The organism is Paracoccus sp. PAR01 (genome assembly GCF_014851995.1).
Taxonomy (GTDB): domain Bacteria; phylum Pseudomonadota; class Alphaproteobacteria; order Rhodobacterales; family Rhodobacteraceae; genus Paracoccus; species Paracoccus litorisediminis.
The window spans coordinates 109591-165713 of record NZ_JACVAW010000003.1 but is presented as its reverse complement, the minus strand read 5'-3'; the positions used below and the strand labels follow the sequence as shown (position 1 = coordinate 165713).

Genomic DNA, 56123 nt, shown 5'->3' with positions numbered 1-56123 from the left:
ACCGGGTCTGGGGTCGCGACATCTATGTCGATACCCGCACCATCGACGTGCATGTCGGCCGTTTGCGCAAGGCGCTGATGGTGAATGGCGGCGACAACCCCGTTCGCACGGTGCGCGGCACTGGCTACTCGCTGGGCTGATCGCGACCGTATCTGACGAAAAAACCGCGGGGTCGCCCCCGCGGTTTTGCATTTTCAGCTGCCGCTTTGTTCCAGCAGGTCGGTGATCCGGCGCACGCCGACGCGGCGGTTTTCGCGCTGCGGCCCGTCGCTGGGCACCAGCAGGAAATCCTCGCCATAGCCCTGCACGACCATGTTTTCCGGGGGAACCTGGAAATATTCGGTCAAGGCAAGGGCCAGCGATTCCGCGCGGCGATCCGACAGCGCCAGGTTCGACGCCTTCGATCCGACGGCATCGGTATAGCCTTCGATCATGAACATCTCGTTCGGGTTCTGGGCGATGGCATCGGTGATGACCTTGCCCAGCGTCGAGAGCTGTTCCGCCTGGCTTGAGGCCAGCGCCGCCGAGCCGGTATCATAGGTGATCTGCGGCACGTTCACCGGGGCGACAAGCGCGCGCACCTCGGGAATGTCGCGGATCTGACCCAGCGTGAAGCGACGGTCGGCTGCGGATTCTTGCAGCAGCGCGGTGCGCAACTCGTCCTCCTGCAGCGGGCGGTCATAATATTCGACCGGCTTCGGCTTCGGCAGGGTCGAGACGCGGACCGGCTGCGCCGCCGTATCGTTGATCAGCGGCACCTGCGTTCCGTCCCGACGGATCAGCGTCCGGCGCAGGATATTGGCATTGGCGTCGCGGATGGTGACGACGCGGCTGCCATCCTCGCGCAGCACGGTGGTGCGGGTCGAGCCGTCCTGGAAGGTCTCGGTCTGCACGTTCGAGCCGGGCTGATACAGCAGCGCATTGTCGTCACGCACGATCTGCTGGCTGCCGTCCGGCATGGTCATGACCACGCGGTCGCCGGTGTTCAGCGCGACCTGCCGCCCGTCCAGCATCTTGCCAACGGCCATGCCCGCAGCACCCGCCAGCAGCAGCGCGCCCACGGTTTTCAGCGTGTCATTGTCGTCGTCGTCATTATCGCGCGCTTCATCGCGATCACGGTTGCGGTCGCGCTCGCGGTCCCATTGATCGTCCCGACGATCCAGCTGGTCGTCCCGACGATCCAGCGCGCGTTCGCGGCGGTCGGCGCGGGTCTCATCCTCGCGCAGTTCCCGTTCGCGGCGTTCCAGATTGCGGCGCAGGTCGTCGCTGTCGCGATTGTCGCCATCCTGAATCCGGGTCCGGAAATCCTGATCCGAGCGGCGGGCGTTGTCGCGCGTCACCCGGCGTTCCGAAACCTCGCCCTTGCCATCGCCGACCAGAGCGGCGGCGGCGGTCGGGGCTTTCTTTTCAGCGGCGCGGCGGGTCACGTCATTGTCGCGATGGCGTGCCTCGGGGGCCTGAACGCGGGCCTCGCCGTCGCCGCGATCCAGACGACGCTTGAGCTCGTCCGAGGTCAGCTTCTCGCGCGGCTTGCCATCGTCGTCGCGACGGGCCTGTTCCGGCTCGGGGCGGCGGTCGCGCTGGTCGTCATCGACGCGAGGGCGGTCGCGGCGCGGCTGGTCGTCCTTCTGCTTGTCAGCCTCCATCGCGCGGCGCAGTTCCTCGATATTGGCCGGGCGCTTGTCATGGTCCTTGCGCTTTTCGCCTTCGCGCTGGGGCTCATCCTGCGCACGGTCACGCTGGGCGTCGCGGGCAGGCTCGGCCGGCGTCGCCGGTCGGGCGCCCCCCTCCGGGTTTTCCGAGGCCGGAACCGCAGGAATAGCCGGGGTGGCGCGACGATCGGGATTGTCGTCGTTCGCTTCACGACGCGGGCGCTGCTCGCCATCCTCGCGGCGGTCACGGTCGCCGTCGCGATCGTCAGCATTGCGGCGCGGTTCCGGGTCCGCGGCGCGGTCCTCGCGGTTCTGGCGCGGCTTCGGCTGATCCTCATCGGCCTGTTTCTGACGCGACTCGGGCTCAGCCTCATGCTTGGGCTTGCGGGGCGCGTCGTCCTGCACCTCCTGCTGGCGGGGCTTCTGACGCTCGCCCTCGGGCTGGCGGCCCTCTGGTTCGGCCTGCTGCTTGGGTTTGCGCGGCGCATCATCATCCTGCGCCTGCTGCTGCCGGGGCTTCTGGCGGGCCTGCTCGGGCTGCTCGTCGCGGCGCGCCTCGGGTTCCGCCTGGTGCTTGGGCTTGCGCGGCGCGTCGTCGTCCTGCGCCTGATGCTTGCGCTGCTGCTTGGGCTGGTGCTCTTCGGCCTGATCCGCGGGGCGCTCACGGCGTGGCTTTTCCTCGCGCGGGCGCTGCTCGTCGGGCTTTTCGTCGCGGTTGGCGGCCTGCTGCTTTTGCTTCTGCTCGTGTTGGCGGCGCTGCTTTTCCTGTTGTTTCTCCTGCTGTTCTTTCTGCTGCTGCAGCTTCTTCTGTTGCAGGATGATCTGTTCTTGATTTTGCGGATCAGCCTGAGCCACAGCAAGCTGCGGCAGGACCAGCGAGATGCTGGTCACGATGGCTGTTGTTGTCTTCAATATGCGACGCATTTCGGTTCCTTTTCCGATGGACGCGTAAAGCCGGTCGCACCATAACCGACCCACGGATGCCCGGTTCATGAACAAGCTTGTGACCGCCAAGTGAGCAAGCTGCATTCCGCCGAGCAGGGAAAAACCGGCAAAGACCCGCCGAGCAGGAGGACGATATGGCGCTGAAACCGAAGGATGCACCGGAACTGGGAAGCTTCGATTGGGAAGACCCCTTCCGGCTGGACCTGCAGCTGTCCGAGGAAGAGCGGATGCTGCGCGACGCGGCCCACGCCTATGCCCAAGACCGGTTGCAGCCCCGCGTCATCGCCGCCTATCGCGATGAGGTCACCGACCCCGAGATCTTCCGCGAGATGGGCGAGATGGGCCTGCTGGGCATCACCGTCCCCGAGGAATTCGGCGGTCTGGGCGCATCATATGTCGCCTACGGCCTTGTCTCGCGAGAGGTCGAGCGCGTCGATAGCGGCTATCGCAGCATGATGTCGGTGCAATCCTCGCTGGTGATGTATCCGATCCATGCCTATGGCTCGGACGAGCAGCGCCGGAAATATCTGCCCAAGCTTGCCACGGGCGAATGGATCGGCTGCTTCGGCCTGACCGAGCCCGATGCCGGTTCCGACCCCGCCGGGATGAAGACCGTCGCGAAAAAGACCGATGGCGGCTATGTGCTGTCGGGTTCCAAGATGTGGATCTCGAACGCGCCGATCGCGGATGTCTTCGTGGTCTGGGCCAAGTCCGAAGCGCATGGCGGCAAGATCCGCGGCTTCGTGCTGGAAAAGGGCATGAAGGGCCTGTCCGCGCCCAAGATCGGCGGCAAGCTGTCCCTGCGCGCCTCGATCACCGGCGAGATCGTGATGGATTCGGTCGAAGTCGGCGAGGATGCCCTGCTGCCCGGCGTCGAAGGGCTGAAGGGGCCGTTTGGCTGCCTCAACCGGGCGCGCTACGGCATCAGCTGGGGGGCGCTTGGTGCCGCCGAGTTCTGCATGCATGCCGCGCGCCAATACGGTCTGGATCGCAAGCAGTTCGGGCGGCCATTGGCCAATACCCAGCTGTTCCAGCTGAAGCTGGCCAATATGATGACCGAGATCTCGCTGGGGCTTCAAGCCAGTCTGCGCGTCGGTCGCCTGCTGGACGAGGCGCAGGCCGCGCCCGAGATGATCTCGATCATCAAGCGCAACAACTGCGGCAAGGCGCTGGAAATCGCCCGCATCGCCCGCGACATGCATGGCGGCAATGGCATCCAGGAGGACTATCAGGTCATGCGCCACGCCGCGAACCTGGAAACCGTGAACACCTATGAGGGCACGCATGATGTCCATGCGCTGATCCTTGGCCGCGCGATCACCGGGCTGCAGGCGTTCTTCTGATCCAAAGACCAATCCGGCTGTCCGGGTGATTTGCGCCCGGACAGCCGTTGTAGCCTTCCCGGTTTCGGCGAAGGGCTAACGACCTGACCGGATAGTGGGTTGGGTGTCGACAGGCCCGACGAACAGGAAGCCACCCGTGCAAACTTGCAGGGCTGGCGGCGGGCGCACGTTCAGGTCAGGGCGGCTTGGTCGCGTTTGTCTGCGGCCCCTTTGGTCAAAGAGCCTGCGTAGGGCCTATGGACCATTCCGAACGAAACTAGACGGCGCGGGCGATTCGTCCTCCGGCCAGCCGCTGCACCTGACCAGCCAATTCCAGCGACAGGATTGCCGGAGCGAAGCTGGCGGCAGGCATGCCAAGATCGCGGATCAGCAGGTTTTCCTCGGTCGGGGAGGGGCCAAGCAGGGCGAGGATGCGGGCCTCAAGACTGACGGGGCCGCCCTTGTCTGCTTGCGGCGCCGGTGGTGGATCGGCAATTGCCGCAGCCGTGATCTGTCGCGGCGAGGGCGGGGCGAGCGCCGTTGGTTCCAGCACCATAGCCGGGATGGGGCGGGGTTCAGCGGCAAGCGCGTCGAACACGTCCTGCGCATTGCGAACCAGCAACGCGCCGTCACGGATCAGCGCATTGCAGCCGGCGGCGCGGGCATCCATCGGGTGACCCGGAACGGCCATCACCTCGCGGCCCTGATCCAGCGCGGCCTTGGCGGTGATCAGGCTGCCCGAGCGATGCGCGGCCTCGATCACCACGACCGCGCGCGACAGGCCCGAGATGATGCGATTGCGCGCGGGGAAATGCCGCGCGACCGGCTCGGTCCCCGGCGGCTGTTCGGTGACCAGAAGCCCGGTTTCGCAGATTGCCTCGGCCAAGGCCGTATTCTCGGCGGGATAGATCTGGTCGATTCCGCCGGCCATGACCGCGATGGTGCCGGACCGCAACGCGGCCTCATGGGCGACGGTGTCGATGCCGCGGGCCAGCCCGGCAATGACCACTGCCCCGGCTTCGGCCAGACCAGTTGCCAGACCGCGTGCCATCCGCAGCCCCAGCGACGACGCATTCCTTGAGCCGATCACCGCCACTGGCAGGCGGTCAAAGATGGCGAGATCACCGCGAACCCAAAGGGCAGGGGGAGCGTCGGGGATGTCGCGCAGGTGGGGCGGATAGTCGGGGTCGTCCCAGCACAGCAGCCTTGCCCCGGCGCGGCGGCCCGCCTCGATCTCGGACAGGGCCACGCCGGGCGGGCAGGGGGTGTAATCCCCGATCCCTGCGGCGCGGGCCAGTTCCGGCAGGACCTCAAGCGCCGATTCAACACTGCCATGTTCGGCCAGCAGGCGATGAAACGTCGCCGGACCCACGCGGCGCGAACGGATGAGGCGCAGCGTGGCCATGCAACGCGCGGCGTCAAAGTGACTGTGGTGGTCCCTGAGTGGTCGCATGATCCATGCCCTCGCCCCATCCGTCATAGGGTGATGGCATGAATTTGGTTAATAATCGGTTAGCGGGTCGAAGGCCCTCAGGCGGCCGAGCCGCCGATGGTCAGCCCGCCGATCATCAGGCTGGGCAGGCCGACGCCGACCGGAACCCATTGCCCCTGCTTGCCGCAATTGCCGATACCGGGGTCCAGCGCCAGATCGTTGCCGATGGCGTGGATATGTTGCAGCGCGGTGGCGCCGTCCCCGATCAGGGTCGCGCCACGGATCGGATCGCCGACGACACCGTTCTTGACCCGGTAAGCCTCGGTGCAGGAAAAGACGAACTTGCCATTGGTGATGTCGACCTGACCGCCGCCGAAGCCGACGGCATAGATCCCGTCCTTCAGATCGGCGAGGATGGCCGAGGGGTCATCCTGCCCGGCCAGCATGAAGGTGTTGGTCATGCGCGGCATGGGTGCATGCGCATAGCTTTGGCGACGCCCGTTGCCGGTGGGCTCGACCCCCATCAGGCGGGCATTCTGGCGATCCTGCATGTAGCCGACCAGAATGCCGTCCTCAATCAGGACATTGCGGGCCGGGGCATTGCCCTCATCGTCGACCGAGATCGAGCCGCGGCGATCCGGGATCGTGCCGTCATCGATCACCGTGACACCGGGCGAGGCGACGCGGCTGCCCAGCAGTCCGGCAAAGGCCGAATGGCCCTTGCGGTTGAAGTCGCCTTCCAGCCCGTGGCCCACGGCCTCGTGCAGCAGGATGCCGGGCCAACCGGGGCCAAGGACCACATCGAACACCCCCGCAGGTGCGGGGACCGAGCGCAGGTTCACCAGCGCGATCCGCAACGCCTCGCGCACTTGCGCCTGCCAATTCTCGGGCGCGATCAGCCCGTCCAGCGGGATGCGCCCACCGCCACCGGCATTGCCTGATTCGCGGCGGCTGTTCGATTCCACGATGACCGAGACGTTGATCCGCGCCATCGGCCGGATGTCGGTGGCCAGCCCGCCCTCGGGGCGCAGGATTGCGACCTCTTGCACCGAGGTCGAGATACTGGCCGAGACCTGCACCACGCGCGGGTCCAGATCGCGGGCGAATGCGTCGATTTCCCGCAAAAGCGCGACGCGGGCAGCAAAGCTGATGCCCGCGGCCGGGTCGATCGCGGCGTATAGGGGCGTGATCCGGCCCGAAGGCGGTAGTGCCAGCGTGCCGCCGCCATCGCCGACGGCCAGCCGCACCGTTTCCGCGGCCTTGCGCAAGGCTGTTTCGTCAATCTCGGTGGAATGGGCGTAGCCGGTGACCTCGCCGCCGACGGCGCGCAGGCCGAATCCCTGCTCGGCGTCGTAGCTGGCGGTGCGCAGGCGACCATCGTCAAAGACCAGCGTTTCCGCGCGCGAACGCTCAAGAAACAGCTCTCCGTCATCGGCCCCGGCCAGCGCATCCTTCAGGATCTGCAACGCCCGGTTGCGGTCAAGATGGGTTTCAAAGGGCGAGAACGGCGAGTCGGTCATGCGAAAGTCCTTATGCCAGAAGGCATCGACTATGGGTTTTTTGGCTGTAAGTCGATAGGTATGGCTTGCCCGGCAGGGGAAGATATGCTTGTCAAACTATACCGATGTCGGCCGGGCTGGAGGACTGGGCCCGCCGGCGGGACATAGGCAACGGGATGGGATAATGGCATTTGCGACGATGCGCCGGGCGATTGCGGCGGGAACCGGGCTTGGACTTGCGGCACTGGCGGGCCTTCCGGCCGCCGCGCAGGAAGTGCTGGGCGATCTGCCCGTGATCGGCAAGCCGGTGAATGGTGGCATGGGTTTTCAGCCCGCATCCAGCCCGCTGGCCCATGACCAGCAATGGCTGGACCATTTCGTGCTGTACATCATCACGGCCGTCACGATCTTTGTCTGCCTGCTGCTGCTGATCTGCATCCTGCGCTACAACAGCCGCGCGAACCCGGTCCCGGCGCGCTTTACCCACAACACCCCCATCGAGATCGCGTGGACGCTGGTTCCGGTGCTGATCCTTGTGGGCATCGGGGCCTTCTCGCTGCCGGCGCTGTTCCGCAGCCAGGAAATGCCCAACAACCCGGATCTGGTCATCAAGGCCATCGGCCACCAGTGGTACTGGTCCTATGAATACCCCAACGACGGCATTGCATTTGATGCGCTGATGCTGGAAAAGGACGCGCTGGCCGAGGCAGGATATTCCGAGGACGAATATCTGCTGGCGGCCGACAACCCCGTGGTTGTTCCGATCGGCAAGAAGGTTCTGGTCCAGGTGACCGCGACCGACGTGATCCACAGCTGGACCGTCCCCGCCTTTGCCGTGAAACAGGACGCCGTGCCGGGCCGTATCGCGCAGCTCTGGTTCGAGGCGGATCAGGAAGGCGTCTATTTCGGCCAGTGCTCGGAACTGTGCGGTATCAACCACGCCTATATGCCGATCGTCGTCAAGGCGGTTACCCAGGAGAAATATGATGCCTGGCTGGCGGGCGCCAAAGAGGAGTTCGCCGCCGACGCATCCGATTACCTGCCGACCCAGCCCGTGAAGCTGGCCTCGGCGGAATAAGGACCGAAAGTGGCCGATATCAACGCATATCACGGTCCGGCCGAGGCCGGATTCGGGGACTACGTCGCCCTGCTGAAACCGCGGGTCATGTCGCTGGTCGTGTTCACGGCCTTCGTCGGGCTGTGGATCGCACCGGTGCCGATGAATCCCTTCGTGGCCTTCTGCGCCGTGCTGTTCATCGCCCTTGGCGGTGGCGCATCGGGCGCGCTGAACATGTGGTATGACGCCGATATCGACGCGGTGATGAAACGCACCGCCAACCGTCCCGTTCCTGCGGGGCTGGTGCCCAAGGGTGACGCGCTGGCGCTTGGTCTGGCGCTGTCGGGCCTGTCGGTGATGATGCTGGGGCTGGCTGCGAACTGGTTCGCGGCCGCCTTCCTCGCCTTCACCATCTTCTTCTATGCCGTGGTCTACACGATCTGGCTGAAACGCTCGACCCCGCAGAACATCGTCATCGGTGGTGCGGCAGGGGCGTTCCCGCCCATGATCGGCTGGGCTTGTGCCACTGGCGGCATCGGCATTGAATCGCTGCTGATGTTCGCGCTGATCTTCTTCTGGACGCCGCCGCATTTCTGGGCGCTCGCGCTGTTCATGAACAATGACTACACCAAGGCGGGCGTGCCGATGCTGACGGTGACCCATGGCCGCAAGGTCACGCGCCGCCACATCTTTGGCTATACGCTGGTGCTGGCGCCGTTCGCGATCTGGCTGGGCTTCACCTCGGTCGGGGGTTGGATCTACCTGTCGGTTTCCGCCGTGCTGAACCTGCTGTTCATCGCGGGCGGCTGGCAGATCCTGCGCCGCACTGATGATCAGGCACAGGCCGACAATTACCGGATCGAGAAGCGGTATTTCCGCCTGTCGCTCTACTACCTGTTCCTGCATTTTACCGCCCTTCTGATCCAGCATTGGGTGGGGGCATGGTGATGTTGCCGCGGGTCGAGCACGAGCTTCACAAGCGCCGCCGCAGCCGCAATCTGGGTCTGCTGGTCGTGCTTCTGGCCTTTGTCGCGCTGGTCTTTGGCCTGTCCATCGCCAAGATCACCAGCGGCGACATGATGGAGGGCTATGACCACCAGCCCCGCGCCACGATGCTGCCTGCGGACCCCAATCCTCCGGCGCCGAATGCGGCCCCGGTCGCCGTCCCCGGAACGCCGGGGGCCGAGGCTGCGGGAACGGTGGCCAAGCCATGACGCAGCCGCGCTCGAACGCCCGCATTGTTGGCATGCTTGTCGGCGTCGTGGTCGTCATGGGCGCGCTGTCCTGGGCCGCCGTGCCGTTCTACGACTGGTTCTGCCGCGTGACCGGCTATGGCGGCACGACCAATGTCGCCGCAGCGGCCTCGGACGTGGTGCTGGACGAAAAGGTCCGCGTCCGCTTCGATTCCAATGTCGATCCGGACATGGGCTGGACCTTCCGCCCGCTACAGCGGGAAATGGAGCTGCGCATCGGTGAAAACGCCATCGCCTTCTATGAGGCGATCAACACCACCGATCAGCCGATCACCGGCACCGCCAGCTACAATGTCGCCCCGGAGATCGCGGGCTACTATTTCAACAAGATCGAATGTTTCTGCTTCACCGAGCAGACCCTGCAACCGGGCGAGCGGATCGAGATGCCGGTCAGCTTCTTTGTCGATGCGGGTCTGGTCGATGACCGCGACGCAGGCCGCGTCCGCGACATCACCTTGTCTTACACTTTCCACCGGAGCGAACCCGCAGCCCCGAAACAGGCGGCCCTGCAGGTCAAGACCGACACACCAATCAACTAGAGCAACAAGACGCATCAACAGCGGAACGCAGCCATGGCCCATGTAAAGAACCACGACTACCAGATCCTTCCGCCGTCGATTTGGCCGTTCCTCGGAGCGATCAGCGCCTTTGTGATGCTGACCGGCGCCGTCGCCTGGATGAAGGGCATCACCGTCTTCGGTGCCCCGATCGAGGGGCCTTGGATGTTCCTGATCGGCTTTGTCGCGGTGCTTTACGTGATGTTCGGCTGGTGGTCGGACGTGATCCAGGAAGGCGAGACCGGCGAGCATACCCCGGTCGTCCGGCTGGGCCTGCAATATGGCTTCATCCTGTTCATTATGTCCGAGGTGATGTTCTTCGTCGCCTGGTTCTGGGCTTTCATCAAGAACGCCATGTACCCGATGGGGCCGGACAGCCCGATGAAGGATGGCGTTTGGCCGCCGGAAGGCATCACCACCTTTGACCCTTGGCACCTGCCGCTGATCAACACGCTGATCCTGCTGCTGTCGGGCGTTGCCGTGACCTGGGCGCACCATGCCTTTGTCCATGAGGGCGACCGCAAGACCACCATCAACGGGCTGATCGTTGCGGTGATCCTGGGCCTGTGCTTCACCGCGCTGCAGGCTTATGAATACAGCCACGCCGCCTTTGGTCTGGCCGACACCGTCTATGCCGGCACCTTCTACATGGCGACCGGCTTCCACGGTCTGCATGTCATCATCGGCACGATCTTCCTGTTCGTCTGTCTGATCCGCTTCTCGAAGGGCCAGATGACGCAGAAGCAGCACATCGGGTTCGAGGCCGCCGCATGGTACTGGCACTTCGTCGACGTGGTCTGGCTGTTCCTGTTCGTCGTGGTCTATATCTGGGGTCGTTGATCCCAAGCTGATTTTCCGACGGCGCGGGGCCATTCTCGCGCCGTTTTTCATTGGAATTGCTTATGCGCCGTTACCTGTTTCCTTTGATTGTCGGCATCCTTGGTTGCGCCATCCTGATTTCGCTGGGGCTGTGGCAGCTTGACCGGCTGAAGTGGAAACAGGCGATGCTGGACCAGATCGAGAGCCGCATTGCCGGCGCACCCGTCCCGCTGCCCGCCGCGGTCGATCCCGGCATGAAATACATGCCGGTGCTGGTTTCGGGCACGACCACGGGTCAGGAAATCGACGTGCTGTCGGGCACCAAGGACAGCGGCGGCGGCTATCAGGTGATCTCAAGCTTTGTCACCGATGACGGGCGCAAGATCCTGCTGGATCGCGGTTTCGTCGATCAGGACCATCGCCATGACCCGCGCCCGGCGACCCGGCTTGAGGTCGCGGGCAATCTGCACTGGCCCGAGGAAAAGGGCAGTGCCACGCCCGCGCCGAACCTTGACCAGAACATCTGGTTCGCCCGCGACGTGCCCGCCATGGCGGCGAAGCTGGGGACCGAGCCCGTTCTGGTCGTCGCGGCCGAGATCCGGGGTGACGCTCAGGGCGTCCAGCCGATGCCGGTCGCCGTGCAGGGAATTCCCAACAACCACCTGAGTTATGCCGTCCAATGGTTCATGATCGCTGCGGTCTGGGCAGGGATGACACTGGCGCTGATCTGGCGTATCAGGCAGCGACAATTCTAGAGGATCACGATGCGCTACGTTTCCACTCGCGGCCGGGCAGAGGTTCTGGATTTCGCGCAGGCCATGATGACGGGCCTTGCCCGTGACGGCGGACTTTACCTGCCCGAAACGATTCCGACCTTCTCGGCAGCCGAAATCGCGGCGCTGGAGGGGCTGTCCTATGAGGAAGTCGCGCTGCGCGTCGTCACGCCCTTTGTCGGCGACAGCTTTACGCAGGACGAGCTGAAGGGCGCCATCGCTCGTGCTTATGCCGGGTTCGATCACATTGCGCGCGCGCCGATGGTGCAGCTGGCACCGGGGCATTTCCTGCTGGAACTGTTCCACGGCCCGACGCTGGCCTTCAAGGACTTCGCCATGCAGCTGATCGGTCAGCTGTTCCAGCTGGCTTTGGCGAAATCCGGCAATCGCGTCACCATCCTTGGCGCGACCTCGGGCGATACCGGTTCCGCCGCGATCGAGGCGTTCCGCGGCCTTTCCAATGTGGACGTGTTCATCATGTATCCGCATGGCCGCGTCAGCGAGGTGCAGCGTCGCCAGATGTCGACGCCCGCCGATGCCAACGTCCATGCGCTGGCCGTCGATGGGACTTTCGATGACTGCCAAGCGCGGTTGAAGGACCTGTTCAACGACCACGAGTTCCGCGATGGCGTGGGCCTTGCGGGGGTGAACTCGATCAACTGGGCGCGGGTTCTGGCGCAGATCGTCTATTACTTCACCGCCGCCGCCAGCCTTGGTGCGCCGCTGCGCGAGGTGGACTTCACCGTGCCCACCGGCAATTTCGGCGATGTCTTTGCAGGCTCGATTGCCAAGGCCATGGGCCTGCCGATTGGCCGTCTGGTGGTCGCGACCAACCAGAACGACATCCTGCACCGGGCGCTTTCCACCGGAGAATACCGCACTGGCACGGTCGAGCCCTCGATCAGCCCGTCGATGGACATTCAGGTCAGCTCGAATTTCGAACGCGCCCTGTGGCTGGCCTACGGGCAGGACGGCGCTGCCGTCAGCCAGCTCATGGACGAGCTGAAATCCGGCGGTTTCGCCATCAGCCAAGGTGCGCTGGAACATCTGCGCGAGATCTATGTCTCGGGCCGCGCCTCCGAGGCTGAAACCACCGCGATGATCGCCACCATCCGCGATGAAACGGCCGAGGTGATCTGCCCCCATACCGCCGTGGCGGTGAAGGTGGCGCGTGAAAACCTGCGTCCGGGCGTGCCGATGATCAGTCTGTCCACGGCGCATCCGGCGAAATTTCCCGATGCGGTCGAAGCCGCCATCGGCATCCGCCCCGACCTGCCCAAGCATATGGCCGACCTGTTCGACCGCGACGAGCGTATCACCCGAGTTGAAAACAACCCGGAAAAGATTAAATCGCTGATCCTTGAACGGAGAACAGTGTGAGTCAAACCCGCATCAGCACCCTGCCCAACGGTCTGCGCGTCGTCACGCGCGACATGCCCGGCCTGCATTCGGCCGCCATCGGGATCTGGGTCAATGCCGGCTGCCGCGATGAGCGTGCAGAACAGAACGGTATCGCCCATTTCCTTGAACATATGGCATTCAAGGGCACGCCGACCCGCAGCGCGCTGCAGATCGCCGAGGCCATCGAGAATGTCGGCGGCTATATCAACGCCTATACCTCGCGCGACGTGACCAGCTATTACGCCCGCGTTCTGGCCGGCGATGTCGGGCTGGCGCTGGACGTGATCTCCGACATCGTGCTGAACCCGGTCTTCGACCAGCGCGAGATCGAGGTCGAGCGCGGCGTGATTCTGCAGGAAATTGGGCAGTCGCTGGACACGCCCGACGACGTGATCTTTGACTGGCTGCAAGAGGCCGCCTATCCGAACCAGCCGATGGGGCGCACCATCCTTGGTCCGGCCGAGCGGGTCAGCCATTTTGGCCGCGACGACCTGTCGGGTTTCATCACCGAACATTACGGCCCCGAGCGGATGATCCTCGCTGCCGCTGGAGCCGTCGACCATGACCGCATCCTGCGTCAGGCCGAGGCGATCTTTTCGCATCTGCCCGCACGCCCCGTCACCTCGCGCGAGCCCGCGCGCTGGCAGGGCTCGGAGGCGCGCCGCGTCAAGAAGCTGGAACAGGCCCATTTCGCGCTGGCCTTCGAAGGTCCGGGCTATCAGGACCCCGATTTCTACGCGGCGCAGATCTGGACCTCGGCCTTGGGCGGCGGCATGTCCTCGCGGCTGTTCCAGAAGCTGCGCGAGGAAAAGGGCCTATGCTATTCGATCTTTGCCCAGTCCGGTTTCCACGACGATACCGGCATGGTCACGATCTATGCCGGGACCTCGGGCGATCAGATCGCGGATCTGGCCAATGTCACCGTGGACGAGATGAAGCGTTCCGCCGATGACATGACCGAGGCCGAAGTCGCCCGCGCCCGTGCCCAACTTAAGGCCGGGCTGCTGATGGGGCTGGAAAGCCCGACCGGTCAGGCCGAACGCATGGCACGGTCTTTGGCGATCTGGGGCCGGGTTTCGGAACCCGCCGAGGTGGCCGAGCGGATCGACGCGGTGACTGTGGCCGATGTTCGCGCCCATGCCGAGAAGCTGATCCAGAATGCGCGACCGGCTCTTGCACTTTACGGCCCGGTGCGCTCTGCTCCGTCCCGAGAGAAACTGGCCGAAAGGCTCGCCGCCTGATGTTCAACCGCCGCCGTCCGCCTCGACTTGAAACCGAGCGGATGGTGCTGCGTTTGCCAGCGCATGGCGATTACGATGCATGGTCGGGATTGCGCGCCGAAAGCCGCGCTTTCCTGTCCCCATGGGAGCCGGTCTGGGCCGCCGACCATCTGTCCAAGAAAAGCTTCACCAACCGCGTCTACTGGGCGCAGCGCGCGAACCGCAATGGCAACGCGCTGCCGCTGTTTCTGGTGCGCCATGACGGCACGCTGCTGGGGGCGATCACGCTGGACAATATCCGGCGCGGCCCGGCGCAATCCGCGACCATCGGCTATTGGATCGGGCAACCCCATGCGCGGCAGGGCTTCATGCGTGAGGCGATTGGCGCGCTGGTCGCCCATGCCTTTGGTGCGATGGATCTAAGTCGAATCGAGGCCGCCTGCCTGCCCGAAAACGTCGCCTCGCGCGGGGCGCTGGAGCGGGCTGGCTTCAAATATGAAGGCGTCGCCCAAAGCTATCTGCAGATCAATGGCCGCTGGAGGAACCACGTGCTTTACGCCAACCTGCGCCATGACCGTCGCGGCAAGACCGAGGTCCGGTGATGCTGAACCCTGCCGATGACCGGTTGGCCGCATCGCTGCCCGAAGGCGTGCTGCGCCCCGTCACCCCCGCCTATCTGGATGAGCCGCGCGGCCGCTATCGCGGTCAGGCCGGTCTGGTCGCAGCGCCCCGTTCCACGGATGAGGTCGCGGCGATCGTCTGCGCCTGTGCGGATGCCCGGGTGGGTATTGTCACGCGCGGCGGTGGCACTGGTCTGGTTGGCGGGCAGGTCATGTCCGACGGTCCCGCGCCGCTGGTCCTGTCGCTGGAACGCATGACCGCGCTGCGCGGCATCTGGCCCGAGGAAAACGTGCTGGTCGCTGAAGCGGGCATGACCCTGCAAGCGGTGCGCGATGCGGCAAACGGGGCGGGGCGGCTGTTCCCCCTGTCGCTGGCCAGTCAGGGCACGGCAGCGATTGGCGGCTGCCTTGCGACCAATGCGGGCGGTGTCACTGCGCTGCGTTATGGCACGGCGCGCGCGCTGTGTCTGGGGATCGAGGCGGTGCTGCCCGATGGCAGCGTCGTTCATGACCTGAAGCGCCTGCGCAAGGACAATACCGGCTATGACATCCGTGACCTGATGATCGGGGCCGAGGGAACGTTGGGCATCATCACCGCCGCCAGCCTGAAGCTGGTCGTGCCGCCGCCGAATGTCGGCACGGCCATGCTGGAAGTGCCGGGGCCGGACGCCGCGCTTAGCCTGCTGGCCCTGGCCGAGGGGCATATGGCCGGGGGCGTCACCGCATTCGAACTGATCGGCGGGCAGGGGCTGGCGTTTCTGGCCGAAACCCTGCCCGAGATCCGCCAGCCCTTGCCGAATTCGCAATGGTCGGTGCTGATCGAGGTCGGCCTGCCCGAGGGCATGTCCTCGGACACGGCGCTTGAAGGGCTGCTGACCGAGGCGATGGAACGCGGACTGATTACCGATGGCGTCATCGCGCAATCAGGCCAGCAGGCCGCAGGCTTCTGGCATCTGCGCGAGCACATCCCCGAGGCCAACCGCCGCATCGGCGCGGTTGCCAGCCACGATATCAGCCTGCCCTTGTCGGAAATCGCCGGGTTCATCCGCGATGCGGGCGTGGCGCTGGCGGCGCGCTCGGATGTGCGGATCAACTGCTTTGGCCATCTGGGCGACGGCAACCTGCATTTCAACCTGTTCCCCGCAGGGGGCCGGAACCGCGCCGAATATGACGATCAGCGCAAGGATCTGTCGCTGATGGTGCATGAAATGGTCGTGGCGCGCGGCGGGTCGTTTTCTGCCGAGCATGGCGTCGGGCGGCTGAAGGTCGCCGAGTTGGAGCGCTGGGGTGATCCGGCACGGCTGGCCGCCATGCGGGCGATCAAATCGGCGCTGGACCCCTTGGGGATCATGAATCCGGGGGCGGTGCTTTCCCCAGCGCGGGGCTGAGATTCTTGCGCAGATGCTCCAGATAGGCTGTCAGCCGGGCCGGGATGAAGGGCTGCGGCAGGTATAGCGCCTGTATGTCCAGCTGCGGGCCGGGAAAACCCTCCAGCAGCCGCTCCAGTCGTCCCTCGGCCAGATCGCGATCCACGACAAAACGCGGGATGATGGCGATGCCATTGCCGTCCATCGCCAGCCTGCGCACGGCCTGCGGGCTGTTCACGGTGATGCGGCCGGGCAGGGGCACGCTGACCGCCTTGCCCTCGATCACGAAGGTCGCGCGATGGGCTGAGGCGGCGTTACTGTCGCGGATGTTCACATGCTCGCGCAGGTCGTCGGGATGGCGCGGGCGGCCCTTGGCGGCCAGATAGGCGGGGCTGGCCACGACCAGCGACTCCGTGCGCCCGATCCGCCGACCGATCAGGCTGGAATCGGCCAGCACCCCGATGCGCAGCGCCAGATCGAAACCCTCGGCGGCAAGGTCCACGTAGCGGTCGGTCAGACGCAGGTCGATGCTGATGCCGGGATTGGTCTCGATGAAGTCGCGGGTCAGGACATGGACGAACATTTCCCCGAAACTGACAGGGGCGGTGACCAGCAACCGGCCAGTCAGGGTGCCCTCATCGGCGCGGGTCTGGGCATCCAGTTCCTCGACCGCGGCCAGCACGCGACGTGCGGCCAGCAGGAAGCGGTCGCCTGCGGGGGTCAGCGACAGCGAACGCGTCGTGCGGTTCAGCAGCGTAATGCCCTGCTGAGCCTCCAGCGCCGCGACATATTTGCTGACCAGCTTGTTCGAGATCCCCAGCCGTTTCCCCGCGCGGGTGAACGACCCTGAATCCACCACGGCCACGAAAGAGCGGATTCCGTCCAGACGATCCATTCTATCCTCAAATTGGCGGCAATGTTTCGCCGATCATGTCCATTTTTGCGACAGTGTCCATGCGCTAAATTCACCGCATCGAAACAACGAACTTCCTTCACCCCTCAAAGGAACCCCGACATGTCTGATCTGTCTCTTACCGGTGCTGCCACCGCTGAAAATCGGGCCGATCTTGCGGCCTTCGTCCTGCGCGCTTCGACCGGCCTGTTCTTCCTGATCCATGGCCTGATCAAGGTCTTTGTGTTCACCCCTGCCGGGACCGCCGGTTACTTCGAATCCATCGGTCTGCCCGGTGCGCTTGGCTACCTGACCATCCTGATCGAGGTGCTGGGCGGTATCGCGCTGATCGTCGGCTACCAGACCCGCTGGGTGTCGCTGGTCATGGTTCCGGTGCTGCTGGGTGCCGCAGTCTTTGGCCATGGCGGCAATGGCTTCACCTTCTCGAACCAAGGCGGCGGCTGGGAATACCCCGTGCTTTGGGCGGTGGTGATGTTCGCCCTGTCGCTGCTGGGCGACGGTGCCTGGTCGGTATCGCGTCGCAAGTGACCTTGCAGGAAATCCCCGAAAGCCGGCCTTTGGGCCGGCTTTTCGCTATGCGCATGGCAGCCTTGATTTGTCGTTCATCTGGCCAGAGCCTATTGCGGTCGGATCGAGGAGACTGAGGACATCATGGTCGAAGAATATCTGCACCGCATCCGTCACAAGGGGTTGCGCGACCGCGTGGTGAGCGCCGATCAGGCCGCCAGCCTGATCAAGGACGGCATGGTCCTGGGGATGAGCGGCTTTACCCGCTCGGGCGAGGCCAAGGCCGTTCCGCTGGCGCTGGCCGAGCGCGCCCGTCGTGAACCGCTGAAGGTCACGCTGATGACCGGCGCATCCTTGGGCAACGATCTGGACAAGATCCTGAACGACGCGCATGTGACGGCGCGGCGCATGCCCTTCATGTCGGACCCGTCGCTGCGCCGCTCGATCAATGCGGGTGAGGTCATGTATATCGACCAGCACTTGTCCGAAACGGTCGAGCAGTTGCGCACCGGCCAATTGCCCGGCGTCGATATCGCCATAGTCGAGGCCGCCGCCATCACCGAAACCGGTGGCATCGTACCGACCACCTCGGTCGGGAACTCGGCCAGCTTCGCCATTCTGGCCGACAAGGTCATCGTCGAGATCAACCTGAACCAGTCCGAGCAACTGGAAGGGCTGCATGACATCTATATCCCGACCTATTGGCCGGTGCGCACGCCGATCCCCGTCGTGACACCCGAAAGCCGCGCGGGCTTTCCCTATATCCCGATCCCGCCGGAAAAAATCGCGGCGATCGTGCTGTCGAACAAGCTGGACAGCTCATCCACGGTGACCGAACCCGATGACGGCACGCGCGCGATTGCCGGGAACCTGACCGAGTTCCTGAAGAATGAAGTCGCGCGGGGGCGGATGCCTGCATCCCTGCACCCGTTGCAGGCCGGCATCGGCAGCATCGCCAATGCCGTGATGCACGGCTTTATCGACAGCCCCTTCCACGACCTGACCATGTATAGCGAGGTCCTGCAGGATTCGACCTTCGACCTGATGGATGCGGGCAAGATGGTCTTTGCATCGGGGTCGTCGATCACCCTGTCGGAACCGAAATATGCCGAGGTCATGGGACGTTTCCAGGACTACAAGCGCAAGCTGGTCCTGCGCCCGCAAGAGATCTCGAACCACCCCGAGGTCGTGCGCCGTCTGGGTATCATCGCGATCAATACGGCGCTGGAATTCGACATCTATGGCAATGTGAATTCGACCCATGTGATGGGCACCAACATGATGAACGGGATCGGCGGCTCGGGCGATTTCGCACGGAACGCCTATCTGTCGGTGTTTGTCACCAAGTCGATTGCCAAGGACGGGCGGATTTCATCGGTTGTGCCGATGGTCAGCCATGTCGATCACACCGAGCATGACGTGGACATCCTTGTGACCGAGCAGGGGCTGGCGGATCTGCGCGGACTGGCCCCGCGCGAGCGGGCGCAACTGATCATCCGCAATTGCGTGGCCCCGGAATGGCGCGACGGGTTGCAGGATTATTTCGACCGGGCCGTGGCGCGCGGCGGGCATACGCCGCATCTGCTGGAAGAGGCATTGAGCTGGCATGACCGGCTGCGCCGTACCGGGACGATGAAGCCGGAATGAAAAAACGCCCCGCGAGATTTGCGGGGCGTCTCTTTTTCTGCGCGGTTCCAAATGGGTATTTGGAAAACGAAGAAGATCACCAGGCCGGGATGACGGCGCCCGAGTATTTCTCGGTGATGTATTTCTTGACCGCGTCCGAGTTGTAGGATTCGACCAGCGTTTTCGCCCATGCGGCATCCTTGTCGACCGTGCGGACGACGATGACGTTGGCATAGGGGCTTTCGGCCGCTTCGATGGCGATCGCGTCTTTTTCCGGGTTCAGGCCGGCTTCCAGCGCGTAGTTGGTGTTGATGATCGCGATATCGGCATCGGCCAGCGCGCGCGGCAGCTGGGCGGCGTCGAGTTCCAGGAACTTCAGGTTCTTGGCGTTCTCGGTCACGTCAAGCGGGGTGGGGACCAGACCGGTACCTTCGGCCAGCTTGATCAGGCCCTTGTCCTGCAGCAGCAGCAGGGCGCGACCGCCATTGGTCGGGTCGTTCGGCAGCGCGACCTTGCCGCCCTCGGGCAGTTCGTCGAGCGATTTCAGTTTTTCCGAATAGACGCCCATCGGGGTGGTGATGGTCTTGCCGATGGCGACCAGATCAAAGCCGCGATCTTTGATCTGGTTGTCCAGATAGGGCTGGTGCTGGAAGCTGTTCGCCTGCAGGTCGCCGTCGTTCAGCGCCTGGTTCGGCACGACGTAATCGGTGAACTCGACGATGTCGATGTTCAGGCCCTTTTCCTTGGCGACGGCCGCGACCTGTTCCATGATCTCGGCATGTTCGCCGACCGAGACGCCGACCTTGATGTCCTCGGCCGAGGCCATGCCCGCGATCAGCGCGAAGGCGGAGGTCAGGGCGGCAATGCGAAGTTTACGCATGGTTAGTCCTTTCGGGTTGGAAATTACCGAGTTCAGTTACCGGCCCCGGTTGCGGGGGGCGCGTTTGTCGAAGCGGGCGGCGATCCATTCGCCGAGGCTTTGGACCAGTTGGACCAGAACGATCAGGATGATGACGACGGCCAGCATGACTTCAGGCATGAAGCGCTGGTAGCCGTAGCGGATGCCCAGATCGCCCAGACCCTCGCCGCCGACTGCGCCGACCATGGCCGAGTAGCCGATCAGGCTGACCACGGCGAGCGTCAGGCCAAGGATGATGCCGGGCATGGCTTCGGGGATCAGCACCTTGCGCACGATCTGGCCGGGGGTCGCCCCCATGGCGCGGGCAGCCTCGATCAGGCCGGCATCGACCTCGCGGATGGCGGTTTCGATCAGGCGGGCGATGAAGGGGGCGCTCGCGATGGTCAAAGGCACGATGGCCGCCGTAGTGCCGATCGAGGTGCCCGCAATCAGCCGCGTCAGCGGGATGATCGCCACGACAAGGATGATGAAGGGGGTCGAGCGCGCCGCGTTCACGATCAGGCCCAGCACGCTGTTCAGCACCGGGGCGGACAGCAATTCGCCGCGCCGCGAGGTCGCAAGGAAGATCCCCAGCGGCGCGCCGATCAGCGTGCCCAGAGCCGTCGACATGGCGACCATGTACAGGGTTTGCAGCAGCGATTCCCACAGGATCGGGATCAGGTTAGCCGACATAGCCAAGCACCTCGGTCAGAAGGCCGTGTTCCTCGAGGAAGCGGCGGGATTCGTCGAGCCGGGCCAGCGGCAGGCCGACGATCAGGCTGCCGAAGGGCTTGTCACCGATTTCCTCGATGGCGCCGGCAAGGATGTTGACGCTGACCCCGCGCTCGGAGGTCAGGCGTGCCAGCATCGGGTCGGTGGCATGGCGGCCGGTAAAGGTGATCTGGACGACCGCCTCGGCCTGCGGGCTGTCAGGTTCGGGGCGCAGCTGACCCGCGACGAATTGCGGGACGGCGACGCCAGTGACGCCCTGCAGGAACGAACGCGTCGTCGGATGGGTCGGGCGTGAAAAGACGGCATAGGTTTCGCCGGCCTCGACGATCTTGCCGGCCTCGATCACGGCGACATGGGAACAGATGTCGCGCACCACGGCCATTTCATGGGTGATGAGCAGGATGGTCAGGCCAAGGTCGCGGTTGATGTCCTTGAGCAGGTCCAGCACTTGCCGCGTGGTGTCGGGGTCAAGGGCCGAGGTCGCTTCATCCGACAGCAGCACGCGCGGGCCGGTTGCAAGGGCGCGGGCAATGCCGACGCGCTGCTTCTGGCCTCCGGACAGTTCCGCCGGGTAGCGCGAGGTTTGCGCGGTCAGGCCGACGCGCGCGATCAGTTCCTCGACGCGGCGCGAGATGTTCAGGGGATCTACGCCCGCGATTTCCAGCGGCAGGGCGATGTTCTGCGCCACGGTGCGCGAGGCCAGCAGGTTGAAGTGCTGGAAGATCATCCCGACTTCGCGGCGGATGCCGCGCAGGGCGCTGTCAGATGCCGCGCCGACGTCATGGCCGTTGACGATGACCTGGCCCGAGGAGGGGCGCTCAAGCCCGTTTACCATGCGCAGGAGCGTGGATTTCCCCGCGCCCGAACGCCCGATGATGCCGGTGATCGCGCCTTGCGGCACGTCGAGCGCGATGTCCTGCAGGGCCACCACGTCGCCCGCCCCGCCTTTCTGCGGGTAGCGGCGCGTCACGCCCTGAAATGAGATTGCTGGCTCTGCCATGGGTCCGTCCTGAATGTCAGGCGTGACCTATGCGCGGGATGGTCGTCTTTGCAAGAGGCACTTGGCCCGCAAAACGCACATGGCGTTCCATCCGAGGGGTCCCGGATGGAACTTCTTTCCTTTTGTGCGTTTTACGCGGCGGAAAGGGCCGAAATGATCGGTCCGAAATCGGCGGCTTTCAGGCTGGCGCCACCGACCAGCGCACCGTTGACATGCGGGATGGCAAAGATTTCGGCGGCATTGCCGGGCTTGACCGAGCCGCCGTAAAGCAGCGCCATGTCCGCGCCATCGGCAAAGCGGGCCGACAGACGGTCACGCATCAGGGCATGAACCTCGGCGATCTGGTCATTGGTGGGGGTGCGGCCGGTGCCAATGGCCCAGACCGGCTCATAGGCGATCACGGTATTGGTGGCGGTGGCGCCATCCGGGATCGAACCCGCCAGTTGCGCCGCGATCACGTCCAGCGTCTCGCCCGCGTCGCGCTGAGCCTCGGTCTCGCCGACGCAGATCACGGCGATCAGGCCGGCATCATGCGCGGCCAGCGATTTCGCGGCGACCTGCGCATCGGTTTCGGCGTGATCGGTGCGACGTTCGGAATGGCCAAGGATGACGTGGCTGGCACCCGCATCGGCCAGTTGGGCTGCGGCGATGTCGCCGGTATGCGCGCCCGAGGCCTTGGCGTGGCAGTCCTGACCGCCAACGGCCAGCTTGCCTGCAGCGCGGACGACCATCGGGTGAACCAACGTGGCGGGGGGGCAGATCAGCACATCGCAACCCGCGGCGGGCAGGTCGGCCAGAAGCTGGTCGATCTGGTCCAGTGCGGCCAGAGTTCCGTTCATCTTCCAATTGCCGGCAGCGAGTTTGCGCGGGGCCATCAGCCTCTCCCTTTTTTCATCTGTTCGGACAGGGGATTAGGCCGGGCCTTCCGCGCGATCAAGTCAGCGGAAAGGATGTGTGCGCTAACGGAGGTGAAGAAAGTGTCAGACCTGCGCGCGGGTGCCTTCGATCGGGCCGAAGCTGATCGATTCACCGCAACCGCAGCTGTCGGTGACATTCGGGTTGCGGAACTTGAAGCCGGATTCCAGCAGGCCGGATTCGTAGTCGATCTCGGTCCCGAACAGGAACATCTGCGCGGTGGGCGCGATCAACACGCGGGCGGCACCCTGTTCGACGACCTCATCGCCGGGGGCGGGGGTGTCGGCCAGTTCCATCGTGTATTCCATGCCCGCGCAGCCGCCCTTCTTCAGGCCGATGCGCAGACCGCTGGCGGATTTCGCCTCCATCAGCCTGGCGATCTGGCGCTCGGCTGCGGCGGTGATGGTGACGGGGGTCTTGCCGGGGATCGAGAACATTGCGTCTTCCTTGTTCGCTGCCTTTCACATAAGGGCATGCGGGTCCCGTCTCAAGGGGTGCTTGACTTTACCCCGGTCGCGGCTATAAGCGCCGCTTCATTGGTGTTGGTGGACCCCGCAAGGGGAACCCTGTCGGGCCGATCCTTACGGGTCGAGGCCAAAGGACAACGCCCTTCGAGAAGATAACACAAGAAGGAGATCAGCGATGACCAAACGCACCGCTGCCAAGTACAAAATTGACCGCCGCATGGGCGAGAACATCTGGGGCCGCGCCAAGTCGCCGCTGAACAAGCGCGAATACGGCCCGGGCCAGCACGGTCAGCGCCGCAAGGGCAAGCTGTCGGACTTCGGTACCCAGCTGCGCGCCAAGCAAAAACTCAAAGGCTACTACGGCGACCTGACCGAGAAGCAATTCCGCCGCATCTATGCGGAAGCCGAACGCGTCAAGGGCGACACCGGTGAGAACCTGGTTGGCCTGCTCGAGCGCCGCCTGGACGCCATCATCTACCGCGCCAAATTCGTTCCGACGATCTTTGCCGCCCGCCAGTTCGTGAACCACGGCCACGTGGAAGTGAACGGCAAGAAAGTCAACATCGCCTCTTACCGCGTCAAGGAAGGCGACGTCGTCTCGATCCGTGAGCGTTCGCGTCAGTTGGCCATCGTGCTGGAAGCCGTTGCTCTGACCGAGCGTGACGTTCCGGACTACCTGGAAGTCGACCACAACAAAATGGTCGCGAACTTCGTCCGCACCCCGGCTCTGGGCGACGTGCCCTACCCGGTCGTGATGGAACCGAACCTGGTCGTCGAATTCTACGCGAAGAACTGATCCTTTTCAGTTCGCAAGGTTTCAGGGCCGTCCCTTCGGGGGCGGCCTTTTCGTTTGCGGCGCGGTCGCATGGGTATTTGAAAAACGGTGAAGCCCAAGGGTCGTGCCTGGCGGATCACAATCGGCGGAAGTCATGCAGCTGTGGATTGCAGCTTGCGGCGTGATTTCGGATGGATGGGCGCAAATCTGAACTTGGGGGATGCGATGCGGCAGGCTTTCGCACTGATGTTGATCGGAGCGGTTTTGGGCACGGGGTTGCCCGCAACGGCGCAGGAGGCTGAAGCGCCTGCGTCGGATGAGCGGCTGTGGACCTGCGAGACCTCGATCGCCGGTGAAAAGACCGAGATCAACTATGTCCGCGATGCCGAATTCCGCGAGAATGTCGGCAAGCTGGAAAAGAACCTGTCGGGTTGGGGGCGGATCACCTGTCCGGGCTATGTCTCGCTGCGCGAGATCCTGCGCCGCAACCAGATGACCGATGATGGCAGCTACTGCCTGCTATGGGACAAGGCGAGCGATACCTATGTCGGCGCGCAGGTCGGCGAACGCAAAGGCAATGCCGTTTGCCGCAAGACCTTCTGCGAGAAGGTGAACGGAGCCAAAGCCGCGACCATGCGCAGTGCCAATGATCTGGCAGTGGCCGGTTTCGATGCCGTGACCCAAAGGCCGGGGGCGACGATTCTGGCGGCGACCTCGGGCGGGGTCGTCGGGATGGCGCAGGCGGCGGGAACAGCGGCGGCCACGGCGGCGGCCGGGGTCGCAGCCTCGCCGGTGGCGGTGGGATCGCTGATGGTCGGCACGGCAGCTGCGGGCGGGACCATGTGGTATTGCGCCGACGAATGATGTGACCGGCCTTTTGCCGGGATGTGCCGTCGCGGGGGGACTGCGGCGGCATTTTCGCGTCTGATTGATTTGATACGGGCGGTGCGGGCATTGGCGCGGTGGCGACGGGAACGCGTGGTCTTGCAGGCGCGCGCCAAGCCGCTGCCGTCGAGGCCTGTCCGGTGTCGGGGCGGCGATTGTTCGACTCGGGTTGCCATGCGATAATTTGTCGCCGGATGTTTCTGGCGATTGGGCAAGGTCACGGTCTTGGATCCGAACGCGAAGGCGATCTACGATCTGTACGAGAATGGAAAAGGCCGCCGCTACGGGCTTCTCTTTGGGGTCAATGGCGGCGCCTATGCGCTGGTCGGGCTGCTCATCGGGAAGGATGCGCGGCTGGACGCCTTGACCTGGTCGCCCTTGACGGTCTGGGCCTTTGTCCTGATCCCGATTGCCATGATTATTTATACATGGCTGATGTATCAGGATATTCTGGCCTTCGGGATGAAAATGAGGGGCTATGCCCAAGAACTCGAGCGTGACCCGGACATCTTCGGTCCCGCGGGCGTCGCGCATCTGCGCTATGTGTGTCTGCTTTTCGCGGTCGCTTGGGCGATGGCGGCCGTGCTGGCTTGCGTTGAAATGTCCTAGGCTTGCCCGTTCGCCCAATGCAAAAGGCCCCGGATTTCTCTGGGGCCTTTGTCGTTTCGGGTGATGCGGATCAGGCTTTCGCCAGGTTGCGCAGCACGTAATGCAGCACGCCGCCGTTTTCGAGATATTCGATCTCGACCTCGGTATCGACGCGGGCCTTCAGCTGGATCACCTTTTCGGTGCCGTCGGCGTATTTGATCGTCGCCGGGACCAGCGAGAGCGGCTTGAAGTCGCGTTCGAGGCCGTCGATCGATACCGTTTCGGTGCCCTTCAGGCCCAGCGTCTTGCGATTGTCGCCGCCGGTGAACTCGAAGGGAATGACGCCCATGCCGACGAGGTTCGAGCGGTGGATACGCTCGAAGGATTCCGCGATCACGGCCTTCACACCCAGCAGGTTCGTGCCCTTGGCCGCCCAGTCGCGCGACGAGCCGGCGCCGTATTCGATGCCGCCAAAGATCACCAGCGGAATGCCCGCGTCCTTGTAGGCCATCGCCGCGTCATAGATCGAGGTCTGCGCGCCATCGGGGCCGGTGGTATAGCCGCCCTCGACGCCGTCCAGCATCTCATTCTTGATGCGGATATTGGCGAAGGTGCCGCGCATCATCACTTCGTGGTTGCCACGGCGCGAACCGTAGCTGTTGAAGTCCTTCGGCGCGACCTGCCGCTCGGTCAGGTAGACACCCGCGGGCGTCGTTGGCTTGAACGAACCGGCGGGCGAGATGTGGTCGGTGGTGATCATGTCGCCCAGCAGCGCCAGAACGCGCGCGCCGGCGATATTGTGGATGGCGCCCTTTTCCTTGCCCATGCCCTGAAAATAGGGCGGGTTCTGGATATAGGTCGAGGCTGCGGGCCAGTCATAGGTCTCGCTGTCGGTGACCTTCACGGCCTGCCAGCGCGCGTCGCCTTTGAAGACATCGGCATATTTCGACTGGAACATCTCACGCGTGACGATGGTATCGACCAGTTCGGCGACTTCCTTCGAGGTCGGCCAGATGTCTTTGAGGAAGACCGGCTTGCCATCGGCGGTATGGGCCAGCGGCTCGGTGGTCAGGTCGATATTCATGTCGCCCGCGATGGCATAGGCCACGACCAACGGCGGCGAGGCCAGATAGTTCGCGCGCACGTCGGGCGAGATGCGGCCCTCGAAGTTGCGGTTGCCCGACAGGACCGAAACTGCGACCAGATCGTTCTCGTTGATCGATTTCGAGATTTCGGGCTGCAAGGGACCCGAGTTCCCGATGCAGGTGGTGCAGCCGAAACCGACAAGGTTGAAGCCAAGCGCGTCCAGATCTTCCTGCAGGTTCGCGGCCTTGAGGTATTCCTCGACGACTTGGCTGCCGGGGGCCAGCGAGGTTTTCACCCAAGGCTTGCGGGTCAGGCCAAGGGCGCGCGCCTTGCGGGCGACCAGACCCGCAGCCATCAGCACATAGGGGTTCGAGGTATTGGTGCAGGAGGTGATCGAAGCGATCACAACCGAGCCGTCATGCAGCTTGTAATCCTGACCGTCGACCGCGCCTTCGTTATAGCCCTCGTGGTGGCCCGCCAGATCAGACGGGGCGGGGGCGCCGCCTTCCGAGTTCCAGCGCCTTTCGCCATTCGCGGTGGGTTCCGGCAGCTTGCGGGTGTCGCAGATGTATTTGCGGAATTCCAAAGCCGAGTCGGTCAGCGCGACGTGATCCTGCGGACGTTTCGGACCCGAGATGGCCGGGACGACCGATCCCTGATCCAGTTCCAGCGTCGAGGAATAGACCGGCGCGTAATCCGCCGTGCGCCAGAAGCCGTTCGACTTGGCATAGGCCTCGACCAGAGCGATGCGCGATTCCTCGCGGCCGGTCTGGCGCAGGTAGCGCAGGGTCTCGTCGTCGATCGGGAAGAAACCGCAGGTCGCGCCGTATTCCGGGGCCATATTGGCGATGGTGGCACGGTCTGCGAGCGGCATATGGTCCAGACCCTCGCCGTAGAATTCGACGAATTTGCCGACCACGCCGTGCTTGCGCAGCATCTGGACGACCTTCAGCACCAGATCGGTGGCGGTCACGCCCTCGGTCAGCGCGCCGGTGATCTTGAAGCCGACGACTTCGGGGATCAACATCGAGATCGGCTGGCCCAGCATCGCGGCCTCGGCCTCGATCCCGCCGACGCCCCAGCCCAGAACGGCAAGGCCGTTGACCATGGTTGTGTGGCTGTCGGTGCCGACCAGCGTGTCGGGATAAGCCACTTCGACGCCGTTCTGATCCTTGTCGGTCCAGACGGTCTGGGCCAGATATTCAAGGTTCACCTGATGGCAGATGCCGGTGCCCGGCGGAACCACGCGGAAGTTGTTGAACGCGTTCTGGCCCCATTTGAGGAAGGTGTAACGCTCCATGTTGCGCTCATATTCCAGTTCGACGTTCTTCTGGAAGGCGCGGGGGGTGCCGAATTCGTCGATCATCACCGAGTGGTCGATGACCAGATCGACCGGGTTCAACGGGTTGATCTTTTGCGCGTCGCCGCCAAGGGCCTTGATGCCGTCGCGCATAGCGGCAAGGTCGACCACCGCTGGAACGCCGGTGAAATCCTGCATCAGGACGCGGGCCGGACGATAGGCGATCTCGCGCGGGTTCTTGCCGCCGAGTTTTGCCCATTCGGCGAAGGCCTTGATGTCCTCGACGCTGACGGTGCGGCCAGCGTCCTCAAAGCGCAGCAGGTTTTCCAGTACGACTTTCAGCGAGGCGGGCAGTTTCGAGAAATCGCCCAGTCCGGCCTCGGTTGCGGCGTCGATCGAATAATAGGCGACGCTTTGTCCGCCCACTTCAAGCTGGCGGCGCGTTTTCGCGGTATCGGTTCCGATTTCGATGGTCATGACTCGGCTCGCTTTCCTTGTATCAAGGTGGCTGATTGGCGGTGTCATCCCGAGATGTGCCCCTTTTCCAAAGACGGATCAAGAGGCCCGGGTAAGATTGTATGCTATTGTATACCGTTAAAATGCTGCAAGTGCAAGATGTGGGTTTAACGCAACGATCACGTCTGCCGCACCGCGACCTAACAAAGCATTGATTTGAGAAGACTGCGAGACAAGCGTTAGGTGAGGCGGGACGGAAATATCGGGAACTGCGGGAATTATGGCTTTTGGCATGGCACTGGGCGGCACGCCTTTCGGCGGCTGGCGGCGGACGGAACATCGGACCGGTCTGCGCCGCAGGTTGACCGTGCTGGCAGTGATCGCAAGCGCTATGATCGCCCAGCCTGTGCTGGCGCAGGATGCCGGTCCGGGCGACTCGCCGATGGGCGGTGTGTCGGACGGCGGACATGTGGGCGAGGGCTGGGGCGACAGTCCGATCGGCGATACGGCGACAGCGGACGTCTCCGGCAGCGATGACGGCCAGATCGGGCTGATCGAGGCGCCCGAAGGTGCAAACCACACCAGCCCCGCGACCTCCGATCTGAATGTCGGAACGATCGACGATATGGACGGCCTGCCCGCCTTTGCCGAACGCCGCACCGCACAGGGCAGGGGCCGGATGGTCGGGCCGATCGGGCATCCGCCCGTGGTGGTCGAGCTGTTCACCTCGCAGGGGTGCTCGTCCTGCCCGCCCGCCGATGAGATGCTGAACGACCTGGCCGAGCGTGACGACATTCTGGCCCTGTCATGGCATGTCGATTACTGGGACTATCTGGGCTGGGCCGATGATCTGGCCCGCCCCGAATTCACCCTGCGCCAGCAGGCCTATGCCCATACCTGGGGTGAGCGTGCGATCTATACGCCGCAGATGGTCGTCGGCGGCGCGGATACGCTGATCGCCGTCCGTCCGGCCGAGTTGATGGCCCTGATCGAAACCCAGATGGCCCGGCCCGCGCCGGTTCTGGTGACCTCGGCCCCGCAAGGCGAAGGCTTCCAGATCGACCTGACCCCGCGAGAGCCGATCCGCAACCGCGTCGCCATCCTGCTGGTGCGCTACCTGCCCGAGCGCCAGATCGAGATCCGCGCCGGGGAAAATCGCGGCATGCAGGTCACCTATCGCAATGTCGTCCTTGCCGCCGAGCGCGTCGGCGAATGGGACGGTCGCGCGCCGCTGCGCATGACCGTTACCGCCGAGGGGCCTGCCGGTCAGGACTTCCCGCCCGAAACCCGCCACGCGATCCTTGCGCAGGAAACCAGCAACGATGCCAAGGGGCGGGCCTCGGGTCCGATCCTTGCCGCGATCCGGCTGGACTAGACCGCGCGGCATTAGTGGGCCAGAACATGGCCCGACCGACAGAGATATCCCGAGGCCGAGATGACCGAACCCCGCAAGATCAAACCCTGGCTGAAAGCCACGCTGGAACTGGGGCCGCTGGTTCTGTTCTTTGTCGTCTTCATGCGGATGCGAGAGCAGACCATCACCATTGCGGGCACGGAATATTCCGGCTTCATCTTTGCCACGCTGGTATTCATCCCGGTGCTGGTCGCCTCGACGCTGGCGCTGTGGCGGCTGACCGGGAAGCTTGCGCCGATGCAGATCGCCACGCTGGTTCTGGTCGTGGTGTTTGGCGGGCTTTCGGTCTGGCTGAACGATCCGAAATTCTTCAAGATGAAGCCCACGATCATCTATCTGATCTTCGCGGGCCTGCTGGGTGCCAGCCTTGCGCTGCGCCGCAACTGGCTGGGACTGGTCATGGCCGAGGCCCTGCCGATGAGCGATGCGGGCTGGCGCATCCTGACCGGGCGCATGGCGCTGCTGTTCCTTGGACTTGCTGTCGCCAACGAGTTTGTCTGGCGCAATATGTCTGAGACCGCCTGGGTCAACTTCAAGACCTTTGGCCTGCCTTTGCTGATGGTCGGCTTCTTCATCCTCAACGCAAAGTTGTTTGAACGCCACGCTTTGCCCAAAGACGGCGAATAAGCGCGACGCGCTCTTGCGCCACTTCCTGCGCGGGGGTAACCGGACATCTTACGCACAGGAGTCCGCCCCATGACCGATAAGCCTTTGCATTCGCGCACGCGCGCCGTCCATCACGGCATCCGCCGTAGCCAGTATGGCGAGATGGCCGAGGCTTTGTTCATGACGCAGGGCTTCTCCTATGACAGCGCCGAACAGGCCGAGGCACGCTTCATCAAGACCGGCCCGGACGAGTTCATCTACGCCCGCTATGGCAACCCGACCTCGCGCATGTTCGAGGATCGCATCGCCAATCTGGAGGGGGCCGAGGACGCCTTCGCCACCGCCAGCGGCATGGCGGCGGTCAATGGCGCGCTGATGAGCTTTGCCAAGCCGGGCGATCACATCGTCTCGGCCAAGGCGCTGTTCGGCTCGTGCCTGTATGTTCTGGACGTTCTGGCCCGTTTCGGGGTCGAGGTCACCTATGTCGACGGCACCGATCTGGACCAGTGGCGTGCCGCCATCCGTCCCGACACCAAGGCCATCTTCTTCGAATCCGTTTCGAACCCGACATTGGAAATCGTCGACATTGCCGGTGTTTCCGAACTGGCCCATGCGGTCGGTGCGCTGGTCGTGGTCGACAATGTCTTTGCCACGCCGGTCTTTTCGCGCGCGATCGAGCAGGGGGCCGATGTCGTGGTCTATTCCGCGACCAAGCATATCGACGGTTCGGGGCGTTGCCTTGGCGGTCTGATCTGCGGCACCCGCCAATTCGTACGCGAAGTGGCCGAGCCCTATCTGAAGCATACCGGCGGCGCGATCAGCCCCTTCAACGCATGGATGATGCTGAACGGCATCGCCACCATGGACCTGCGCGTGCGCGCCCAGACGCAGACCGCGCTGGAATTCGCCGCCGCCCTGCAGGGTGATGGCCTGAAGGTGATCTATCCCGGCCTTGAGAGCCACCCGCAGCACGATCTGGCACTGCGCCAGATGGGGGCGGGCGGCACCATGGTTGCGGTCGACACCGGCAGCAAGGACGCGGCCTTCGCGGCGATGAACCGGATGAACATCTTCCAGATTTCGAACAATCTGGGCGATGCGAAATCCATCGTCACCCATCCGGCGACGACCACGCATCAACGCCTTGCGCCCGAGGTGCAACTGGGTCTTGGCATCACGCCGGGTCTGCTGCGCCTGTCGATCGGGCTTGAGGATGCGGGCGACCTGATTGCCGACTTCCGGCAGTCCCTGGCCTAAAAGCCATTACGCAACGTCATGGGGCGGTTGCGCCGCCCCTTTATTTTTCGGACCCAGACCCCAGATTGTTCCCGACCTGCCAACGGAGACGACGATGACCGAGGCCCGCCCCATTGCGACCGACCGCGCCTATCCGGCGCTGTCACGTGAATACCCCGCGGATTTTCGCGTCGATGACGGCTATAAGGCCAGTCTGCCAGATCTGCAGAATGGCCCGGCCAGCCTGATCGTGGGTGCGCGCGCCCCGATCCAGCACGTCGGCATCTCGAATTTCCGCCTGCCGATCCGCTACCAGACCCGTCCCGATTCCACCCATGAATGCGGTGAGATCACGCTGGAGACCAGCGTCACCGGCACGGTCAGCCTTGAGGCCGACCGCAAGGGCATCAACATGAGCCGCATCATGCGCTCGTTCTATGCCCATGCCGAAAAGCGCTTCTCGATCGGCGTGCTGCAAGCGGCGCTGGACGATTACAAGACCGATCTGGAAAGTCTGGATGCCCGCATCCAGATGCGCTTCAGCTTTCCGATGCGGGTGGAATCGCTGCGTTCGGGGCTGAGCGGCTGGCAGTATTACGACATCGCATTGGAATTGGTCGAACGCGCCGGTCAGCGTTTGCAGATCCTGCATCTGGACTATGTCTACAGCTCGACCTGCCCTTGCTCGCTGGAACTGTCCGAGCATGCCCGCCAGATGCGCGGGCAGCTGGCGACGCCGCATTCGCAGCGCTCGATCGCGCGGATTTCGGCGGTGATCACCGGCGATCACCGCATGTGGTTCGAGGATATGGTCGAGCTTTGCCGCGACTCGGTGCCTACCGAAACGCAGGTCATGGTCAAGCGCGAGGACGAGCAGGCCTTTGCCGAACTCAACGCCGCCAACCCGATCTTTGTCGAGGACGCCGTGCGGGCCTTTGCCGCCGGGCTGATGGCCGATCCGCGCATCGGTGATTTCCGCGTCGTGGCCAGCCATCAGGAATCGCTGCATTCGCATGACGCCGTCTCGGTGCTGACGCAGGGCGAGACCTTTGCCCATGTCAGCCTTGACCCCTCGATCTTTGCGGGCCTGCGGGCGTGATGTGAACATCGCGTGAACACGGGCTTTCCCCACGCGCCAGCAGGGGCTATGTTTGCGCCATGAACGAGTACGACGAATTTGACGCCTTCGAGGCGGCTTCACGCCCATCCGTGCCGCTGTCACAGCGTGCGATGGGCATGCGGCCTGCACCCTATCTGGACGGGCTGAACGCCGCGCAGCGCGAGGCGGTCGAGGTGCTGGACGGGCCTGTCTTGCTGCTGGCTGGCGCAGGCACGGGCAAGACCCGCGCCCTGACCACGCGCATCGCGCATCTGCTGACCTTGGGCAAGGCGCGGCCGGGGCAGATCCTGGCCGTGACCTTCACCAACAAGGCCGCGCGCGAGATGAAGGACCGCATCGGCCGCCTGTTGGGCGAGATGGTCGAGGGCATGCCCTGGTTGGGCACGTTCCATAGCGTCAGCGTCAAGATCCTGCGCCGCCATGCCGAACTGGTGGGCGATGCCACCCTGCATCTGAAGCCCAGCTTCACCATTCTGGACACCGACGACCAGATTCGGCTGCTGAAGCAATTGATTCAGGCCGAAAACCTTGACGAAAAGCGCTGGCCTGCGCGGCAGCTGGCCGGGCTGATCGACGGCTGGAAGAACCGCTGCCTGACCCCCGTGAACCTGCCCAAGGGCGAGGATCGCGCCTTTGACGGCTGGGGCGGGCGGCTTTACGCGGCCTATCAGCGCCGGCTGCTGGAACTGAACGCCGTCGATTTCGGCGATCTGTTGATGCATTGCGTCACCATCTTTCAGGCGCATCCCGATGTACTGCAGGCGTGGCAGGACCGCTTCCGCTACATCCTTGTCGACGAATATCAGGATACCAACGTCGCCCAATATATGTGGCTGCGGCTGCTGGCGAAGGCGCATCGCAATATCTGCTGCGTCGGCGACGACGACCAGTCGATTTATGGCTGGCGCGGGGCCGAGGTCGGAAACATCCTGCGGTTCGAGACCGACTTCCCCGGCGCACGGGTGATCCGGCTTGAGCAGAATTACCGCTCGACCGCGCATATCCTTGCCGCCGCCTCGGGCCTGATCGCGGCGAACAAGGGGCGCTTGGGCAAGACGCTTTGGACCGAGGCAGATGGCGGTGAACCCGTCCGCCTGATCGGCCATTGGGACAGCGAGGCCGAGGCACGCTGGATCGGCGAGGAAATCGAATCCTTCCAGGGCGGGCATCGCCATTCCATTGGCCGCCACAACCTGAACGACATGGCTATCCTTGTCCGCGCCTCGCATCAGATGCGGGCCTTTGAGGATCGTTTCATGACCATCGGCCTGCCTTACCGGGTCATTGGTGGCCCGCGCTTCTATGAGCGGCAGGAAATCCGCGACGCCATGGCCTATTTCCGGCTGGCGGTCAGCCCGACCGACGATCTGGCCTTTGAGCGTATCGTGAACGTCCCGAAACGCGGCCTTGGCGACAAGGCCGTACAGACCGTCCAGCGCGAGGCCCGCGACCGTGGTCTGTCGCTGCTGGAGGGCGCGGTATCCGCTGTCGCCACCGGTGCGCTTGGCGGCAAGGGCGGGGCGGCCCTGCGGCAGTTCACCGAAGGCATGGGGCGCTGGCACGCTGATGCCATCGACAGCACCCGCAGCCATGTCGAACTGGCCGAGCGGATTCTGGACGAATCCGGCTATACGACCATGTGGCAGAACGACAAGTCGCCGGATGCTCCGGGGCGGCTCGACAACTTGAAAGAGTTGATCAAGGCGCTGGAAGAGTTCGAAAATCTTCAGGGTTTTCTGGAGCACGTCGCGCTGGTCATGGACAATGACAAGTCCGAGCAGACCGATCAGGTCAGCATCATGACGCTGCATGCCGCCAAGGGGTTGGAATATCCCATCGTCTTCCTGCCGGGATGGGAGGACGGATTGTTCCCCAGCCAGCGCAGCATGGATGAAAGCGGCATGAAGGGCCTCGAAGAGGAACGGCGGCTGGCCTATGTCGGCATCACGCGGGGCGAGGAACTGGTCACGATCACCTTTGCCGGCAACCGTCGCCTGTACGGGCAATGGCAGTCCTCCATGCCCTCGCGTTTCATCGACGAATTGCCCGAAGAACATGTCGAGGTGCTGACGCCCCCCGGACTTTACGGCGGTGGCTATGGTGCGGCGGCGCAGCCCTTCGCGCAATCCTCGATGCATGACCGCGCGGCCAAGGCCGATGTCTATAATTCTCCGGGCTGGAAGCGCATGCAGGACCGCAGCGCCACCCGTCCGGCGGTCACGCCGCGCGCCGCGCCCATCACCATCGATGCCACGCCCGCCACCAGCTATGCGGTGGGCGACCGGGTCTTCCACCAGAAGTTCGGCAATGGCACCATCATGGGCATTGCCGAGGATACGCTGACCATCCAGTTCCCGACCGGTTTCAAGACCATCAAGGCGGGCTATGTGCAGCCCGCATCAGCAGGCGGCAATCTGGACGACGTTCCGTTCTGAGAACCGAAAACCGGGATCATGCGTTGGGATCTGCCATGATGGGAGTTCCCGAAATGCTTGATATCCAGATCGACGAAAAGCGGAACGTGATCCTTGCCCGCCCGGAGGGGCCGCTGCCGGCTTCGGACTTCGAGGGGCTGGGCAAGACCATCGACGATTACATCGCCCAGCATAAGCGCATGCCGGGGCTGGTCGTGCTGCCCAAGGGCGTCCCCCATTGGGAAGGGTTGGCCGCCCTGCGCGCGCATTTCGACGTGGTGCGCAAGCATGCCGCCATCCTGCCGCGGGTGGCGGTGGTGACCGATGCGATGGGGCTGTCCTTCATGCCCGGCATCGCCAATGTCTTTGTCCGCGCCCGGCTGCGCCATTTCGACGTGAAGGATCAGGACAAGGCCATCACCTGGGCCGGCTCGACCGAGGTCGAGCCCGAGGGCTACCGGATGCTGGCCGGCTTCCCCGACAATGTCATCGCGCTTGAGGCTTTGGGCGAGGTCACCTCGCGGGACTATGAGGACGTGCTGATCCCCTTGGTCCGTGACAAGGAAAAGGCGCATGGCAAGCTGCGGCTGGTCATGGTGCTGGGGCCGGATTTCGACGGCTACAGCGCCGGGGCGATCTGGGACGATGCGCGGCTGGGTCTGACGCATTGGCGCAGCTTTGAGCGGGTGGCGCTGGTCACCGATATCGGCTGGATCACGCGCTCGGTGAAGCTGTTTGCGCCGCTGATGCCGGGCGAGGTCGCGGTCTTTCCCGGCAGCGGGCTGGAGGCCGCCAAGGTCTGGATCAGTGCTGAGGGTGCTTGACCGCCCGCAAGCGGCGGCTTATCTGGCCCTTGCGCGGATGGCCGGATGACCGCGGCGAGCAATCGTCGAGGAAAGTCCGGACTCCATGAAGGCACGGTGCCGGGTAACGCCCGGCGGGGGCAACCCCAGGGAAAGCGCCACAGAGAACAGACCGCCCATGCATGCATGGGTAAGGGTGAAACGGTGGGGTAAGAGCCCACCGCGGGACTGGTAACAGGACCGGCAAGGCAAGCCCCACCGGGAGCAATGCCGAATAGGGACCGCGTGTCGCAAGACAGGGCTGCTTTCGCCCCAGCAGGTCCGGGTTGGCAGCTAGATCCCGTCAGCAATGGCGGGGCCAGAGGAATGGTCATCGAAGGGGGCAACCCCGGAACAAGATCCGGCTTACAGGCCGTCCGCGCGTTTTGATCCGTCTTGAGTCAGTATGGTTTTGTCCCCTTTACATGGTGGAGGGGTGCGCAGCCATTTCGCGTTTTAATGTGGGTTGTTGCGCTTGCCGGCGAACGCCGACGATTCCCCTGTTTGCGATGTCGAGAGGCAGGGCCAGCCGGGAATCACCCTTTGGCATGTCTGGCGACATCCGGCTCATCTGTGCGGTAGGGTGGCATCACTGGGCTGAGCGACGCCCCGAGGGTCGAATACGTTTACCGCCGGGGCTTTCCGGGTGGTTTTCCGGGGAAACCGCGGCTTTCGACCTGATTCCCCGTTGACTTCGACGCCCCGACGGATAAAAGGCGGGCTCCAAGAGATTCCACGGGGTTTGCTATACGCGTTTTGCCCCACAGCAGGAGCGAAGCAAATGGCGAAGCCGACGACGATCAAGATCCGCCTGAACTCCTCGGCCGGGACGGGGCACTTCTACGTCACCAAGAAGAACGCCCGCACGATGACCGAGAAAATGACGGTTAACAAATATGACCCGGTTGTGCGCAAGCACGTCGAGTACAAGGAAGGCAAGATCAAGTAAGATCTGCCGATCCGTGACGATCAAGCAGGACCGCGCCCCGAAAGGGACGCGGTCTTTGCGATTCTGGCCCCTAGATTAGTGAAAATCGCGCGAACGGGGCAGAATACGGTGCTGGCGCGGATGGCCGGCGCGCAGTGCGGGCAGATCGCCACGCGGCTGCTGACCCGAGAGCCGCAGCAGCGCATCCGAGCGGTCGCCCAGCCATTCCGCCACCATGGGCCAGAGCACCAAGTTAGCGCTGCGGGTCTCACCCTCGGGCGTGATGAACCAGACACCCTTGGCGCAGCCGGGGCCTAGCGGATCAGCACAATTCCGGCCATGCGCAGCGGGACGCCATTCGAAACCCCGGCAAGTTCGCTTGCACGGACTTAACCCTGCCGGATCATACTGCAGTGCAGGAAGGGCATGGGATGGGCCTTTAGCGAAAGACGCAGTGTCTGGTAATCGGTCGGCTACATGTTCGCAAAGCGGTATGGCGGGCGGGGTGATCTCGCCCTCATCCTCTTTCTGAAACAGCGGCAGGTCAGGCGCATCGCGCAGCGCGCGGGCTTGCTACAGCGCCCCGCCCCGATCGAGTTCCATCGAGCGCATAGCATACGCGACCGCGATCTGGCGGATGGAGCGGGCATCCCAGCCGTACCCGCGGGCCTGAATATCGGCCAGATCGGCAAAAGCCGCGTTCCGCGCCGTCACCAGCCGCGTCGCTTGTGCCCGCGGCATCCCGTCCACCTACCGCAGCCCCAACCGCAGGTGAAGAGCGACCCCGCAAGGCTCCAGCAGGTTGTCCAAGTCGCTGAAATTCACATCCACCGGCAGTACCCTGACGCCATGCTCGCGGTCGTCGCGCACGATCTGGGCCGGGGCATAGAAGCCCATCGACTGGCTGTTCAACAGTGCCGCCGCAAAGGCTCCGGGTAATGGCAGTGCAGCCAGACCGAGACATAGACCAGAGGCGCGAAGACCGCCGCATGGCCTTCGGAAAAGCCGTATTCTCCGAAACCCTTGATCTGGTCGAAGCAGCAGTGTGTGATTCCGGCTGGTTAACCGCGTTCTACCACGCGCCCGACCATCAGGCTCTCCAGCTCGCCAATGGTGCCGCGCGACCGGAGCGTGGCCATGGCCTTGCGTAGCATGTTCGCCTCGACTGGGGAAAAACGCGCGGCGAGCATGACGATCTTCATCGCTTGATGCTGAAAGATCGGCATACCCAATGGGCGGCCAAAATCTTTCGCCGTTCGTCCGGCGCACCATCACGGGGCGGGGGCATTTGCTCCGCCTGATCCCGTGATGATCATTCTGACCTGAAGCCCCGGCATTCTTTGCATCCTCCCCCGAAGGTCATTTCACCGGGCAGGAAAAAACCTAGCGTTCTGAGTATGCAACTCAATAACGCTAGGTATCGCGAGAACATGCAGCCTAAATTTTTACAGATTCAGGCGCAGTGAGTTTTAGAACGGGATCTCATCGTCGAAATCCGGGCGCCCGCCAGCGGGTTGGCCGCCCGAGGACTGGCCGCCGCGGCCACCGCCGGAATAGCCGCCGCCCGAGGACCCACCCTCATAGCCACCACCGTAACCGCCGCCGCCGCCATAGCTGTCGTCACGACCGCCACCGCCGCCCGCGCCGCCGCGGCCGTCCAGCATGGTCAATTCGCTGCGGAAGGGGCGCAGGGCCACTTCGGTCGAATAGCGGTCATTGCCTTGCTGGTCCTGCCATTTGCGGGTTTCCAACTGGCCCTCGACATAGATCTTGGAGCCCTTTTTCAGGAACTGCTCGGCCACGCGGACCAGCGGCTCGGAGTAAATGGCGACGGTGTGCCATTCGGTGCGCTCCTTGCGCTCGCCGGTATTGCGGTCCTTCCAGGTCTCGGACGTGGCGATGCGCAGGTTGGCGACCTTGCCCCCGCTGGGGAAACTACGGATTTCGGGGTCTTGACCCAGATTGCCGATCAGGATCACCTTGTTGACGCTGCCTGCCATGCAAACGGTCCTTTGTCTTTGTATGTCTCGTTTCCGCTGGTTTACCGCTTCTTGCCCCGTGGCGGCAAGGGGAATGCCGGTCATGTCCGCTGTGTCGCAGGGGACATGATTTGGGCGGGAATCTGCCGATATCGAGTGTGATCGGCCCTTAGTCAAAACAGGCTTGCAGCGTTTTGCCTGCTTTGCGCTATACTGCCACGCAAAAAACCAATGTCGGCATGAGGGACGAGAGATGCTTTTACCTGCACGCGCCCGGCTGCGTTCTCTGGGCCATGCGGTGCTGGCCCTGACTTTGGGGTGCAGCCTTGCGGTACCGGCCTCGGCCGAAGGGCTGCGGCTTCAGAAAAGCGGCAAGTCGCGGATCGCCCAGTTCGAGCGCCAGACCCGCCTGATGGATTCCCGGCTTTCCGGCCAATATCAGCAATCGTCCCGGCTCAAGCCCGCCGGGACATCGTCGAAAAGCGTGGTGGACATCGCTTTGCCCACCGCGATCCCGGCCTATCGCGGCAGCCGCCGCAGCGAATATCTGCCCCATGCCCGTGCCATGGCGCGCAAGCATGGCGTGCCCGAGGATCTGTTCCTGCGCCTGGTCCAGCAGGAATCCGGATGGAACCCCTCGGCGCGGTCGCATAAGGGCGCGCAGGGGCTGGCGCAGCTGATGCCCGGCACGGCGGCCAAGCTGGGTGTGAACCCCAACGATCCCAAGCAAAATCTGGAAGGTGGCGCGCGCTACCTGCGGATGATGTACAATACCTTCGGCAGCTGGAAGCTGGCTCTGGCGGCCTATAATGCCGGGCCGGGGGCAGTGGCGAAATATGGCGGCGTGCCGCCCTATCGCGAGACGACGAATTACGTCCGCATCATCCACGGCAGCTGAAATCAGACAAAATGGGCCGCTGGCAATGCCGCGGCCCTTTTCCATTCCGCCTCAGAAGGTCGAGGGAATCACCCGGCTGTATTTCGTCCCGGCGATCGATGCCCCGGCCATCAGCCCGGATTGGCCAAAGATCATGGCGACGACCGGTTGCTGGGCGGTGATGGTATCGGCGCCAAGCGCCAACCCGCGTGAGGGCAGGGCGTAATAGGCATCCGCCTCGGCCACCCAGCCGGGGGCGCTGCGGAAATCGGCCAGCGCCGCATCGGTCTGGAAGATCAGCACATGCGCATATTGCTGCGCGCCGATCTGGAAGCCGACGCTGGCCTGCGTGGCTGAATAGTAATCCACCGTCGCATTGTTGATGCGCAGCGCACCCTGGCCGTAAGCGCCGCCGAAGCCGAAGCCCGCCTCGGTCATCAGGGGCATGTACAGCACGCCCTTTGCATTCTCGATCATGGGCGCGGCACCCGGATAATTTTGCAGCAGGAAGTTGCGCGTGGCATCCACCCGCGCGTCCAGCCGCCCCTCGGCATCCTGCCCGACCGCATTCGAGCAGGCCGCCAGTCCCAGCGCGGCCCCGCCAAGCAGCAGCATGTTGCGCCGGCTTAGCCCGTTGATGGATTTCATACTTCCCTCATCCCTTTGATCGACGGTTGACCCGCCCGTTAGGCGCGGATGATAGGGGCAATCCGCCCCTCATGCCAGCATTTCAGCGACCTGCGGCGCGTAATAGGTCAGGATGCCGTCGCAGCCCGCGCGGCGGAAGGACAGCAGGCTTTCGGCCACCACATCGCGCTTGAGCCAGCCGTTGCGGATCGCCCCCTCCAGCATCGCGTATTCGCCGCTGACCTGATAGGCATAGGTCGGCGCGGCGAACTGGTCCTTCACCATCCGGCAGATGTCCAGATAGGGCAGGCCGGGCTTGACCATGACCATGTCCGCCCCCTCGGCCAGATCGCGGGCGACGCAGCGCATGGCCTCTTCGCGGTTCGCCGGGTTGATCTGGTAGGTCTTCTTGTCGCCGACCAGCCGCCCCGAGGCCCCCACGGCGTCGCGGAAGGGGCCATAGAAGCCGCTGGCATATTTCGCCGCATAAGACAGGATCGCCACGTCCTTGTGGCCCGCACCCTCAAGCGCCAGGCGCAGCGCACCGATGCGCCCGTCCATCATGTCCGAGGGGCCAAGGATATCCGCCCCGGATTCCGCCTGTACCAGCGCCATGCGCACCAGCGCCTCGACGGTTTCGTCGTTCAGGATCACCCCGTCGCGGACCAGCCCGTCATGGCCATTGGCATTATAGGGGTCCAGTGCGATATCGGTCATCACCGCCAGATCGGGCGCAACCTCCTTGATCGCGCGGATGGCGCGGTTGCCGATATTGTCCGGGTCCCAGGCGCGCTCGCAGGCTTCGGTTTTCAGGTCGGGATCGGAATGGGGAAAGATGCAGATGGCCGGGATGTTCAGCCGCATCGCGGTTTCTGCCGCCCGCTTCGCGCCGTCCAGCGTCAGCCGGTCCACACCCGGCATCGAGGGGATCTCGCCCTCGCCGCCAGCGATCTCGGTCACGAAGATCGGCCAGATCAGGTTGCCGGGGGTCAGGGTGGTTTCGGTCGTCATGGCGCGCAGTGCGGGCGTGCGACGCAGGCGGCGCAGGCGGGCGGCCGGGAAGGGGGCGACGATCGGGTTGGCGGACATGGCAGCACTTTCCTGACGAGGCACCCGGCAGGGCGGGCGCAATTCCGGCCCCGAAACTGCACCCTCAGTTGCAGAGGCGCAACCCCTGCCGCCGGACCGTCTCACTTCCCGGTTTTCCTTTGTGCAACCCGCGATTAGGGTCCGGGCGATGTCTCAGGAGACGACATGACCTTGACCGAAGGAATCCTTGCCCTTCTCGACAGCAGATCCTTTGGGTCGATCTGGTTCTGGCTGCTGCTGGCGCTGGTCTGGTCGCTGGCGGCGCGCAAGGTCGTGGGCGTGCCCTATGATGTCGTCCAGCAGGTGCGCCGGATGCCGCAGGATGCGAATGACGATGCCGCCGCGTTCCAGCTGCTCGACTGGCTGTCGCTGACCCTGCCGCGCTGGCGGCTGGCCGGGGTCGAGGGCGTGCTGATGCTGTTCGTCGCGACCTTCGCCTTCAGCGCGCTGTTCCTGCTGGGCTTTGTCTATGGGCTGGAGATGGCGCAGGCGCTGGTCCTGCTGATCCTGCCCTTTGTCGCGCTGTTCCCGGTTGAACTGAGGCTGGCCCGGAAGCTGACCCCGCTGGTCGAGGCGGCAGGCGCAGGCGAGCTGTCCGTGGACGAGGCCGCCCGCCGCGCCGCCCGCCTGATGCGCAGGCATCGGGCCGGGGTCACGGTGGTTTCCATCCTTGTCGTGGTGATTACCACCTATCGCGGCGCGCTGTGGTTTCTGGCCCATCCTTTCGGCTTCTGACGCGCGCCGCTTGACTTCACCGGCGGTGGCTTTACCTCAGCAACCATGTCCGACCATCTGATCCTTTCCGGCGCCCCCGAGGGGCTAGATGCCGCGCTGATCCTGCGCGAGCTTTCCCGTGGCCAGCCGGTGATCCATATCGCCCGCGACGACCGGCGCATGGCCGCGATGCGGGCGGCACTGGCTTTTTACGATCCCAAGGCGCTCGTGCTGGATTTCCCGGCATGGGACACGACGCCCTATGACCGGGTCTCGCCCGCGCCCGGCGTGATGGCCGCGCGCATGGCGGTGCTGACTGCTTTGGCGCATCAGGCGCTGAAGGGGCCGTTCGTGCTGCTGACGACGCTGTCGGCGGCGATGCAGCGCGTCCCCCCGCGCGAGGCACTGCGCGAGGCTAGCTTCGCGGCCTCGGTCGGCAGCCGTCTGGATGAGGGGGCTTTGCGCGCCTTCCTGACGCGGATGGGTTTCTCGCAATCCCCGACCGTGACCGAACCCGGCGATTTTGCCGTCCGGGGCGGGATCATCGACATCTATCCGCCGGGGGATTCCGGTCCGATCCGGCTGGACATGTTCGGGGACGTGCTGGAAAGCGCCCGCCGCTTCGACGCCGAGACCCAGCGATCCACCGAAAAGCTGGACCATGTCGAACTGGCCGCCATGTCCGAGGTGATCCTGGACGAAGCGGCGATCACCCGGTTCCGCCAAAACTACCGGGCCGAATATGGCGGCGGCGCGAATGACCCGCTGTATGAGGGGATCAGCGCCGGTCGCAAGATGGCCGGGATGGAGCATTGGCTGCCTTGGTTCCATGAACGTATGGACAGCCTGTTTTCCTATCTGCCCGACGCCTCGGTGGTGACTGACGATCATATCGAACAGGTCCGCGATGCGCGCTGGCACACCATTGGCGAACAGTTCGACGCCCGCCGCGAGGCGCTCAAGCGCAAGGGTGGCACGGACAATGTCTATCGTCCGGTGCCGCCCGAACTGATGTTCCCCGATGAGGTCGAGTGGAAATCCTGGCTTTCAGCGCATCGCACGCTGAAACTGTCGGTCCTGCACCAGCCGCCGGGACCGGGCGTTCTGGATGCGGGCGGGCGGGTCGGCCGTAATTTCGCGCCCGAGCGTCAAGCAGAAAAAGGCGATCTGTTCAAGGCATTGGCCGATCATGTTCGAAGCCTTCAAGCCTCGCGCCGGGTGGTGATCGCCAGCTTCTCGGAAGGCGCGCGCGAGCGTCTGGCCGGGCTGATCGCCGATGAGGGGATCAAGGGCGCCAAAAATATCGACACCATGCGCGACCTGCCCGATCAGCCGGGCAGCTTGGGGCTGGCGGTCTGGCCGCTGGACGAAGGCTTCGTTTCGGACGGGCAGGCGACGGGGCCTTTGGCGGTCATCTCGGAACAGGACGTGCTTGGCGACCGGCTGATCCGGGGCGCGAAAAAGCGCCGCAAGGCCGAGAATTTCCTGCGCGACACCCAGACCCTGTCCCCCGGCGATCTGGTTGTTCACGTGGAACATGGCATCGGGCGCTATACCGGCCTTGAAACCGTCATGGCGCTGAAGGTCCCGCATGATTGCGTGGCGCTGGAATATGCGGGCGGTGACCGGCTGTATCTGCCGGTCGAGAATATCGAGCTGCTCAGCCGCTATGGCCACGAAGAAGGCATGTTGGACAAGCTGGGCGGTGGCGCCTGGCAGGCCCGCAAGGCCCGGCTGAAAGAGCGCATCAAGCTGATCGCCGACAAGCTGATGCGCGTCGCCGCCGAACGCCTGCTGCGTCCCGCCCCGGTGCTGGAACCCGAGCATCACGAGATCGAGGGCTTTGCCGCCCGCTTCCCCTATGCCGAGACCGACGATCAGGCCACTGCCATCGCCGATGTGGCCGAGGATCTGGCCGCCGGCCGCCCGATGGACCGGCTGGTCGTGGGCGATGTGGGCTTTGGCAAGACCGAGGTGGCCATGCGCGCGGCCTTTATCGCCGCTTCGCAGGGGCGTCAGGTCGCGGTCGTCGCGCCGACGACGCTGCTGGCGCGTCAACATTTCCGCACCTTCGCCGACCGCTTCCGTGGCACCGCGATCAATGTCCGGCCCTTGTCGCGCTTCGTTTCCGCCAAGGACGCGACCGAGACCCGCAAGGGGCTGGCGGAGGGCACCGTCGATATCGTCGTCGGCACCCATGCCGTGCTGGCGAAACAGGTGCGCTTCAAGAATCTGGGCCTGCTGATCGTCGATGAGGAACAGCATTTCGGCGTCGGTCACAAGGAACGCCTGAAGGAGTTGCGCAGCGACATCCACGTGCTGACCCTGACCGCGACGCCGATTCCGCGCACATTGCAACTGTCACTGACCGGGGTGCGCGATCTGTCGATCATCGGGACGCCACCGGTGGACCGTCTGGCGATCCGCACCTATGTCAGCGAATTCGACAGCGTCACCATCCGCGAGGCGTTACTGCGCGAGAAATATCGCGGCGGGCAAAGCTTCTTTGTCGTGCCGCGCCTGACCGACCTGCCCGAGATCGAGGATTGGCTGAAAGAGCATGTCCCCGAGGTCAGCTATATCGTCGCGCATGGACAGTTGGCGGCGGGCGATCTGGATCAGCGGATGAACGCCTTTTACGACCGGGGCGCGGATGTTCTGGTGGCGACAAGCATCGTGGAATCGGGGCTGGATATTCCAACCGCGAACACGATGGTTGTGTGGCGGGCCGACATGTTCGGCCTGTCGCAGCTTTACCAGATCCGGGGACGGGTCGGGCGGTCCAAGACGCGGGCCTATTGCTATCTGACGACCAAACCGCGTGTGCCTTTGACCCCGCAGGCGATGCGGCGGCTGAAATTCCTTGGTGCCATCGACAGTCTGGGTGCGGGCTTCAATCTGGCCTCGCAGGATCTGGACCTGCGCGGGGCAGGGAACCTGCTGGGTGAGGAACAGTCGGGCCATATCAAGGAAGTCGGCTTTGAACTGTACCAGCAGATGCTGGAAGAAACGATCGCCAAGCTGAAATCCGGCGAGATCGAGGGCACGCCCGAGGATGAATGGGCACCGCAGCTGAACCTTGGCGTGCCGGTGACGATCCCGGAAAGCTATATCCCCGATCTGGACGTGCGGCTGGGGCTGTATCGCCGTCTGGCCGAGCTGACCACCAAGGTCGAACTCGAGGGCTTTGCCGCCGAGTTGATCGACCGCTTCGGCCCGCTGCCGCGCGAGGTGAACACGCTGCTGCTGGTCATCCGCATCAAGGCGATGGCGAAACGGGCGAATATCTCGAAACTGGACGCGGGTCCCAAGGGCGTGACCATCCAGTTCCACGGCGACAAATTCCCCAATCCCGCCGGTCTGGTCGAGTTTATCCACGACCAGAAGGGGCAGGCCAAGGTCACCGACAACAAGATCGTGGTGCTGCGCGACTGGCCGACGGATGCCGATCGGATCAAGGGGTCATTCGCCGTGGCGAAGGATCTGGCCGCGAAGATCAAGGAAGGCCGGGCGAAGAAATGAGCCCCGCGACGGGAGGTTCCGCAATGCAGGCGCTCATCATCATCGACATGCAGATGGAAATGCAGCACCGGATCGAGAGCGGGCTGGATCATGTGAACCCAATGGCGGGGAAACACATCGCCGCGCTTGCGGCTGCTTTTCGCGGCACCGGACTGCCCGTCATCCATGTCCGCCATCAAGAGGCCGAGCCGGCTTCGGCCTTTCATCCGGATGGACCGGGTTTCCCGCCCATGGCCTGCGCCGAGGCTAAAGGCCATGAGGCCGTTTTCATCAAGCGCACCTCATCGGCCTTTGCCTCGACCGATCTCGCCGCATATCTGGCGGCGCATCGGATAACCGATCTGGTCGTGGCAGGCGCGATTGCGGGGTTTTGTGTGAACTCGACCGTCCGGGCAGGGGCGGATCTGGGATTTCGCATGACGGTGGCAAGGGATGCCGTCATCGGCTTTGCGTTACCTGCCGCCAATCTTTCCGCCCAAACGATCTTTGACGTCACCATGGCCCATCTGGAGGCCGATTTTGCGCGGCTTGCGGATACGTCGACGCTGCTGGGCGAGGTTGCCCTGTCGGCGAAGACCGAGGCCGATTGCGCATGAAAAAAGGGCGGTGCTGATGCGCCGCCCCTTTGGATCATATTGTGCCGATCAATCTGCGGTCAGCAGCGGCGGCTTTGATTTGCTGATACGCGGGGCTTCCGGGCCGGTGATGTCGAAGACGGGCTTGTCGTCCTCGATCCGGACGCGGACCACGCCGCCTTTGGTCAGGCGGCCGAACAGCAATTCCTCGGCCAGCGGTTTCTTGATCGTTTCCTGAATGACCCGGCCAAGCGGACGCGCGCCCATCTTGTCGTCGTAACCCTTCTCGGCGAGCCAATGCGCGGCCTCGTCGGTCAGTTCGATATGGACGCCGCGGTCGATCAGCTGCGCTTCCAGTTGCAGGACGAACTTCTCGACCACCTGCACGATGATATCGCGCGACAGCGGAGCGAAGCTGATCACCGCATCCAGACGGTTGCGGAATTCCGGCGTGAAGGTGCGCTCGATGGCGGCGGTATCCTCGCCCTCGCGGCGGTCGCGACCAAAGCCGAAGGCGGCTTTTGCCTGATCGGCAGCGCCTGCGTTCGAGGTCATGATCAGGATCACGTTGCGGAAATCGACCTGGCGACCGTTATGGTCGGTCAGTTTCCCGTTATCCATCACCTGCAGCAGGATGTTGTAGACATCCGGGTGGGCCTTTTCGATCTCATCCAGCAACAGCACGCAATGCGGATGCTGGTCCACGCCGTCGGTCAGCAGCCCGCCCTGATCGAAGCCGACATAGCCCGGAGGCGCGCCGATCAGCCGCGAGACCGCATGTTTCTCCATGTATTCCGACATGTCGAAGCGCAGCAGTTCCACGCCAAGGGTCGAGGCCAGTTGCTTGGCCACCTCGGTCTTGCCGACGCCAGTCGGGCCCGCGAACAGATAGTTGCCGATGGGCTTTTCGGGTTCGCGCAAACCGGCACGGGCCAGCTTGATCGAGGAAGACAGCGCCGAGATTGCTACGTCCTGACCAAAGACCAGCCGTTTCAGCGTGGCTTCCAGATCCTTCAGCACCGCCGCATCGTCCTTGGAGACGCTTTTCGGGGGAATGCGGGCGATCTTGGCCACGACGGCCTCGATCTCTTTCGGGCCGATGGTCTTGCGGCGTTTGCTTTCGGCGACCAGATGCTGGGCGGCACCGGCTTCGTCGATCACGTCGATGGCCTTGTCGGGCAGCTTGCGATCATGGATGTAGCGCGCCGACAGTTCCACCGCCATGCGGATCGCGTCATTGGTGTAGCGCAGGTCGTGGTGCTTTTCGAAGCTGGGTTTCAGCCCCATCAGGATCTTGATCGTGTCGGGCACGGTCGGCTCGTTCACGTCGATCTTTTGGAAGCGACGGGAAAGGGCGCGATCCTTTTCGAAATGCTGACGGAATTCCTTATAAGTGGTCGAACCCATGCAGCGCAGCTTGCCGCCCGACAGTGCCGGTTTCAGCAGGTTCGAGGCATCCATCGCCCCGCCCGAGGTCGCGCCAGCCCCGATCACCGTGTGGATCTCGTCGATGAACAGGATAGCGTCGGGGTGGTCCTCAAGCTCTTTGACCACGGCTTTCAGGCGTTCCTCGAAGTCGCCGCGATAGCGGGTCCCGGCCAGCAACGCGCCCATGTCGAGCGAGAAGATGGTGGAACCTGCCAGCACGTCGGGGGTCTCGCCCCGCGTGATCTTCAGCGCCAGACCCTCGGCGATGGCGGTCTTGCCCACACCGGGATCGCCCACCAGCAGCGGGTTGTTCTTGCGGCGGCGGCAGAGGACCTGAATGCAGCGCTCGACCTCATCGGCGCGGCCGATCAGCGGGTCGACATCGCCCTTGGAGGCCTTCTTGTTCAGGTTGACGCAGTATTTCGCCAGCGCGGATTCGTCCTTGGCGGGGGGCGTCTCGTTTTGGGTTTCCTCACCGGGCTGGTCCGAGCCCTGCACGGTGCGGTTTTCGGAGTAGGACGGATTTTTCGCCACGCCATGCGCGATGAAATTGACCGCGTCGTAACGGGTCATGTCCAGTTCCTGCAGGAAGAAGGCGGCGTTCGATTCCCGCTCGGCGAAGATGGCGACAAGGACATTGGCCCCGGTCACTTCAGTCCGGCCCGAGGACTGGACATGGATTGCGGCGCGCTGGATCACCCGCTGGAAGGCAGCGGTGGGGACGGCTTCCGAGCCCTCGACATCGGTAATCAGCGTCGAAAGATCGTCCTCGATGAATTCAACCAGCATGCGGCGCAATTCGTCCAGATCGACGTTGCAGGCCCGCATTACCTTGACTGCATCGGGTTCCTCGGTCAGCGCAAGCAACAGATGCTCGAGCGTGGCGAGTTCATGGCGATGCTCATTGGCCAAGGCCAGCGCGGAATGGATTGCCTGTTCCAAAGTGTTCGAAAAGGACGGCACGATTCAGCTCCTGTCAGTCGGCTGGCGGTATGGGCCGCAAGGGGGCGGTCCACCTGACCAGACTGTCACGATACAATTAAGTTTTGGCGGAATCTCGCGCAATTCAAGCGGTATTTGCCTTGCCTGATGCCGAAACTCCGACGGTTGAATGAGATGTGATTGCCGCATGCCGGAATTTCAAGCAGCCCCTCTGCGCGGACGACAATCATTGGACGGGGGCAGGGGGATGGCATAAATCTCTTGCTGCGCTGCGGCGATAGCCTCAGAACCTGTCCTTTCGTGCGCGAAGTTCAGCAAAAACAGCGGCATCGCCGACATCGGCCATACCCAGAGGGTGACGCAATTCTGCAACGCGGAGAAACGGATTGGTCGCGCGTTCGTCATCCAGCGTCGCCGGGGCACAGGGACGTCTGCCCGCTGCGGTGTCATCAAGGCGTTGCCTCAATGCATCATTGTCCGGATCGACCGAAAGGGCGAATTTGCCATTGCCCAGACAGTAGTCATGGCCCGAGAAGATCAGCGTTTCTCCGGGGAGTGCGTTCAGCCGCGACAGGCTGTCCCACATCATCTGCGGCGTGCCCTCGAACAGGCGTCCGCAGCCAAGCGCCATCAGGCTGTCGGCGGTGAACGCCATGCGTGAAGCGGGCAGGTGAAAGGCTACATGGCCGATGGTATGGCCCGAGACGTCGATGACCTGAGCCTGCTCGCCACAGATCGAAATGGTCTCACCGGGGCGGGCCGCGATGTCCAGTGGCGGCAGCCGTGCGGCGTCCAGCGCGTTGCCCGCGACCTTGGCACCGGTTGCGGCGACGATCTCGGGGACGGCCTGAATGTGGTCGGCGTGGTGATGGGTCAGGGCGATCAGATCCAGCGTCCAGCCCCGTGCTGCCAGCTCATGCAGGATGGGGGCGGCCTCGGGTGCGTCGATCAGGGCGGTCTGGCCGTTGCCGTGCAGCAGCCACGCATAATTGTCAGTCAGGCAGCGGACTGGGACCAGTTCCAGCGGCATTGGCAAATCCTTCGCTTTGCCGCAGTCTGGCCCGAGCTGACGAGAGGCGCAATGCATCACGACGTGATCGAGCTGCGGAAATTCTACTACAACCGGGCGCTGGGGCGCGTGGTGCAAAAGGTGCTGCGAGACCGGCTGACCCAGCTTTGGCCGCCCGACAAGACCGCAGGCATGACGCTGGCCGGATACGGCTTTGCCGCGCCGATGCAGCGCCCCTATCTGGGCCGGTCGCGGCGGGTGATCAGCCTGATGCCGGGGCCGCAGGGGGTCATGGCATGGCCGCCAGGCATGCCCAATTGCGCGGTCCTGTGCGAGGAAACTGCATGGCCGCTGGATACCGGCAGCGTCGACCGGCTGATCCTGCTGCATGCACTTGAGACCGCCGACCATTCGCAGGCCGTGCTGGCCGAGGCGTGGCGGGTGCTGGGGCCCGGCGGACGGATGCTGGTCATGGCGACGAACCGGACCGGGCTTTGGGCGCGATCCGATGCGACGCCATTCGGGTTTGGCCGCAGCTATACGGTCGGCCAGCTTGAGGCATTGGGGCGCAGCGCGGGTTTTGTTGCCGAGACGACGGGAGCGGCGCTGTATATCCCGCCCTCGGACCGCCGCTTCTGGTTGCGCAGCGCCCAGATGTGGGAGCGCATGGGCAGCCGCGTCAGTCAGGTTCTGGTCGCAGGCGTGGTGCTGGGCGAGTTCAGCAAGCAGATGCAGGCCCCCATCGGTCGGCTGCGTCGCCTGACGGTGCCCAGCCCGCTGGACCTGCTTGAAGGGATCGCGCGCCCCAAACCCGCCGGCAGCGGCAAGATCGCGCGGGGGCGCGGCGAGCCGTCGCACCTGCATCGCGCAGCTGTCCCCGAGGCCGGAAAACCCGGTTCCACAGACCGTTAGCGCAATCCTCCAACTCATTGTCGCCGCGTTATCCAACGAAGGGCGCAAACCCTCGCAATTCCGTGTTCAATGCGGTTGCGGCACGGGAAAGCACCTGCTAATGACGCGGCAGATTTTTCGGGATACTTGCGGCCGGGCACGGCCTAAGGAGCCCTTTGACCCGCGCTCCGTGACTGACCTGCCCAAGCCAAGGGTAGGCCCGCCAGCGGAGCTTGCGCAAACCGGAAGGATGACCGTGGCCAATTCCGCTTCGATTTCCGCTGATATCGCCGGGCGTTATGCACAGGCCCTTTTCGATCTGGTGAAGGATTCGGGTCTTGACGCCCTGTCCACGCAAATCGACAGCCTGGCTGCCGCCCTTGACGAAAGCGCGGATCTTCGTGACCTGACCGTCTCGCCTTTGTATGGCCGCAACGCGCAGGAGTCCGCGATTGCCGCGCTGGCCGAGCGCATGGGCCTGTCGGTCGAGCTGACCAACACGCTGCGTCTGCTGGCAAAGAACCGCCGGCTGTTCACGCTGCCCCAATTCATCGCCAAGCTGCGCGGCCTGATTGCCGATGCGCGTGGCGAGATGACCGCCGATGTGGTCAGTGCAACTGAGCTGACCGAAGAACAGAAGACCCGCCTGGCCGATACTCTGGCCAGCAAATCGGGCAAGAAAATCAAACTGAATGCGCGCGTCGATGAGACTCTCATCGGCGGCATGATCGTTAAACTGGGCTCGAAGATGATCGACAGCTCGATCCGCTCGAAGCTCGCCTCCCTCCAGAATGCTATGAAAGAGGTCGGATAATGGGAATCCAGGCAGCCGAAATCTCGGCCATCCTCAAGGATCAGATCAAGAATTTCGGTCAGGACGCCGAGGTGGCCGAGGTCGGGCAGGTGCTGTCCGTCGGTGACGGTATCGCCCGCGTCTACGGCCTGGACAAAGTCCAAGCCGGCGAAATGGTCGAATTCCCGGGTGGCATCCGCGGCATGGTGCTGAACCTTGAAACCGACAACGTCGGCATCGTGATCTTCGGCGACGACCGTTCGATCAAGGAAGGCGACACCGTCAAGCGCACCGGCGCCATCGTGGAAGTCCCCGCCGGCAAGGGCCTGCTGGGCCGCGTTGTCGACGCTCTGGGCAACCCGATCGACGGCAAAGGCCCGCTCGAGAACGTCGAGCGCCGTATCGCCGACGTGAAGGCCCCCGGCATCATGCCGCGCAAATCGGTGCACGAGCCGATGGCGACCGGCCTGAAATCCGTCGACGCCATGATCCCCGTTGGCCGCGGCCAGCGCGAGCTGATCATCGGCGACCGTCAGACCGGCAAGACCGCGATCGCGCTCGACACCATTCTGAACCAGCAGAACTACAACGGCCGCGAAGCCGATGGCATGAAGACGCTGCACTGCATCTACGTCGCCGTGGGTCAGAAGCGCTCGACCGTTGCCCAGCTGGTGAAGAAACTGGAAGAAACCGGTGCGATGGCCTACACGACCGTCGTCGCCGCGACCGCTTCGGACCCGGCTCCGATGCAGTACCTGGCGCCCTATTCGGCGACCGCCATGGGTGAATACTTCCGCGACAACGGCATGGACGCCCTGATCATCTATGATGACCTGTCCAAGCAAGCCGTTGCCTACCGTCAGATGTCGCTGCTGCTGCGCCGTCCGCCGGGGCGTGAAGCCTATCCGGGCGACGTTTTCTATCTGCACTCGCGCCTGCTCGAGCGTTCGGCCAAGCTGAACGACGCGAATGGCAATGGCTCGCTGACGGCTCTGCCGATCATCGAAACCCAAGCCGGTGACGTTTCCGCCTATATCCCGACCAACGTGATCTCGATCACCGACGGCCAGATCTTCCTGGAAACGGAACTGTTCTTCCAGGGCATCCGCCCGGCCGTGAACACCGGTCTGTCGGTGTCGCGCGTTGGCTCGGCCGCTCAGACCAAGGCGATGAAATCGGTCGCAGGTCCGGTCAAGCTGGAACTGGCCCAGTATCGCGAAATGGCTGCTTTTGCTCAGTTCGGCTCGGACCTCGACGCCGCGACTCAGAAGCTGCTGAACCGTGGTGCGCGCCTGACCGAGCTGATGAAACAGCCGCAATACTCGCCGCTGACCAACGCCGAGATCGTGATCGTCATCTATGCCGGCACCAAAGGCTATATCGATGCCGTCCCGGTCAAGGACGTGACGAAGTGGGAGCAGGGCCTGATCCAGTTCCTGCGCAACCAGAAAGCCGATCTGCTTGATGACATGACCCGGAACGACCGCAAGATTGCGGGCGAACTGGAAGCATCGATCAAGGCAGCGCTGGACGGTTACGCCAAGACCTACGCCTGAGGGAGGGATAGATGCCCAGCCTCAAGGACCTAAAGAACCGGATCGGCAGCGTTAAGAACACGCGCAAGATCACCAAGGCGATGCAAATGGTCGCCGCCGCTAAACTGCGCCGTGCGCAGGAAGCGGCGGAAGCCGCGCGTCCCTATGCTGACCGGATGGCCGCTGTCATGGCCGGGTTGACTGCTTCGGCAGCCGGCTCGGACATGGCGCCGCGCCTGCTGGCGGGAACCGGCGAAGATCGCCGGCACCTGCTGGTGGTGCTGACCTCGGAGCGCGGGCTTGCGGGCGGGTTCAACTCGTCCATCGTCAAGCTTGCGCGCCTGCGCCTGGCCGAGCTGCGCTCGCAGGGCAAAGAGGTGACCATCCTGACCGTGGGCAAGAAGGGCCGCGAACAGCTGAAACGCGATTTCGGCGATCTGTTCGTGCATCACGTCGATCTCAGCGAGGTCAAGCGCATCGGTTACGACAATGCGCGCGGCATCGCGGATGAGATCCTCGACCGCTTCGAAGCAGGCAGCTTCGACGTGGCCACGCTGTTCTACAACCGGTTTGAATCCGTCATCAGCCAGATTCCGACTGCCCGGCAGGTCATCCCCGCCGTGATCGAAGAAACGTCCGAGGCCGGTGCCTCGTCGCTCTACGACTACGAGCCGGATGAGAACGCGATCCTGAACGACCTGCTGCCCCGTTCGGTGGCCACGCAGGTCTTTGCGGCGCTTCTGGAAAACGCGGCGTCCGAGCAGGGCGCACGGATGAGCGCCATGGACAACGCCACGCGCAACGCCGGCGACATGATCGATCGCCTGACCACCGAGTATAACCGCTCGCGTCAGGCTGCGATCACCAAGGAACTGATTGAAATCATCTCGGGCGCCGAGGCGCTCTGACACGTAGGGGTATAACATGGCAGAGGCCAAAGGAAAAATCACGCAGGTGATCGGCGCCGTCGTGGACGTACAGTTCGACGGCCAACTTCCCGCGATTCTGAACGCTCTTGAGACCGAGAACAACGGCAAGCGTCTGGTTCTGGAAGTCGCACAGCATCTGGGCGAAAACACTGTCCGCACCATCGCCATGGACGCGACTGAAGGTCTGGTCCGTGGTCTGCCGGTCGCCGACCTGGGCGAGCCGATCATGGTTCCGGTGGGCGACGTCACGCTGGGCCGCATCCTGAACGTCGTCGGCGAGCCCGTTGACGAAGGTGCGCCGCTGACCGTCACCGACAAGCGCGCGATCCACCAGCCGGCTCCGGACTTCGCTTCGCAGGCGACCGCTTCGGAAATCCTGGTCACCGGCATCAAGGTCATCGACCTGCTGGCGCCCTATTCCAAAGGCGGCAAGATCGGCCTGTTCGGCGGCGCCGGCGTGGGCAAGACCGTTCTGATCATGGAACTGATCAACAACATCGCGAAAGTGCACTCGGGTTACTCGGTGTTCGCGGGCGTTGGTGAACGGACCCGTGAAGGCAACGACCTGTATCACGAGATGGTTGAATCGGGCGTTATCGTTCCCGACAACCTGTCGGAATCGAAAGTGGCGCTGGTCTATGGCCAGATGAACGAGCCGCCGGGAGCCCGTATGCGCGTCGCGCTGACCGGTCTGACGCTGGCCGAACAGTTCCGCGATGCCTCGGGCACCGACGTTCTGTTCTTCGTCGACAACATCTTCCGCTTCACCCAAGCTGGTTCGGAAGTGTCGGCACTGCTGGGCCGTATCCCGTCCGCCGTGGGTTACCAGCCGACGCTGGCCACCGACATGGGCGCGATGCAGGAACGTATCACCTCGACCAAGAACGGCTCGATCACCTCGATCCAGGCCGTCTACGTCCCGGCCGATGACCTTACCGACCCGGCTCCGGCCACGACCTTCGCCCACCTCGACGCCACGACCGTTCTGTCGCGCGCGATCTCGGAACTGGGCATCTACCCGGCCGTGGACCCGCTGGACTCGAACTCGCGTATTCTCGACCCGGCAGTTGTCGGCGAAGATCACTACAACGTCGCGCGTGCCGTTCAGGGCATCCTGCAGAAATACAAGTCGCTGCAGGACATCATCGCCATTCTCGGCATGGACGAACTGTCGGAAGAAGACAAACTGACGGTGACCCGCGCCCGGAAAATCCAGCGCTTCCTGTCGCAGCCCTTCGACGTGGCGAAAGTCTTCACCGGTTCGGACGGCGTCCAGGTTCCGCTGGAAGACACGATCAAGTCGTTCAAGGCGGTTGTTGCCGGTGAATACGACCACCTGCCGGAAGCGGCCTTCTACATGGTCGGCGGCATCGAGGAAGTGAAAGCCAAGGCGCAGCGTCTCGCCGCTGACGCGGCGTAAGGGGGCGATATGGCCGACACGATGCAGTTCGACCTCGTCTCGCCGGAACGGAACCTTGTTTCCGTTCCCGTGCGCGAGGTGCGCCTTCCCGGCGCCGATGGCGACCTGACGGCGATGCCCGGCCATGCGCCGGCCATCGTCAACCTGCGGCCCGGTGTTGTCACCGTGGTCGCGGCTGACGGGTCGGAGACGGAGTTCGCGGTGACCGGCGGTTTCGCCGAGATCAACAACGAATCCGTCACCCTTCTGGCCGAGCGGGGACATCCGCGCGCCGAGATGACGCAAGAGATCTTCAATGACATGATGGCTCAGGCCCAGCGTCAGGTGAAGGTCGCGCAGGAGCGTGGCACTGCCGGGGAAGAGATCGTCGCCGCAGCCGTCAAGCTGCTGGCCGACATGGAGGCCCTTGGTACCCATATCGGGCTGGACCCCAACCAGTCTAATTTTCTGCATTAAGCAGGAAACCTGACCGGAAGATCAATTGAAGCCCCGGTAATTCCGGGGCTTTATCTATATAGGGGCGCCGCAATCCGGCGCTTTGGGGGAAAAGCTTTGAGACGGTTCGGTCATTACGCCGTGGGCATCGCCAACGGTTCCATCGACATGTTTTCGGCCTTTGAGGATCTCGGCCCGATGTGGACGGGAGAAGGTTCTCGGCTGGAGGCGCGGGAGGTCAGATTCGACGAGAGCTTCGTCGAACCGCCTGTGGTGCAGATCGGGCTGTCGATGTGGGACATTGGCGTCAACGGCAATCAGCGGGTCGACATCAAGGCAGTCAATGTCACCCGCGAGGGGTTCCGCGCTGAATTCCGCACCTGGGGCGATACGCGTGTGGCGCGGGTCCGGGCCAGTTGGATAGCTGTCGGACCCGTGCCACATCTTGACGATTTCTCGGACGATTAAGCCCTAGCTCTGCTCAATGTTCATCCGGATCAGCCCTGCGACCTGATCCGGGTGGGTGATCGGCAGCATATGCCCGGCCCCCGGCACTGTCGCGAGACCGACCTCCTGCATGCGCTCGGCCAGAGCCTCGGCGATAGACCCGATGACTGGCGGGGAATCCCCGCCCATGATCAGCATCACCGGCGCGTCGATCGCCTCAAGCCCGCCCTCGCGCAGGATATTCGCGCTGTCCCGCATCAGGGTGTCATTGCCCGATACCACCATG

Annotated in this window: 56 protein-coding genes and 1 other RNA gene (2 of these 57 only partly in view); 37 read left to right on the top strand and 20 right to left on the bottom strand. The window is 63.9% G+C overall.

All coding sequences use genetic code 11. The features are described from left to right. Positions 1-140: the end of a phosphate regulon transcriptional regulator PhoB gene (gene phoB / locus IB235_RS08295; RefSeq protein ID WP_155039640.1), read on the top strand. The gene continues 550 nt to the left of window position 1, outside the view; the window shows 140 of its 690 coding nt (coding positions 551-690); its start codon lies beyond the left edge, outside the window; it ends in the stop codon at positions 138-140. Positions 141-194: 54 nt separating this feature from the next. On the opposite strand, the gene IB235_RS25820 is transcribed toward phoB, so the two are convergent. Further along, positions 195-2057 (bottom strand): OmpA family protein, encoded by a 1863-nt coding sequence (locus IB235_RS25820; protein WP_370576853.1) that lies wholly within the window; start codon positions 2055-2057, stop codon positions 195-197. Here IB235_RS25820 and IB235_RS25050 point away from each other — a divergent pair. Together IB235_RS25050 and IB235_RS08285 are read left to right on the top strand one after the other, a co-directional pair. After that, complete coding sequence (locus tag IB235_RS25050; RefSeq protein ID WP_225612116.1) at positions 2025-2621, top strand: hypothetical protein; 597 nt, start codon at positions 2025-2027, stop codon at positions 2619-2621. The genes IB235_RS25820 and IB235_RS25050 overlap by 33 nt on opposite strands. A 110-nt stretch (positions 2622-2731) precedes the next feature. Next, entirely contained in the window at positions 2732-3940 is a 1209-nt protein-coding gene (locus IB235_RS08285) for an acyl-CoA dehydrogenase (protein ID WP_192336347.1), read from the top strand. Positions 3941-4196: 256 nt separating this feature from the next. Here IB235_RS08285 and dprA read toward each other — a convergent pair whose 3' ends face one another. Then, entirely contained in the window at positions 4197-5372 is a 1176-nt protein-coding gene (dprA, locus tag IB235_RS08280) for a DNA-processing protein DprA (RefSeq protein ID WP_225612115.1), read from the bottom strand. A 77-nt stretch (positions 5373-5449) separates the two neighbouring features. Further along, positions 5450-6871, bottom strand: a complete 1422-nt coding sequence (gene tldD, locus IB235_RS08275) for a metalloprotease TldD (protein WP_192336346.1) — start codon at positions 6869-6871, stop codon at positions 5450-5452. Between the two features lie 163 nt (positions 6872-7034). Here tldD and coxB point away from each other — a divergent pair, with 163 nt between their 5' ends. From coxB to IB235_RS08225, 10 genes are all read left to right on the top strand, one after another. Beyond that, positions 7035-7928 carry a cytochrome c oxidase subunit II gene (coxB, locus tag IB235_RS08270; protein ID WP_370576852.1) on the top strand — a complete coding sequence of 298 codons (894 nt, stop codon included), beginning with the start codon at positions 7035-7037 and terminating at the stop codon, positions 7926-7928. Positions 7929-7937: 9 nt separating this feature from the next. After that, on the top strand, positions 7938-8855 hold the full coding sequence (gene cyoE, locus IB235_RS08265) for a heme o synthase (protein ID WP_192336345.1): 918 nt from the start codon (positions 7938-7940) through the stop codon (positions 8853-8855). Further along, entirely contained in the window at positions 8849-9121 is a 273-nt protein-coding gene (locus IB235_RS08260) for a hypothetical protein (RefSeq protein ID WP_225612114.1), read from the top strand. Before cyoE ends, IB235_RS08260 begins: the two co-directional genes overlap by 7 nt. Then, on the top strand, positions 9118-9699 hold the full coding sequence (locus IB235_RS08255) for a cytochrome c oxidase assembly protein (protein WP_155039636.1): 582 nt from the start codon (positions 9118-9120) through the stop codon (positions 9697-9699). The genes IB235_RS08260 and IB235_RS08255 overlap by 4 nt, the downstream gene beginning before the upstream one ends. A gap of 33 nt (positions 9700-9732) precedes the next feature. Next, positions 9733-10557: a cytochrome c oxidase subunit 3 gene (locus IB235_RS08250; protein ID WP_155039635.1), complete on the top strand. Its 825-nt coding sequence runs from the start codon at positions 9733-9735 to the stop codon at positions 10555-10557. Positions 10558-10619: 62 nt separating this feature from the next. Then, on the top strand, positions 10620-11291 hold the full coding sequence (locus tag IB235_RS08245) for an SURF1 family protein (protein ID WP_192336344.1): 672 nt from the start codon (positions 10620-10622) through the stop codon (positions 11289-11291). A gap of 9 nt (positions 11292-11300) precedes the next feature. Beyond that, the gene (gene thrC / locus IB235_RS08240; RefSeq protein WP_192336343.1) at positions 11301-12689 is read left to right on the top strand and encodes a threonine synthase; all 1389 of its coding nucleotides are present in this window, start codon (positions 11301-11303) and stop codon (positions 12687-12689) included. Further along, entirely contained in the window at positions 12686-13951 is a 1266-nt protein-coding gene (locus IB235_RS08235; RefSeq protein WP_192336342.1) for a pitrilysin family protein, read from the top strand. Before thrC ends, IB235_RS08235 begins: the two co-directional genes overlap by 4 nt. Beyond that, positions 13951-14532: a GNAT family N-acetyltransferase gene (locus tag IB235_RS08230; RefSeq protein WP_155039632.1), complete on the top strand. Its 582-nt coding sequence runs from the start codon at positions 13951-13953 to the stop codon at positions 14530-14532. The genes IB235_RS08235 and IB235_RS08230 overlap by 1 nt, the downstream gene beginning before the upstream one ends. After that, positions 14532-15938, top strand: coding sequence for an FAD-binding oxidoreductase (locus IB235_RS08225; protein ID WP_192336341.1), 1407 nt, complete (start codon positions 14532-14534; stop codon positions 15936-15938). The genes IB235_RS08230 and IB235_RS08225 overlap by 1 nt, the downstream gene beginning before the upstream one ends. Here IB235_RS08225 and IB235_RS08220 read toward each other — a convergent pair. After that, positions 15898-16812 carry a LysR family transcriptional regulator gene (locus tag IB235_RS08220; protein WP_155039630.1) on the bottom strand — a complete coding sequence of 305 codons (915 nt, stop codon included), beginning with the start codon at positions 16810-16812 and terminating at the stop codon, positions 15898-15900. The two genes, IB235_RS08225 and IB235_RS08220, sit on opposite strands and share 41 nt — an antisense overlap. A 120-nt stretch (positions 16813-16932) precedes the next feature. Here IB235_RS08220 and IB235_RS08215 point away from each other — a divergent pair, with 120 nt between their 5' ends. Together IB235_RS08215 and IB235_RS08210 are read left to right on the top strand one after the other, a co-directional pair. Then, the gene (locus IB235_RS08215; protein WP_192336340.1) at positions 16933-17358 is read left to right on the top strand and encodes a DoxX family protein; all 426 of its coding nucleotides are present in this window, start codon (positions 16933-16935) and stop codon (positions 17356-17358) included. 123 nt (positions 17359-17481) lie between these two features. Then, a complete protein-coding gene (locus IB235_RS08210; protein ID WP_192336339.1) occupies positions 17482-18984 on the top strand; it encodes an acetyl-CoA hydrolase/transferase family protein in 1503 nt (500 codons plus the stop codon). A 76-nt stretch (positions 18985-19060) separates the two neighbouring features. On the opposite strand, the gene IB235_RS08205 is transcribed toward IB235_RS08210, so the two are convergent. The 5 genes from IB235_RS08205 to IB235_RS08185 form a co-directional block, all read right to left on the bottom strand. After that, positions 19061-19843, bottom strand: coding sequence for a MetQ/NlpA family ABC transporter substrate-binding protein (locus IB235_RS08205; protein ID WP_155039627.1), 783 nt, complete (start codon positions 19841-19843; stop codon positions 19061-19063). A gap of 36 nt (positions 19844-19879) precedes the next feature. After that, positions 19880-20554, bottom strand: a complete 675-nt coding sequence (locus IB235_RS08200; RefSeq protein WP_192336338.1) for a methionine ABC transporter permease — start codon at positions 20552-20554, stop codon at positions 19880-19882. Further along, a complete protein-coding gene (locus IB235_RS08195) occupies positions 20544-21593 on the bottom strand; it encodes a methionine ABC transporter ATP-binding protein (protein ID WP_155039625.1) in 1050 nt (349 codons plus the stop codon). The genes IB235_RS08200 and IB235_RS08195 overlap by 11 nt, the downstream gene beginning before the upstream one ends. A gap of 131 nt (positions 21594-21724) precedes the next feature. Beyond that, positions 21725-22468 (bottom strand): triose-phosphate isomerase, encoded by a 744-nt coding sequence (tpiA, locus tag IB235_RS08190; protein ID WP_192336337.1) that lies wholly within the window; start codon positions 22466-22468, stop codon positions 21725-21727. A gap of 105 nt (positions 22469-22573) precedes the next feature. Further along, a complete protein-coding gene (locus IB235_RS08185) occupies positions 22574-22945 on the bottom strand; it encodes an iron-sulfur cluster assembly accessory protein (protein WP_155039623.1) in 372 nt (123 codons plus the stop codon). Positions 22946-23150: 205 nt separating this feature from the next. On the opposite strand from IB235_RS08185, the gene rpsD reads away from it, so the two are divergent. The 3 genes from rpsD (at position 23151) to IB235_RS08170 (ending at position 25244) form a co-directional block, all read left to right on the top strand. Then, positions 23151-23771 (top strand): 30S ribosomal protein S4, encoded by a 621-nt coding sequence (rpsD, locus tag IB235_RS08180; RefSeq protein WP_155039622.1) that lies wholly within the window; start codon positions 23151-23153, stop codon positions 23769-23771. 204 nt (positions 23772-23975) lie between these two features. Continuing rightward, positions 23976-24614, top strand: a complete 639-nt coding sequence (locus IB235_RS08175) for a hypothetical protein (protein WP_155039621.1) — start codon at positions 23976-23978, stop codon at positions 24612-24614. 228 nt (positions 24615-24842) lie between these two features. After that, entirely contained in the window at positions 24843-25244 is a 402-nt protein-coding gene (locus IB235_RS08170) for a hypothetical protein (RefSeq protein WP_192336336.1), read from the top strand. Between the two features lie 70 nt (positions 25245-25314). Here IB235_RS08170 and acnA read toward each other — a convergent pair whose 3' ends face one another. Further along, a complete protein-coding gene (gene acnA, locus IB235_RS08165) occupies positions 25315-28086 on the bottom strand; it encodes an aconitate hydratase AcnA (protein ID WP_192336335.1) in 2772 nt (923 codons plus the stop codon). Between the two features lie 259 nt (positions 28087-28345). On the opposite strand from acnA, the gene IB235_RS08160 reads away from it, so the two are divergent. From IB235_RS08160 to rpmG, 8 genes are all read left to right on the top strand, one after another. Beyond that, the gene (locus tag IB235_RS08160; protein ID WP_192336334.1) at positions 28346-29440 is read left to right on the top strand and encodes a thioredoxin family protein; all 1095 of its coding nucleotides are present in this window, start codon (positions 28346-28348) and stop codon (positions 29438-29440) included. 60 nt (positions 29441-29500) lie between these two features. Further along, positions 29501-30106, top strand: coding sequence for an inner membrane-spanning protein YciB (locus IB235_RS08155; RefSeq protein ID WP_192336333.1), 606 nt, complete (start codon positions 29501-29503; stop codon positions 30104-30106). A gap of 69 nt (positions 30107-30175) precedes the next feature. Beyond that, a complete protein-coding gene (gene metZ, locus IB235_RS08150; RefSeq protein WP_192336332.1) occupies positions 30176-31342 on the top strand; it encodes an O-succinylhomoserine sulfhydrylase in 1167 nt (388 codons plus the stop codon). Further along, positions 31314-32420 carry a GTP cyclohydrolase FolE2 gene (gene folE2 / locus IB235_RS08145; protein WP_370576849.1) on the top strand — a complete coding sequence of 369 codons (1107 nt, stop codon included), beginning with the start codon at positions 31314-31316 and terminating at the stop codon, positions 32418-32420. Before metZ ends, folE2 begins: the two co-directional genes overlap by 29 nt. 59 nt (positions 32421-32479) lie before the next feature. Then, entirely contained in the window at positions 32480-34876 is a 2397-nt protein-coding gene (locus IB235_RS08140) for an ATP-dependent helicase (RefSeq protein ID WP_192336331.1), read from the top strand. 53 nt (positions 34877-34929) lie between these two features. Beyond that, entirely contained in the window at positions 34930-35679 is a 750-nt protein-coding gene (locus tag IB235_RS08135; RefSeq protein ID WP_192336330.1) for an STAS/SEC14 domain-containing protein, read from the top strand. A 33-nt stretch (positions 35680-35712) separates the two neighbouring features. Then, an RNA gene (rnpB, locus tag IB235_RS08130) (RNase P RNA component class A) lies at positions 35713-36082 on the top strand. Positions 36083-36478: 396 nt separating this feature from the next. Next, positions 36479-36646, top strand: a complete 168-nt coding sequence (gene rpmG / locus IB235_RS08125) for a 50S ribosomal protein L33 (protein ID WP_101752137.1) — start codon at positions 36479-36481, stop codon at positions 36644-36646. Between the two features lie 75 nt (positions 36647-36721). Here rpmG and IB235_RS25045 read toward each other — a convergent pair whose 3' ends face one another. The 5 genes from IB235_RS25045 to ssb all read right to left on the bottom strand — a co-directional run bounded on the left by IB235_RS25045 (position 36722) and on the right by ssb (position 38625). Then, a complete protein-coding gene (locus tag IB235_RS25045; protein WP_225612113.1) occupies positions 36722-36877 on the bottom strand; it encodes a hypothetical protein in 156 nt (51 codons plus the stop codon). Between the two features lie 321 nt (positions 36878-37198). Then, complete coding sequence (locus IB235_RS25040; RefSeq protein WP_225612112.1) at positions 37199-37366, bottom strand: hypothetical protein; 168 nt, start codon at positions 37364-37366, stop codon at positions 37199-37201. A 9-nt stretch (positions 37367-37375) separates the two neighbouring features. Continuing rightward, positions 37376-37537 carry a hypothetical protein gene (locus IB235_RS25035; protein ID WP_225612111.1) on the bottom strand — a complete coding sequence of 54 codons (162 nt, stop codon included), beginning with the start codon at positions 37535-37537 and terminating at the stop codon, positions 37376-37378. 149 nt (positions 37538-37686) lie between these two features. Then, on the bottom strand, positions 37687-37827 hold the full coding sequence (locus IB235_RS25030; protein ID WP_255524299.1) for a hypothetical protein: 141 nt from the start codon (positions 37825-37827) through the stop codon (positions 37687-37689). A 267-nt stretch (positions 37828-38094) separates the two neighbouring features. Next, positions 38095-38625: a single-stranded DNA-binding protein gene (gene ssb, locus IB235_RS08115; RefSeq protein ID WP_192336329.1), complete on the bottom strand. Its 531-nt coding sequence runs from the start codon at positions 38623-38625 to the stop codon at positions 38095-38097. Positions 38626-38857: 232 nt separating this feature from the next. Here ssb and IB235_RS08110 point away from each other — a divergent pair, with 232 nt between their 5' ends. Next, entirely contained in the window at positions 38858-39502 is a 645-nt protein-coding gene (locus tag IB235_RS08110) for a lytic transglycosylase domain-containing protein (RefSeq protein WP_155039611.1), read from the top strand. Positions 39503-39553: 51 nt separating this feature from the next. On the opposite strand, the gene IB235_RS08105 is transcribed toward IB235_RS08110, so the two are convergent. Together IB235_RS08105 and hemB are read right to left on the bottom strand one after the other, a co-directional pair. Further along, on the bottom strand, positions 39554-40129 hold the full coding sequence (locus IB235_RS08105) for a YSC84-related protein (protein WP_155039610.1): 576 nt from the start codon (positions 40127-40129) through the stop codon (positions 39554-39556). Between the two features lie 69 nt (positions 40130-40198). After that, entirely contained in the window at positions 40199-41197 is a 999-nt protein-coding gene (hemB, locus tag IB235_RS08100; RefSeq protein ID WP_155039609.1) for a porphobilinogen synthase, read from the bottom strand. Positions 41198-41362: 165 nt separating this feature from the next. Between hemB and IB235_RS08095 the strand changes: the two genes are divergently transcribed. Genes IB235_RS08095 through IB235_RS08085 form a run of 3 tightly spaced genes read left to right on the top strand, consistent with a single transcriptional unit; the run spans position 41363 to position 46029 of the window. Continuing rightward, a complete protein-coding gene (locus IB235_RS08095) occupies positions 41363-41932 on the top strand; it encodes a hypothetical protein (RefSeq protein ID WP_192336328.1) in 570 nt (189 codons plus the stop codon). A 45-nt stretch (positions 41933-41977) separates the two neighbouring features. Beyond that, complete coding sequence (gene mfd / locus IB235_RS08090; RefSeq protein ID WP_192336327.1) at positions 41978-45433, top strand: transcription-repair coupling factor; 3456 nt, start codon at positions 41978-41980, stop codon at positions 45431-45433. Positions 45434-45456: 23 nt separating this feature from the next. Further along, positions 45457-46029, top strand: coding sequence for an isochorismatase family protein (locus tag IB235_RS08085; RefSeq protein WP_192336326.1), 573 nt, complete (start codon positions 45457-45459; stop codon positions 46027-46029). 48 nt (positions 46030-46077) lie between these two features. On the opposite strand, the gene clpA is transcribed toward IB235_RS08085, so the two are convergent. Beyond that, on the bottom strand, positions 46078-48399 hold the full coding sequence (clpA, locus tag IB235_RS08080) for an ATP-dependent Clp protease ATP-binding subunit ClpA (RefSeq protein WP_192336325.1): 2322 nt from the start codon (positions 48397-48399) through the stop codon (positions 46078-46080). Positions 48400-48661: 262 nt separating this feature from the next. Continuing rightward, on the bottom strand, positions 48662-49408 hold the full coding sequence (gene gloB / locus IB235_RS08075; protein ID WP_192336324.1) for a hydroxyacylglutathione hydrolase: 747 nt from the start codon (positions 49406-49408) through the stop codon (positions 48662-48664). 51 nt (positions 49409-49459) lie between these two features. Between gloB and IB235_RS08070 the strand changes: the two genes are divergently transcribed. From IB235_RS08070 to IB235_RS08040, 7 genes are all read left to right on the top strand, one after another. Then, a complete protein-coding gene (locus tag IB235_RS08070) occupies positions 49460-50299 on the top strand; it encodes a class I SAM-dependent methyltransferase (protein ID WP_155039604.1) in 840 nt (279 codons plus the stop codon). Positions 50300-50528: 229 nt separating this feature from the next. Further along, entirely contained in the window at positions 50529-51092 is a 564-nt protein-coding gene (locus IB235_RS08065) for a F0F1 ATP synthase subunit delta (RefSeq protein WP_155039603.1), read from the top strand. Then, positions 51092-52627 carry a F0F1 ATP synthase subunit alpha gene (gene atpA, locus IB235_RS08060; RefSeq protein WP_155039602.1) on the top strand — a complete coding sequence of 512 codons (1536 nt, stop codon included), beginning with the start codon at positions 51092-51094 and terminating at the stop codon, positions 52625-52627. The genes IB235_RS08065 and atpA overlap by 1 nt, the downstream gene beginning before the upstream one ends. A gap of 11 nt (positions 52628-52638) precedes the next feature. Next, a complete protein-coding gene (locus IB235_RS08055; protein WP_192336323.1) occupies positions 52639-53514 on the top strand; it encodes a F0F1 ATP synthase subunit gamma in 876 nt (291 codons plus the stop codon). A 16-nt stretch (positions 53515-53530) separates the two neighbouring features. After that, a complete protein-coding gene (gene atpD / locus IB235_RS08050; protein ID WP_192336322.1) occupies positions 53531-54955 on the top strand; it encodes a F0F1 ATP synthase subunit beta in 1425 nt (474 codons plus the stop codon). Between the two features lie 9 nt (positions 54956-54964). After that, positions 54965-55411, top strand: a complete 447-nt coding sequence (locus IB235_RS08045) for a F0F1 ATP synthase subunit epsilon (protein WP_155039599.1) — start codon at positions 54965-54967, stop codon at positions 55409-55411. A 96-nt stretch (positions 55412-55507) separates the two neighbouring features. Continuing rightward, positions 55508-55858: an H-type lectin domain-containing protein gene (locus IB235_RS08040; RefSeq protein WP_155039598.1), complete on the top strand. Its 351-nt coding sequence runs from the start codon at positions 55508-55510 to the stop codon at positions 55856-55858. A 3-nt stretch (positions 55859-55861) separates the two neighbouring features. Here the strand turns inward: IB235_RS08040 and IB235_RS08035 are convergent, their stop codons facing one another. Then, positions 55862-56123 carry the end of an alpha/beta fold hydrolase gene (locus tag IB235_RS08035; protein WP_225612110.1) on the bottom strand. The gene runs 497 nt beyond the window's last position, so the window shows 262 of its 759 coding nt (coding positions 498-759); its start codon lies off the right edge, out of view; the stop codon is at positions 55862-55864.

Excerpts from the sequence above, each read along its gene's own strand:
- IB235_RS08200 (WP_192336338.1), bottom strand. The coding sequence starts at position 20,554 with ATGTCGGCTAACCTGATCCCGATCCTGTGGGAATCGCTGCTGCAAACC.
- IB235_RS08285 (WP_192336347.1), top strand. The coding sequence starts at position 2,732 with ATGGCGCTGAAACCGAAGGATGCACCGGAACTGGGAAGCTTCGATTGG.
- hemB (WP_155039609.1), bottom strand. The coding sequence starts at position 41,197 with ATGTCCGCCAACCCGATCGTCGCCCCCTTCCCGGCCGCCCGCCTGCGC.
- IB235_RS08225 (WP_192336341.1), top strand. The coding sequence starts at position 14,532 with ATGCTGAACCCTGCCGATGACCGGTTGGCCGCATCGCTGCCCGAAGGC.
- coxB (WP_370576852.1), top strand. The coding sequence starts at position 7,035 with ATGGCATTTGCGACGATGCGCCGGGCGATTGCGGCGGGAACCGGGCTT.
- IB235_RS08065 (WP_155039603.1), top strand. The coding sequence starts at position 50,529 with ATGACCGTGGCCAATTCCGCTTCGATTTCCGCTGATATCGCCGGGCGT.
- thrC (WP_192336343.1), top strand. The coding sequence starts at position 11,301 with ATGCGCTACGTTTCCACTCGCGGCCGGGCAGAGGTTCTGGATTTCGCG.
- atpD (WP_192336322.1), top strand. The coding sequence starts at position 53,531 with ATGGCAGAGGCCAAAGGAAAAATCACGCAGGTGATCGGCGCCGTCGTG.
- IB235_RS08250 (WP_155039635.1), top strand. The coding sequence starts at position 9,733 with ATGGCCCATGTAAAGAACCACGACTACCAGATCCTTCCGCCGTCGATT.
- IB235_RS08215 (WP_192336340.1), top strand. The coding sequence starts at position 16,933 with ATGTCTGATCTGTCTCTTACCGGTGCTGCCACCGCTGAAAATCGGGCC.
- IB235_RS08220 (WP_155039630.1), bottom strand. The coding sequence starts at position 16,812 with ATGGATCGTCTGGACGGAATCCGCTCTTTCGTGGCCGTGGTGGATTCA.
- IB235_RS08070 (WP_155039604.1), top strand. The coding sequence starts at position 49,460 with ATGCATCACGACGTGATCGAGCTGCGGAAATTCTACTACAACCGGGCG.
- IB235_RS08245 (WP_192336344.1), top strand. The coding sequence starts at position 10,620 with ATGCGCCGTTACCTGTTTCCTTTGATTGTCGGCATCCTTGGTTGCGCC.
- IB235_RS08110 (WP_155039611.1), top strand. The coding sequence starts at position 38,858 with ATGCTTTTACCTGCACGCGCCCGGCTGCGTTCTCTGGGCCATGCGGTG.
- tpiA (WP_192336337.1), bottom strand. The coding sequence starts at position 22,468 with ATGGCCCCGCGCAAACTCGCTGCCGGCAATTGGAAGATGAACGGAACT.
- IB235_RS25050 (WP_225612116.1), top strand. The coding sequence starts at position 2,025 with ATGCTTGGGCTTGCGGGGCGCGTCGTCCTGCACCTCCTGCTGGCGGGG.
- IB235_RS08260 (WP_225612114.1), top strand. The coding sequence starts at position 8,849 with ATGGTGATGTTGCCGCGGGTCGAGCACGAGCTTCACAAGCGCCGCCGC.
- metZ (WP_192336332.1), top strand. The coding sequence starts at position 30,176 with ATGACCGATAAGCCTTTGCATTCGCGCACGCGCGCCGTCCATCACGGC.
- IB235_RS08155 (WP_192336333.1), top strand. The coding sequence starts at position 29,501 with ATGACCGAACCCCGCAAGATCAAACCCTGGCTGAAAGCCACGCTGGAA.
- IB235_RS08105 (WP_155039610.1), bottom strand. The coding sequence starts at position 40,129 with ATGAAATCCATCAACGGGCTAAGCCGGCGCAACATGCTGCTGCTTGGC.
- IB235_RS08085 (WP_192336326.1), top strand. The coding sequence starts at position 45,457 with ATGCAGGCGCTCATCATCATCGACATGCAGATGGAAATGCAGCACCGG.
- IB235_RS08205 (WP_155039627.1), bottom strand. The coding sequence starts at position 19,843 with ATGCGTAAACTTCGCATTGCCGCCCTGACCTCCGCCTTCGCGCTGATC.
- IB235_RS08160 (WP_192336334.1), top strand. The coding sequence starts at position 28,346 with ATGGCTTTTGGCATGGCACTGGGCGGCACGCCTTTCGGCGGCTGGCGG.
- acnA (WP_192336335.1), bottom strand. The coding sequence starts at position 28,086 with ATGACCATCGAAATCGGAACCGATACCGCGAAAACGCGCCGCCAGCTT.
- IB235_RS08185 (WP_155039623.1), bottom strand. The coding sequence starts at position 22,945 with ATGTTCTCGATCCCCGGCAAGACCCCCGTCACCATCACCGCCGCAGCC.
- atpA (WP_155039602.1), top strand. The coding sequence starts at position 51,092 with ATGGGAATCCAGGCAGCCGAAATCTCGGCCATCCTCAAGGATCAGATC.
- ssb (WP_192336329.1), bottom strand. The coding sequence starts at position 38,625 with ATGGCAGGCAGCGTCAACAAGGTGATCCTGATCGGCAATCTGGGTCAA.
- IB235_RS08175 (WP_155039621.1), top strand. The coding sequence starts at position 23,976 with ATGCGGCAGGCTTTCGCACTGATGTTGATCGGAGCGGTTTTGGGCACG.
- gloB (WP_192336324.1), bottom strand. The coding sequence starts at position 49,408 with ATGCCGCTGGAACTGGTCCCAGTCCGCTGCCTGACTGACAATTATGCG.
- rpmG (WP_101752137.1), top strand. The coding sequence starts at position 36,479 with ATGGCGAAGCCGACGACGATCAAGATCCGCCTGAACTCCTCGGCCGGG.
- IB235_RS08195 (WP_155039625.1), bottom strand. The coding sequence starts at position 21,593 with ATGGCAGAGCCAGCAATCTCATTTCAGGGCGTGACGCGCCGCTACCCG.
- IB235_RS08230 (WP_155039632.1), top strand. The coding sequence starts at position 13,951 with ATGTTCAACCGCCGCCGTCCGCCTCGACTTGAAACCGAGCGGATGGTG.
- mfd (WP_192336327.1), top strand. The coding sequence starts at position 41,978 with ATGTCCGACCATCTGATCCTTTCCGGCGCCCCCGAGGGGCTAGATGCC.
- tldD (WP_192336346.1), bottom strand. The coding sequence starts at position 6,871 with ATGACCGACTCGCCGTTCTCGCCCTTTGAAACCCATCTTGACCGCAAC.
- IB235_RS25040 (WP_225612112.1), bottom strand. The coding sequence starts at position 37,366 with ATGCCGCGGGCACAAGCGACGCGGCTGGTGACGGCGCGGAACGCGGCT.
- IB235_RS08055 (WP_192336323.1), top strand. The coding sequence starts at position 52,639 with ATGCCCAGCCTCAAGGACCTAAAGAACCGGATCGGCAGCGTTAAGAAC.
- rpsD (WP_155039622.1), top strand. The coding sequence starts at position 23,151 with ATGACCAAACGCACCGCTGCCAAGTACAAAATTGACCGCCGCATGGGC.
- dprA (WP_225612115.1), bottom strand. The coding sequence starts at position 5,372 with ATGCGACCACTCAGGGACCACCACAGTCACTTTGACGCCGCGCGTTGC.
- IB235_RS08135 (WP_192336330.1), top strand. The coding sequence starts at position 34,930 with ATGCTTGATATCCAGATCGACGAAAAGCGGAACGTGATCCTTGCCCGC.
- IB235_RS08095 (WP_192336328.1), top strand. The coding sequence starts at position 41,363 with ATGACCTTGACCGAAGGAATCCTTGCCCTTCTCGACAGCAGATCCTTT.
- IB235_RS08045 (WP_155039599.1), top strand. The coding sequence starts at position 54,965 with ATGGCCGACACGATGCAGTTCGACCTCGTCTCGCCGGAACGGAACCTT.
- IB235_RS08210 (WP_192336339.1), top strand. The coding sequence starts at position 17,482 with ATGGTCGAAGAATATCTGCACCGCATCCGTCACAAGGGGTTGCGCGAC.
- IB235_RS25030 (WP_255524299.1), bottom strand. The coding sequence starts at position 37,827 with ATGAAGATCGTCATGCTCGCCGCGCGTTTTTCCCCAGTCGAGGCGAAC.
- IB235_RS08140 (WP_192336331.1), top strand. The coding sequence starts at position 32,480 with ATGAACGAGTACGACGAATTTGACGCCTTCGAGGCGGCTTCACGCCCA.
- IB235_RS08255 (WP_155039636.1), top strand. The coding sequence starts at position 9,118 with ATGACGCAGCCGCGCTCGAACGCCCGCATTGTTGGCATGCTTGTCGGC.